The 41438-nt window shown below is 65.2% G+C and carries 41 protein-coding genes; 25 read left to right on the top strand and 16 right to left on the bottom strand.

What is annotated here, in order from left to right; all coding sequences use genetic code 11:
- Positions 1–43 precede the first annotated feature (43 nt).
- On the bottom strand, positions 44–298 hold the full coding sequence (locus tag ACEWFR_RS21415) for a hypothetical protein (RefSeq protein WP_374062951.1): 255 nt from the start codon (positions 296–298) through the stop codon (positions 44–46).
- Between the two features lie 115 nt (positions 299–413).
- Here ACEWFR_RS21415 and ACEWFR_RS21410 point away from each other — a divergent pair, with 115 nt between their 5' ends.
- Entirely contained in the window at positions 414–1703 is a 1290-nt protein-coding gene (locus ACEWFR_RS21410; RefSeq protein ID WP_374062950.1) for an MFS transporter, read from the top strand.
- Positions 1704–1728: 25 nt separating this feature from the next.
- On the opposite strand, the gene ACEWFR_RS21405 is transcribed toward ACEWFR_RS21410, so the two are convergent.
- On the bottom strand, positions 1729–2850 hold the full coding sequence (locus ACEWFR_RS21405; protein WP_374062949.1) for a hypothetical protein: 1122 nt from the start codon (positions 2848–2850) through the stop codon (positions 1729–1731).
- A gap of 568 nt (positions 2851–3418) precedes the next feature.
- Here ACEWFR_RS21405 and ACEWFR_RS21400 point away from each other — a divergent pair.
- Both ACEWFR_RS21400 and ACEWFR_RS21395 read left to right on the top strand, forming a co-directional pair.
- Positions 3419–3736, top strand: coding sequence for a hypothetical protein (locus ACEWFR_RS21400; protein ID WP_374062948.1), 318 nt, complete (start codon positions 3419–3421; stop codon positions 3734–3736).
- 48 nt (positions 3737–3784) lie between these two features.
- Complete coding sequence (locus ACEWFR_RS21395) at positions 3785–4285, top strand: DUF5797 family protein (protein WP_098724484.1); 501 nt, start codon at positions 3785–3787, stop codon at positions 4283–4285.
- A gap of 36 nt (positions 4286–4321) precedes the next feature.
- Here the strand turns inward: ACEWFR_RS21395 and ACEWFR_RS21390 are convergent, their stop codons facing one another.
- Together ACEWFR_RS21390 and ACEWFR_RS21385 are read right to left on the bottom strand one after the other, a co-directional pair.
- Positions 4322–5371 (bottom strand): DUF5787 family protein, encoded by a 1050-nt coding sequence (locus ACEWFR_RS21390; protein WP_374062947.1) that lies wholly within the window; start codon positions 5369–5371, stop codon positions 4322–4324.
- Between the two features lie 189 nt (positions 5372–5560).
- Positions 5561–6004: a bis(5'-nucleosyl)-tetraphosphatase gene (locus tag ACEWFR_RS21385; protein ID WP_098724482.1), complete on the bottom strand. Its 444-nt coding sequence runs from the start codon at positions 6002–6004 to the stop codon at positions 5561–5563.
- A 186-nt stretch (positions 6005–6190) separates the two neighbouring features.
- Here ACEWFR_RS21385 and ACEWFR_RS21380 point away from each other — a divergent pair, with 186 nt between their 5' ends.
- The gene (locus ACEWFR_RS21380) at positions 6191–6526 is read left to right on the top strand and encodes a 30S ribosomal protein S10 (protein ID WP_374062946.1); all 336 of its coding nucleotides are present in this window, start codon (positions 6191–6193) and stop codon (positions 6524–6526) included.
- A gap of 112 nt (positions 6527–6638) precedes the next feature.
- On the top strand, positions 6639–7919 hold the full coding sequence (locus ACEWFR_RS21375; RefSeq protein WP_374062945.1) for an amidohydrolase: 1281 nt from the start codon (positions 6639–6641) through the stop codon (positions 7917–7919).
- A gap of 28 nt (positions 7920–7947) precedes the next feature.
- On the opposite strand, the gene ACEWFR_RS21370 is transcribed toward ACEWFR_RS21375, so the two are convergent.
- Positions 7948–8745 carry a DUF4397 domain-containing protein gene (locus ACEWFR_RS21370; RefSeq protein ID WP_374062944.1) on the bottom strand — a complete coding sequence of 266 codons (798 nt, stop codon included), beginning with the start codon at positions 8743–8745 and terminating at the stop codon, positions 7948–7950.
- An 83-nt stretch (positions 8746–8828) separates the two neighbouring features.
- On the opposite strand from ACEWFR_RS21370, the gene ACEWFR_RS21365 reads away from it, so the two are divergent.
- The gene (locus ACEWFR_RS21365; RefSeq protein WP_374062943.1) at positions 8829–9008 is read left to right on the top strand and encodes a hypothetical protein; all 180 of its coding nucleotides are present in this window, start codon (positions 8829–8831) and stop codon (positions 9006–9008) included.
- Positions 9009–9126: 118 nt separating this feature from the next.
- Here the strand turns inward: ACEWFR_RS21365 and ACEWFR_RS21360 are convergent, their stop codons facing one another.
- Entirely contained in the window at positions 9127–10533 is a 1407-nt protein-coding gene (locus ACEWFR_RS21360) for a geranylgeranyl reductase family protein (protein WP_374062942.1), read from the bottom strand.
- 210 nt (positions 10534–10743) lie between these two features.
- Between ACEWFR_RS21360 and ACEWFR_RS21355 the strand changes: the two genes are divergently transcribed.
- A complete protein-coding gene (locus ACEWFR_RS21355) occupies positions 10744–11079 on the top strand; it encodes a 2Fe-2S iron-sulfur cluster-binding protein (RefSeq protein WP_374062941.1) in 336 nt (111 codons plus the stop codon).
- Positions 11080–11166: 87 nt separating this feature from the next.
- Here the strand turns inward: ACEWFR_RS21355 and ACEWFR_RS21350 are convergent, their stop codons facing one another.
- A complete protein-coding gene (locus ACEWFR_RS21350) occupies positions 11167–12399 on the bottom strand; it encodes an MBL fold metallo-hydrolase (RefSeq protein WP_374062940.1) in 1233 nt (410 codons plus the stop codon).
- A 106-nt stretch (positions 12400–12505) separates the two neighbouring features.
- Here ACEWFR_RS21350 and ACEWFR_RS21345 point away from each other — a divergent pair, with 106 nt between their 5' ends.
- On the top strand, positions 12506–13141 hold the full coding sequence (locus ACEWFR_RS21345) for a rubrerythrin family protein (RefSeq protein WP_374062939.1): 636 nt from the start codon (positions 12506–12508) through the stop codon (positions 13139–13141).
- Positions 13142–13331: 190 nt separating this feature from the next.
- Here the strand turns inward: ACEWFR_RS21345 and ftsZ are convergent, their stop codons facing one another.
- Both ftsZ and ACEWFR_RS21335 read right to left on the bottom strand, forming a co-directional pair.
- Positions 13332–14504, bottom strand: coding sequence for a cell division protein FtsZ (ftsZ, locus tag ACEWFR_RS21340; protein ID WP_374062938.1), 1173 nt, complete (start codon positions 14502–14504; stop codon positions 13332–13334).
- Between the two features lie 158 nt (positions 14505–14662).
- A complete protein-coding gene (locus tag ACEWFR_RS21335) occupies positions 14663–16021 on the bottom strand; it encodes a D-aminoacyl-tRNA deacylase (RefSeq protein ID WP_374062937.1) in 1359 nt (452 codons plus the stop codon).
- 692 nt (positions 16022–16713) lie between these two features.
- Between ACEWFR_RS21335 and ACEWFR_RS21330 the strand changes: the two genes are divergently transcribed.
- Both ACEWFR_RS21330 and ACEWFR_RS21325 read left to right on the top strand, forming a co-directional pair.
- Positions 16714–19089, top strand: a complete 2376-nt coding sequence (locus ACEWFR_RS21330) for a PAS domain S-box protein (RefSeq protein WP_374062953.1) — start codon at positions 16714–16716, stop codon at positions 19087–19089.
- Between the two features lie 67 nt (positions 19090–19156).
- Positions 19157–20140: a hypothetical protein gene (locus ACEWFR_RS21325; protein ID WP_374062936.1), complete on the top strand. Its 984-nt coding sequence runs from the start codon at positions 19157–19159 to the stop codon at positions 20138–20140.
- A 34-nt stretch (positions 20141–20174) separates the two neighbouring features.
- Here ACEWFR_RS21325 and ACEWFR_RS21320 read toward each other — a convergent pair whose 3' ends face one another.
- Positions 20175–21119, bottom strand: coding sequence for a calcium/sodium antiporter (locus ACEWFR_RS21320; RefSeq protein WP_374062935.1), 945 nt, complete (start codon positions 21117–21119; stop codon positions 20175–20177).
- Between the two features lie 132 nt (positions 21120–21251).
- On the opposite strand from ACEWFR_RS21320, the gene ACEWFR_RS21315 reads away from it, so the two are divergent.
- From ACEWFR_RS21315 to ACEWFR_RS21295, 5 genes are all read left to right on the top strand, one after another.
- Positions 21252–22055, top strand: coding sequence for a shikimate dehydrogenase (locus ACEWFR_RS21315; protein WP_374062934.1), 804 nt, complete (start codon positions 21252–21254; stop codon positions 22053–22055).
- A gap of 76 nt (positions 22056–22131) precedes the next feature.
- A complete protein-coding gene (locus ACEWFR_RS21310) occupies positions 22132–22806 on the top strand; it encodes a helix-hairpin-helix domain-containing protein (RefSeq protein ID WP_374062933.1) in 675 nt (224 codons plus the stop codon).
- A gap of 164 nt (positions 22807–22970) precedes the next feature.
- A complete protein-coding gene (gene pabB / locus ACEWFR_RS21305) occupies positions 22971–24605 on the top strand; it encodes an aminodeoxychorismate synthase, component I (protein WP_374062932.1) in 1635 nt (544 codons plus the stop codon).
- The gene (locus ACEWFR_RS21300; protein WP_374062931.1) at positions 24598–25311 is read left to right on the top strand and encodes an aminodeoxychorismate/anthranilate synthase component II; all 714 of its coding nucleotides are present in this window, start codon (positions 24598–24600) and stop codon (positions 25309–25311) included. Before pabB ends, ACEWFR_RS21300 begins: the two co-directional genes overlap by 8 nt.
- A complete protein-coding gene (locus ACEWFR_RS21295; protein WP_374062930.1) occupies positions 25304–26176 on the top strand; it encodes an aminotransferase class IV in 873 nt (290 codons plus the stop codon). Before ACEWFR_RS21300 ends, ACEWFR_RS21295 begins: the two co-directional genes overlap by 8 nt.
- 47 nt (positions 26177–26223) lie before the next feature.
- Here ACEWFR_RS21295 and ACEWFR_RS21290 read toward each other — a convergent pair whose 3' ends face one another.
- Positions 26224–27333 (bottom strand): trans-acting enoyl reductase family protein, encoded by a 1110-nt coding sequence (locus ACEWFR_RS21290; protein WP_374062929.1) that lies wholly within the window; start codon positions 27331–27333, stop codon positions 26224–26226.
- A 96-nt stretch (positions 27334–27429) separates the two neighbouring features.
- Here ACEWFR_RS21290 and ACEWFR_RS21285 point away from each other — a divergent pair, with 96 nt between their 5' ends.
- Positions 27430–27891 (top strand): Rieske (2Fe-2S) protein, encoded by a 462-nt coding sequence (locus tag ACEWFR_RS21285; protein ID WP_374062928.1) that lies wholly within the window; start codon positions 27430–27432, stop codon positions 27889–27891.
- A 186-nt stretch (positions 27892–28077) separates the two neighbouring features.
- Here ACEWFR_RS21285 and ACEWFR_RS21280 read toward each other — a convergent pair whose 3' ends face one another.
- Positions 28078–28449 (bottom strand): hypothetical protein, encoded by a 372-nt coding sequence (locus tag ACEWFR_RS21280; protein ID WP_374062927.1) that lies wholly within the window; start codon positions 28447–28449, stop codon positions 28078–28080.
- 194 nt (positions 28450–28643) lie between these two features.
- The gene (locus tag ACEWFR_RS21275; RefSeq protein WP_374062926.1) at positions 28644–28934 is read right to left on the bottom strand and encodes a transcriptional regulator; all 291 of its coding nucleotides are present in this window, start codon (positions 28932–28934) and stop codon (positions 28644–28646) included.
- A 124-nt stretch (positions 28935–29058) separates the two neighbouring features.
- Here ACEWFR_RS21275 and ACEWFR_RS21270 point away from each other — a divergent pair, with 124 nt between their 5' ends.
- The 4 genes from ACEWFR_RS21270 to ACEWFR_RS21255 all read left to right on the top strand — a co-directional run bounded on the left by ACEWFR_RS21270 (position 29059) and on the right by ACEWFR_RS21255 (position 32807).
- Complete coding sequence (locus ACEWFR_RS21270) at positions 29059–30033, top strand: sugar phosphate nucleotidyltransferase (RefSeq protein ID WP_374062925.1); 975 nt, start codon at positions 29059–29061, stop codon at positions 30031–30033.
- Between the two features lie 71 nt (positions 30034–30104).
- Complete coding sequence (locus tag ACEWFR_RS21265; RefSeq protein ID WP_374062924.1) at positions 30105–30809, top strand: hypothetical protein; 705 nt, start codon at positions 30105–30107, stop codon at positions 30807–30809.
- A gap of 457 nt (positions 30810–31266) precedes the next feature.
- The gene (locus ACEWFR_RS21260; protein ID WP_374062923.1) at positions 31267–31407 is read left to right on the top strand and encodes a hypothetical protein; all 141 of its coding nucleotides are present in this window, start codon (positions 31267–31269) and stop codon (positions 31405–31407) included.
- On the top strand, positions 31404–32807 hold the full coding sequence (locus tag ACEWFR_RS21255; RefSeq protein WP_374062922.1) for a glycerate kinase: 1404 nt from the start codon (positions 31404–31406) through the stop codon (positions 32805–32807). The genes ACEWFR_RS21260 and ACEWFR_RS21255 overlap by 4 nt, the downstream gene beginning before the upstream one ends.
- Before the next feature lies 1 nt (position 32808).
- Here the strand turns inward: ACEWFR_RS21255 and ACEWFR_RS21250 are convergent, their stop codons facing one another.
- A complete protein-coding gene (locus ACEWFR_RS21250; RefSeq protein WP_374062921.1) occupies positions 32809–33642 on the bottom strand; it encodes an amidohydrolase family protein in 834 nt (277 codons plus the stop codon).
- A gap of 187 nt (positions 33643–33829) precedes the next feature.
- Between ACEWFR_RS21250 and thsA the strand changes: the two genes are divergently transcribed.
- Positions 33830–35374 (top strand): thermosome subunit alpha, encoded by a 1545-nt coding sequence (gene thsA, locus ACEWFR_RS21245; protein WP_374062952.1) that lies wholly within the window; start codon positions 33830–33832, stop codon positions 35372–35374.
- A 122-nt stretch (positions 35375–35496) separates the two neighbouring features.
- Entirely contained in the window at positions 35497–35868 is a 372-nt protein-coding gene (locus ACEWFR_RS21240) for a HalOD1 output domain-containing protein (protein WP_374062920.1), read from the top strand.
- 131 nt (positions 35869–35999) lie between these two features.
- On the opposite strand, the gene ACEWFR_RS21235 is transcribed toward ACEWFR_RS21240, so the two are convergent.
- Complete coding sequence (locus ACEWFR_RS21235; protein WP_374062919.1) at positions 36000–36842, bottom strand: S-adenosyl-l-methionine hydroxide adenosyltransferase family protein; 843 nt, start codon at positions 36840–36842, stop codon at positions 36000–36002.
- 28 nt (positions 36843–36870) lie between these two features.
- Positions 36871–37389, bottom strand: a complete 519-nt coding sequence (locus tag ACEWFR_RS21230) for a nicotinamide-nucleotide adenylyltransferase (protein WP_374062918.1) — start codon at positions 37387–37389, stop codon at positions 36871–36873.
- Between the two features lie 305 nt (positions 37390–37694).
- On the opposite strand from ACEWFR_RS21230, the gene lonB reads away from it, so the two are divergent.
- From lonB to ACEWFR_RS21215, 3 genes are read left to right on the top strand one after another with little or no spacing between them, the layout of a single operon-like run.
- Positions 37695–39857 carry an ATP-dependent protease LonB gene (gene lonB, locus ACEWFR_RS21225; protein ID WP_374062917.1) on the top strand — a complete coding sequence of 721 codons (2163 nt, stop codon included), beginning with the start codon at positions 37695–37697 and terminating at the stop codon, positions 39855–39857.
- Complete coding sequence (locus ACEWFR_RS21220; protein WP_374062916.1) at positions 39858–40910, top strand: lysostaphin resistance A-like protein; 1053 nt, start codon at positions 39858–39860, stop codon at positions 40908–40910.
- Positions 40911–40935: 25 nt separating this feature from the next.
- Positions 40936–41280 carry a hypothetical protein gene (locus ACEWFR_RS21215; protein ID WP_374062915.1) on the top strand — a complete coding sequence of 115 codons (345 nt, stop codon included), beginning with the start codon at positions 40936–40938 and terminating at the stop codon, positions 41278–41280.
- Positions 41281–41438 lie beyond the last annotated feature (158 nt).

Genomic DNA, 41438 nt, shown 5'->3' with positions numbered 1-41438 from the left:
CAAACCGTTGACCGGTCTCGGCTCCGATCCCGTCGAGAGGGGCTCATCCCTCGCCCTCCGACTGATACGGCTCGCCGACGGCCTCGCGCGGGAGGACGTTGTTGAGCTCCGACTCGAGGTCGTCCATCGATTCGAAGCGATCACTGTCGCTCCGTTCGATGAGCGTCCCTAGATTCCGCTCGCCGTCGGCGAGGAGGAGGGTAACGTCCGCGAGTTCGGCGGCGGCTCGGTCGTTGGTGACGGGGTACTCGAGGTCCTCGAGGACGGATTCGATGCGGCTGAGTTTGACATCGGACATGGCTGGACGGACGCGGGCCGGCGGCTTGTAGTTCTGCCGTACTCGCACGTACTGTCGAGAATGTCAACATTTCGATTCGAAACTATAATCGGGTCCGATCACACAGATACGGTCGATGCGGAGAGTCGTCGAGCGGGTTATCGCACCGTTTGCCGTGGACCGACGGGTACTCGCATTGGCGGGCGCCCGAATGGCGGACGGGATCGGCAACTCGTTTCTGATCATCGTCATTCCGCTGTACGTGACCAGCGGTATCGTGAGCGGGACGGCGTTCGGCCTCGGGGAGTCGATGATTACCGGAGTCATCCTCTCGATTTTCGGCTTCCTCAACAGCAGCTTTCAGCCGTTTACCGGCCGGTTGTCGGACCGGCTCGGGCGGCGCAAACCGTTCATTCTGGTCGGACTCGCCGGGCTGGCGGTCACGAACATGGCCTACGTCGTCGCGGAGACGTACGTCTCGTTGCTGGTCATCCGCGGGCTACAGGGCGTCAGCGTCGCCTTCATCATCCCGTCCTCGGTCGCGCTCGTGAACGAACTCGCGACGACCGGCGATCGCGGGGGGAACATGGGCGTCTACAACACCTTTCGACTGGTCGGCTTCGGTGCCGGGCCGGCGGTGGCCGGTGCGGTGGTCAGTCGCGGTCCCTACGCGCTCCCCGGCGGGATGACGATCGACGGATTCGCCGCCGCCTTCTATATCGCCACGATCACGGCCACGGTCAGTTACGTGCTGGTGACGGTGCTCGTCTCCGATCCGGAGTCGACGGTCGCGAACGCCGGTGCGGATCTCTCGATTCCTGTCTTCAATCGGTCGGGACCCAACCTGCTCGATCCGATCTTCACGCTCGGCGTCGCGTCGCTATTTATGGCGACCGCGATCGCGCTGTTCGCGACCATTCAACCGCAGGTCAACGCCCGACTCGAGCAGGGGTCGACCTGGTTCGGTCTCCAGTTCGCGGCGTTCATCATCGCCCAGGTCGCGTTGCAGACGCCGATCGGACGGGCCTGCGACCGGTACGGCCGTCGCCCGTTCATCGTCATCGGAATGGTCCTGTTGATCCCGACGACGCTCGTCCAGGGGTTCATTCTGTCTTCGGCCCTCATGTTCGTCGCCCGGTTGTTCCAGGGGATCGCGGCTGCGATGGTGTTCGCCCCGTCGCTGGCGCTGGCGGGTGATCTCGCCGGCGAGGGCGAGTCCGGGTCGAAGCTGTCGGTGCTCACGATGGCCTTCGGCTACGGAATCGCCATCGGGCCGCTATCCTCGGGTGCACTGGTGGGCTTTGGCTTCAGAGTCCCCTTCGTCTTCGGAACGGTCCTCGCCGTTTTCGGGGCGATTCTGGTCTATACGCAAGTCGAGGAGACGCTCGAGTCGACGGCCTCGGTGCCGGTCGTCGGGAGCGATTGATTAACAGCAAACGAACGGAGTGGCGCTACGAGAGCAGTTCTACCGCTCGGTCCGTGAGTCGATATCGATATGCTTGGTGAACGAAGACGATTCGACCATACTCTTCGGATTGTGTAACCTCTCGAGAGGATTCAATCGCATCGATTGCGGCGTTCAATCGGTCGATCGGACTTTCGGAACGAAGGTATTCGGGTACGGCTTCGGGAGCCACGTCGAATTCCGTCGCGAGGATACTTCGAACCGTTCGGCCTGCACCGTCGGCCAGCGCGATGGAGGGTTCGGCTGCCATTGCCCGCGAACCGTCTAGCTCTGCCGCTTCGTCGTCCAGCTCGACAGACTGTAACTCGTCGTCGATGTGTGCGATGAGCGCGTCGATATTCGTCTCAGCTTCTTCCGTGACCTGACCATTCACGATCTCATCGAGACGTTCGCTAATCGCGAAAATATCTGGTCCTGACGGCGTCACTCTCTCGACAAGATCGACATCACTGAGTTGGTCCAGAGCAGTTTCCGGACGACATTCGGGGGATCCAGCGACCGTATCCGACAGATCCGACCGTTTGATTCCATCATGATCCGGTCCGATATCGTTCTCGTAGAGTGCAGTTACGATTTCGACCTGATTCGCTACAGTCCGTGAGGACGGCTTCTCCTGACGAAGATATCGTTCGATTCGATCGACGTTCGGAGTGTCCGTCGCTTCCTCGATAGCGAGTGCTTGATCGACAGGTGTGGGGAGATCCGGACGTGGTGCATCGCGATGCCGCTGCGCTTTCTCCGACAGCCGCGTATTGTCGTACACTGCACGCGCGACTGGCAACCCGCGAAGATAGTTATACTCGTCGAGTACGGAAACACCGTGTTCGCTCAGCCCGTAAAATTGGGATGGCAAGTCCCGAGAATCCTCGTTTGGTGGATGGTCGTATCGATCGAAGATATTTGCCTCGTCAAGTACCTGTAACTGGTCGCGAATCGCCGCTTTGTTTTTTGGTATCAGGTACGCTAGCTCGTCAAGCGAAGGAAGATGCGTCGGATGGGCGAGGGTGTGTTGCAGAATCAAATGACGCGTCTCCTGTGACAGTAGCTTGTAGATCTGCCGCTGCTCTTCGAATGGGCCAGTATCTTTCGCGGCAGGGGCGTCGCTCATAGATCTCTTGTGCGGAGATTACATCCCGATACGAATAATAGTTCGGATGAACTGGTATGGTTCATTGCCGATATAGTAAACCGATTGCGAACGTATTTACTGCGGGAATCTCAATTTGAAAGAAATGACCGATCTCGGGCCACCCGAAAACGCTGCAGAAATTATGGACCAAGTTGACGAGACACTGCAGGGACTCGAACTTGAGCCACACGAGTCATCGGAAATTCTCGGGTTTGCTAACCGCGAAATACCACACCTTCAAACCCCGGAAACGTCGTATTTCGTTCTCGGAAGTTACCGAGATCCGTTCATCCGTCGGCTACGCATGGTCCAAAACGAGTTGGACAAACGACTCGGGACGTATCCGTTCCTCATGGGTGATCTCCGGGAGATCGATAGTGACCGCCTTCCCACCTTTCGAATCAGGTTTCATCTCCTCGCAGCCTATACGGATCATATCGTTGCCGTATATGAACAAGATGCAGGCGGGGAGGTAACCGAACTCGGGAAGATCAGTTCGACGCCGTATTTCGAAAAGTCAACCGTATTGCCGAGGGACTATGCGTGGATGACCGCTCGAAAGCTCGAGTCACATGCTGACGTGGTCTCAGCCGCCGTAAATATCTATTTCAACGGAGACCTCGATCCGGAAGCCGTCGAGACCGAACTCGATGCACTCGTAGACCGCGCCCGCCGAAATGGAGTCGATATTTCGGTTGACGAACTCATGGAGCAGCTAGATACTCGGGAGAATGCGGACCGGGACGCCGTTTCGTATAGTTGGGTCCACCTCAACGAGTTTCGTCTTTTCGAACTACATGATCGGTGTTTTCCGTGGTCGATCCCCGAAGAGCTACGAGACGTGACTGACGAATTGCCGAAATAACGGACCGGGACGCAACGCAAAAGTACCGGTTACCCATACGGTTCGACGATGACGCTCTCGGAGGAGGCCAAGGACCGGTTGGCGGACGTGGTGGAGCTACAGCCGACGAAGAATTCCGAACTGCAGGAGCGATGGGAGATGGACAGCGGCAGCGAGGTCCACCAATTTCTCGAGAACGAACTCGGCGACTACTACTTCCGGGACGACAACAGTCTGATCCGGGCGACCGCGGAGGCGGCCGACCTGGTCGACGTTGAGCCGGGGATCGAGAGCGATCCCGACGACGGAGCTCCGTCCAAGATCCGCGTTCCCGAACTGCAAGCGCGGATCGTCGCCGTCCTCGCCGGGCCCGAGGAGGAGTCAGAGAGCGTCGTCTCGGTGCTGCACAAGCTCCGAGACGAGTACGACGTCGATGCCGAGGCCGAGGACGTCCGTTCGGGCCTCCAGAGCCTGCGTCGCAAGGGCGTCGTCGAGGTCGAGTACCGGACCGTGCCGACGTTCCGGCTGGCGGTCGAGCGCGACGACCTCGAGGTCGCCGTCTCCGACTGACGTCTCGCCTTCGAGCCGCCGACCGGTGCGACGAGGTTACAGTCCCGGCCGTCGTCGCCGGCGCCGCTCCTCGAGGAGCTGCTGCGATCGTTTTCCGGGGCCGCCCTCGATCGGCCAGCCGCGGGTGCGCCAGATGGGCGGCTCGGGTTCGAAGTCGCGACAGGAGCCGGCGCACTCGGCTGCCGTCTGGCACCGGCCCTTGGCGGCGCAGTACGGCAGCGCCTGGTGAGCGTCTCGAGCGCGTAGCTGAAAGTGTCGGCAGTCGGGACGCATCGTGTCGACGAACGAGCGCCAGCCGCGTTCGTAGGCGCGTTCGGCGATCGCGAGCCGTTTGTCGGCCTTCCAGTCGGGATCGACGGACTCGAACCGGGCGGCGGAGCCGTCCCGTTTCCCGCCGTCGGGTCGCTCGAGGATCCGCGTTCCCGGCTCGTCGACCGCGAGCGAGCGGGGGTGCCACGCGACCTCGGCAGTGAGATCGTCGGGTGCGAGCGCGAGGATACCCGCCTCGATCGGCAGATCCTCGAAGAGAACCGGTTCGACGCGCTCGCCGGTTTCTCGGGTCGCGACCCAGACCTCGTCGGCGACCCCCATCGCGACGTCGTACTCGAGTTGCGTGCCGAGCGCGCGGGCAGCGCTGGCATCGAGATCCGGCTTGTTCTCGATCGCGACGATTCGCTCGAGCCAGTCCGGATAGGCCCACTTGCGTCGGATCTCGATGCGATTGCCGTTCTTTCTGGTTGCGAGGATGCCCCGATCGTCGGCGCCGTGGATCGCCTCGCGGACGTAGCGCCACGGATAGCCGGGATGGGGGAGCGCGTCGCGGTAGTAGGTCCACTCGGCGGGGGCATTGCAGACAAGATGGAGGAGATTGCTATCGAGCCGGTCGGGACCGAAGTTCGCGCGGCGGTGGAGGGCCTCGGGATCGCACTCGAGGACGATGGTGTCCCAGCGCCGGCGCTTGGTCCCGAGCTGGCGGGCGACGACGAACGCGCGGTCGTCGCTAGCGGGCTCGTCCGGGGGCCACTCGCGTTCGGCCCACCGGCAAGTTCGCAGTTCGAACCCGAACTCGGCGGTGTGTGGGTCCACGCAGGCTCTTGGGAACGCGGGTGCAAAAACGCTGCTCGATCTGTCAGTGGCCGGTCAGTCGGCCAGCGACGGCAGCAGCGCTATCAGCCGAGTCGCCGACTGGGACGCGATAGCGCGCCGTCGAACTGTCACCTGCCGGTGGCGAGGTGATGTTCGACTGAATTCGACCCGACGATCGGCAGATGTCGACTACTCTTCGTTCTCGTCCTCCTCCTCGCGTTCGTCGAGGAACTCGTGGGCGTCCTCGAGGATCTCTCGAGGCCCGTCCTGCGTGACGGTGTTGATCGCCTGGTCGTAATCGCGCCACTGGAGGTCGCGATGCTCGTTCGATAGTTCCGCGCTGGCCTCGAACGACTTCGCGATGAAGAGGTGAACGGTCTTGTGGATCGTCTTGCCGTTCGCCTCGAAGACGTAGTCGTAGTCCTTGCGGAAGCCGTCGAGTAGTCTGAACTGTTCGATACCTGCCTCTTCCGTTACTTCGCGGATCGCCGTCTGCTGAAGTTCTTCATCTCCTTCGACACCGCCCTTGGGAAACTCCCAATCGCCTGGGCGGCTCTTGAGTAGAAGATACTCGCGCCGGCCCCGCGTATCGCGGAAGAGGATCGCGCCTGCGCTCGTAGCTTCGACTGCCATTAACTGGGATAATAGGTGAGACGTTAAGAGAATATCGGACTGTTCGTCCAGCGTACACTGATTTCGGACTCTATTTTCACGACGTCGTCGGACGACGACTCGCAGTCGGTCACCGCCGGTGGGGCGACCGGTGCGTCTCAGCAAGTTTTTACGCGCCGACCGTCGATGTATTCGACACCCCTAGCCATGACTTTCGTCACCCGTCTCACCCTCCAGAGCGGCGATCGAGCCGCGCTCGATAGTATCGTCGACGACATCAAAACCAACGCGGAGCGAAAGGGAGCGGCGCTGAAAGGTCCCCACTCTCACCCCCCCGAGACGTTCTCGGTCCCACAGCGGTGTCGGCTCCACGCAGACGACGACCGGGAGTTCTCCTCGTGGAAGTACACCGTCTTCACGCGCGAACTCGAGATCCACGGCCACGACAGCCTCGCGCGCAACATCGCTTCACAGAGTTTCCCCGACTCAGTCCACATTGAGGCCGAGGTCGAGCAGATTCACGGGGCGGGTCGCAGCAACTGAGCGCGCCGCAGTCGAACCGATCGCTCGAGTTTGCTGACGAACGATCCAGTCACGATCGTCTCGAGACGAGACCGTCGACAGGGCTTTTTACCGTTCCCGCCGAGGTGCGGATATGACCGTAGACGACCTAATTTCGCTTCGCCGAGACCTCCACCAAAAGCCCGAGCCCGCCTGGTGTGAATTCTATACGACCGCACGGATCGTCGCGGAACTCGAGTCTCGACTGGGCGACGACCTCGCCGAACTCCACGTCGGTCCCGAGGCCATCGCGGGCGAGCATCGGATGGCTGTCCCGGACGACGCCGACCTCACTCACTGGTACGAACGCGCTCGAGATGCAGGGGCCGACGAGGCCGTCCTCGAGCGACTCGAGGGGGGCTACACGGGCGCGCTCGCCGTGCTTGAGCGCGGCGAGGGGCCGACTGTCGCCCTCCGCGTCGACATCGACGGATTGCCGCGGGCGGAGTCCGATGACCCCGACCACGCTCCCGTCGCCGAGGGGTTTCGCTCGGAACACGAGGGCGCGATGCATGCCTGCGGTCACGACGCCCACGCGACGATCGGAATCGGCGTGCTCGAGCGGATCGCTCGGAGCGACTTCCGGGGCACACTAAAGGTCTTCTTCCAGCCCGCAGAGGAGGTCGTCGGCGGCGGGAAGTCGATGGCCGAGAGCGAGCACATCGAAGACATCGACGCCCTGCTCGCGATGCACATCGGACTCGACCACCCGACTGGCGAGATCGTCGCCGGCATCGACGGCTTTCTGGCGGTGTCGCACCTCGAGGCCGAGTTCACGGGCGAATCGGCACACGCGGGCGGCCATCCCGAGCAGGGACGCAACGCCGTGCAGGCGATGGCGACGGCCGTCCAGAACCTCTACGGCATTCCCCGGCACAATGACGGTGCGACGCGGGTCAACGCGGGCGTCGTTGAGGGCGGCAGCGCCGCGAACGTCATTCCCGACGAGGCGCGGATCGTCGCCGAAGTTCGGGGTGAGACGACCGAACTCATGGAGTACATGAAGCGCCGAACTCGACGGGTGCTCCGGAGCGCCGCCCAGATGCACGATTGTACGGTTTCGATCGAGACCGGTGCGGAAGCTCCGAGTGCGACCAGCGATCAGGCGCTCGTCTCGGTCGTCGCCGACGTGGCGAGCGACACGGCGGGCGTCAAGCGCGTTCTCGAGCGCGACGAACTCGGCGGCAGCGAGGACGCGACGTTTCTCATGCGAAAAGTGCAGGAAAACGGCGGGACCGCCTGCTACGTCGGCGTCGGCACCGACCACCCCGGCGGCCACCACACGGCGACGTTCGATGTCGACGAGGAGAGTATCGGCCACGGGATCGACGTGCTGACGGGGGCGATCGAGCGGATCGGTTGCGAGCGCCCCTGATCGGGACGGTCGACCGGTTGTCGGCCGCTCAGTTATCCATCACGACCTCGAGGTCAAAGGGTGCGTCGGCGGGAGCCGACTCGGGCTCGAGGTAGCCGACGGCGAATGCGGTGTAGACGTTCCCGGCCTCGGGTGCCACGTCGAAGGTCGCGACCACGTCCCCGTCGTTGTTCTCCGTCGCCGGCCGGACCTCGAGCGTGTACTCGCCGCCCGGCACCTCGGTCGTCGCCGCGTCGCCGAATTCCGCGCCCTCGAACAGCACCGTCTCGCCGTCGCCGACCGTCACGTCGACCGCGGGGGCGTCCGGCGAGGCGTGGACGAGGCGAACCCGCGCAGTGTCGCCGGGGTCGCTGATGTCGTCCTCGAGGACCGCCGGTGCGAAGGGCTGGTTCTCCTCGCTCAGTTCACCCAGTGCCGCGACGGTGAATGCTCCTTCTGCGATCTCGAGTTCCTCGTCGAACACGACGGTGTCGGCATCGCCCGCAGCGGTGATCATCACCTCGTAGGTGCCCGGCTCGAGTTCGAGGTAGTCGCTCACCGCGCGGTAGGGAACGTCCTCGAGAACGGCGTCGCCGTCCACGTAGACGTCGACGTTCGGCGCGTCGGGCGAGAGGTGTGCGACGCGGACGTTCGCGCCCTCGTTCACCGTCTCGTCGTCGGTCTCGGAGTCGTCGTTCATCCCGTCATCACTCGTTCCGTCGTCCGACCCGTCGTCGCTCATCTCGGTGCCGTCGTCACCATCACCGCCCATGCAGCCGGCAAGCGCGATTCCGCCTGCGGTTCCGATCAGTGTCAGTGCGCGTCGGCGTGTGTGGTTCTGTACCATCACGACTGGTTACTTGAGGGACAGGAAAGTCGAAATCCCCTAACAGAGTAGGGATATAATCTCAAAATCTGATATTCGAAGCCATGGTAGAGTCACAAAACTGCTGTCCCTGTGGGCCGAACCGGCTCACTCGAGCGGCAGTGGCCGGGAGCGGGCTCCGAGCAACGCGAGGAGCCTGCGACCCGGGGGAGGGCAGGCGGTTCACCGATACCGACCGCGAGCGACCGCAGGGAGCGAGCGGGCCGACGACTGACTCGGAGTGAACAGCGTGAACGGAGAGGAAGGAGGAGTGCTTTTGATCGACCTTTTACCGAGGGACATCGCGCTGTGCGGCAGCTACGCTGCCGTCAGCGCGACAGACCGCAGAGTAAAAGGTCGGTGCTAGTACTTCGGCTCCGCCCCAGTCGTCTCGTAAACCTTCTCCATGAGTTCGTCGCGTCGATCCTGCCAGCCTGCGAGCCCTGCGGGACTGGTCGGATAGTTCTCGTAGTGGGTGAGCAGTTCGTCGGCGCGGCGCTTGGTCTGGTAGAGGTTCCAGATGGTTCCCCAGTGACCGCGACTCTTGACCAGGGCCTCGAGTTTGAGTTTGAGCCCGATATCCGTACTGCCGGAGTACAGCGCCTCGGCGAGCTTGTCGCCGGGCATCGCGGCGAGTAAGCCCATCAGGTCGTCGACGTCGACGGCTGTCGAGAGGATGTTGTAGACGTCCAGTGCGGCATAGCGCGCGCCGAAGTGGTCCATCACCTTCTCGTTGTACGCCCAGAAGGTGTCCTCGCTGTAGTCGCCGGTCTCGAGGGCCTCGATGGCCTGTTCGGCGGCGTACTTGCCGCCGTAGGCGGCCCCGGCGATACCGCCGCCCGTGGTCGGGTTGACGTGACCGGCGGCGTCGCCGATGGCCATGTAGCCCGGATGGACGGCGGAGTCGTAGGGTCGTCGAGTGGGGAGCGCGGCGCCGAGTTTGTCCTCGACTTCGGCACCCTCGAACTCGGGGCGGTTCTCGAGGTCGCGTTTGAGGTCGTCGACCAGTTGCATGGGCTCCTCGGTCATCTGGAAGCCCAGGCCGGCGTTGATCTCGGTGTCGGTCCGCGGGAAGTACCAGAGGTAGCCTGCCGCGCGTTCGGTGGGCTTGAAGACGAGCGCGTCGTCCCACTCGACTGGTTCCTCGACGTGAACGATCTCGCGGTAGGCCGAACAGAAGTGGCTGTAGTTGACGTTCGTGTCGAACGTGGAGTCTGAAAAGTCGACGTTGTCCTGCAACACCGACAGCGAGCCCGCGGCGTCGATGACGATATCGGATTCGTACTCGAGGGGCTCGCCTTTGCGGATCGTCTCGACGCCCGTGACGCGGCCGTCATCATCCTGGACGACGTTTTTGACGACGGTATCGTAGTGGAAGTCGACGCCGGTGTCTTCGGCGCCGTCGATGATCCGCCGGCCGTACTCCCAGCGGTCGATGACGGCGAGCTCGCCGGGCACCGGAATCTCGAGGACGGTGTCCTCCTGGGGAATCTCGAAGCGGCCGTGATCGACGCCGGTGTTGGTGAAGGCCGGCTCGAGTTTCGATTTCGGAATCGCCTCGGGGAAGGCGTCGGCACCCTTCAGCGCGTCCCCGCAGGCGATGTGGCCGGCTTCGGTCTCGGATTTTCGCTCGAGGATGACGACGTCGTACCCCTCCCGTGCGATGGTCGCTGCGGCGTAGCACCCTGCAGTGCCGGCTCCGACGACGAGCGCGTCCGGCGACTGCGTTCCCGTCGTCGTGGTCGCGGCCGACTGTTCCTGCGTACTCATACCAACACTGTGAACACCGCGGTAAGAAAACGTTTTATGTGTGAATTGTCGGATCAGCGGGGTCGAAACCGAGCGACGACGGGTCGGTTTCAGCTCGACCGTTTGCGCCGAGTTCATCCGGGCGAGCGAGTGTCGGTGATCGATTCCTGCCGTCCCCATCACGACAGCGGGGAGTAAAGAGTTTTAGTGCGGTCTTTCGTAGCGGCCTGTATGACAGCGTACACGATCGAGTTCGTCGGGACGGGCGAGACGATCACCTGTACCGACAAGGAGACGATCCTGAGTCGGTGTCTCGAGGAGGGCATCGCCCAAGAGTACTCCTGCCGAGTCGGGATGTGTCTGGCCTGTTCGGCCGAAATTCTCGAGGGCGAGGTCACTCAACCCGCCGCCCGCGGGCTGACCGAGGAGGAGGCGGAGAACTACGCGCTGACCTGCATGGCGCGTCCGCAATCGGATCTGAAACTCGATCGCGGCAAGTACCCGCCGAGCATCGAGGGTGACCTCGGGGCCGGTGGCACGAACGACGGCGCGGTCGCCGACGACTGAACGCGCCGCCGTCCGTATCGCCGCTCGTTTCTTCGGCCCGTCGCATCGTTTCCGCCGCAGTCGCTGTCAGCTACGCCGCGGTCGCCGTCAACCGGCAACCGCGCAGTTGTTCGGTCCGAGCTCGAGTTCGAACACCGTCTCCCCATCGACGTCCTCGAGGCCGAGATTCACCGCCACGATCCGCTCGTGATTCGGTGGCCGCGGCGGGAGATCGTTCGTCGCGTGGGCGACGAACTCGGCTTCGTCCATCGAGAGCGCCGCGAGGCGGTCTGATAGGGTCTCGAGTCGCGCGGTATACGTCCCGTCAGCCCGCGGCTCGGCGGCGTCGCTGTAGTGGCCCGGCGCGACCGTCGCCGGGTCGGGAAACTCCAAGAGACGCTGCTGGAGGGACTCGTACAGTCGTCCAGCGGCAGCGGCCGCGCCGTCGTCCCCGCGCTCGAGGTCCGGCCGGCCGACCCCCTCGAGAAAGAGCGTGTCGCCAGTGAACAGGAGGTCATCCAGACGGTACGAGAGCGATTCGGTCGTGTGACCGGGCGTCGCCACGGCGGTCAGCGTCGCGTTGCCGACCCGCAACTCGTCGCCGTCCTGCCGAGCGTGCGAGGCAGGGCTCGCGGAACTGTGTTCCGCGGCGTCGCCGATCGTCGTCGCGTCGAACGCCAGCCCGCGGTCGGTCGCGCCTTCGGGGACGACCGCTTCGGCGTCCGTCCGTTCCGTGAGGGCTCGAACGCCGCTGACGTGATCGGCGTGGACGTGCGTGTCGATCGCGTACTCGATCGTCGCGTTCCGATCGTCTGCGGCGTCGACGTACCTGTCGGCGAACGCTCGAAGCGGATCGATCACTGCCGCCTCGCCGTCGCTGTAGATCGCGTAGGCGAGACAGCCGCTCGAGGGTCGATCGTACTGGACGACCGTCGCAGGCGCTTCGGTCTCGAGTTCGCGAGCGACGTACAGATCCGCCCAGGCGTCCATCCCACCGGCGAGGTTGCGCGCGTCGATGCCCGCGTCTCGAAGGAGGGAGACGGCGTGCGCGCTCGCCTCACCGTGGCCGCAGACTGCGAGAATCGGCTCCGCCAGATCGGCCACGAGATCGTCCGCGCCGCCCGTTACTTCAGCCTGAATGAACTTCATGTGGGGAATGTGGACGGCCGTGACGCCCTCTCCCTCGAGGTGCCAGCGCTCGAACTCGTCGCGGTCGCGGACGTCGAGAACGGTCAGTTCGTCGCCGGATCGCAGCCGATCGGCCAGCGCGTCGGGGGTGATCGATGGCGTCTCGTCGGCCTCGTCGGCCGGTCGGTCGGCGGCGTCGCTCCGGTCGCTCATGGGACGCGATACGCGCTCGAGTCGGGTAAAGCCGTGCCACGGTGTACCAACACCGATCGCTCGCGTCGCCGCCAACGTTCAACACGCTCGATGTCGTCGTCTCGGTATGGACGCCGACGAATTCCAGCGAACGATCGAGGAATCGATGTCGGTCGAACTCGAGCGCCTCGGTTCGTCGAAGCTACTGGTCGCCCGGACCGACGCGAACCTGACGGCGGAGGCGGTTCTCGGGACGGTCGCGGACGGCGAACGTAACGCCGCGAACACCTTTGGAATGTGGGCCGACGACGAGGATCACGCGGACGCACGGAACGCGTTCACCGAGTATCGGGAGCGCGAGCGCGACCACTACGACCGGGTCGTGGCCCTCCTCGACGGCGAACACGAACCCGACGATTCGGACGCCGACCCGATGCACGACCGCCTTCGAACGCTCGAGACGACGGTGGACCGCCTCGGCGGCGTCGTTGGGCGGGCTCTGGTCGCCGACCGGACCCACCTGCAGGTGGTGAGTTTCTTCGTCAACGAGGGCGACGAACGGCGTGCCGATGTCTTTCGAGCGCTGCGATCGGAGACGGCGGCGCAGGGCGACCGGGCGCTCGAGTTGCTGGCGGACGTCTGTGAGGGAAGCGACGACTGGGACCGCGCGCGGATGGTCGCCGAGGACGTGGTCGATATCGCGTACGAGGCGTACGCGGACTCGCTGGACGATCTCGGCCTCGATCCGAAGCCGATCTGTTGAGCCGCTCCCGCGCGTCCGCCGACCGCTTGCCGTCCGGGGATACGAAAGCCATACGCACTTCGATTGAAAGATGGACCGCGACGGAACGGTGAAGAATGGACTGCCGACATCAGTGTCGGGTATGGATCGACGAGCTGCAACAGTGGGATAGTCGGCGTACGTGGTGACGACGTTCTGAGGAGCCGTCGACTCAGTCGACGAAGTCGATGTCCTCGCCTTGCGCAGGCGCTTCGGGCTGGACGGCGTCCTCGCCGTCGGGCCGGCCGTAGATCTGTGGCGATTCGACGCCAGTGACGACGATCATCGTCCGCATGCTGCCCTCGAGGCTCTCGTCGATCGAGGTCCCCCAGATAATGCGGGCGTCGGGGTCGATCCGGTCGTAGATCTCCTCGACGACGCCTTCGGCCTCTTCGATGGCCATGTCGTTGCCGCCGGTGACGTTGACGAGGGCGGAGCTCGCACCCGAAATGTCGACGTCCAGCAGCGGCGAACGGAGGGCGGTCTTGACCGAGTCCTCCGCTTTCGCCTCCGAGTCGGATTCGCCGAGCCCGATCATCGCGACGCCGCCGCGTTCCATGACGGTGCGGACGTCGGCGAAGTCGAGGTTGACGAGGCCGGGTTTCGTGATGAGTTCCGTGATGCCCTTGACGCTACGCATTAGCACCTCGTCGCTGACCTTGAACGCCTGCCGGACGGGGAGTTTCCCCACCGAGTCGAGCAGGCGGTCGTTGGGAACGACGATGACGGTGTCGCTCACGTCGCGCAGGCGCTCGAGGCCCGCTTCGGCGTTCGTCCGCCGAACTTCACCCTCGGCGGTAAACGGCGTCGTCACGATCGAAATCGTCAGCGCACCGGCCTCGCGGGCGGCCTTGGCGACGACGGGGGCGGATCCGGTCCCGGTTCCGCCGCCGAGGCCGGCCGTGACGAAGACCATGTCGGAGCCGTCGATGGCGTCGTAAATATCCTGTTGGCTCTCGAGGGCGGCCTCCTCGCCGACCTGCGGGAGCGAACCGGCTCCGCGTCCGCCCGTTTTCTCCTCCCCCATCAGGATCTTGGTGTCGGCGTCGATCTCGACGAGGTGCTGGACGTCCGTGTTGGCGGCGACGAGCTTCGCGCCGTGGATGCCCTCCTCGTGCATTCGGTTGATGGTGTTGCCGCCGGCACCGCCACAGCCGACGACCGTGATGTCGGTCTGGAGGTCCTGCAGGACGTCTTCCAGTTCGTCGTCGGTCATCGTTCCCGTCTGATGCCCGTCTTCCGGGCCGCCGTCTGCCGATCCGCCACCCTGTGGCGCGGCGTCGTCGGGGGCCGTGGCCTCCCCGTCCTCGGCCTCGTCAATCGCGTTATCGATTATGGAGTCCATTCTTGGCCATGTCTAAACAATGGAGCATAATTACCTTTCCCCTACACGTCAGACGCATGTCTGACACGTTAATTTATTATTATGTGTATGAATGAATAGGAGACGGATTCGGCGGACGGTGACTAATAACAACGTATTACTGTCGCTTTTCGCACCTATCAAGTCGGAAATCGCCGCGTCCGTTCGATCGTAACTCTCTCGGGACTGACCGTTTCCCCGTCGACGGTGACCGACTCGCCGTCGGCGAGTGCGCCGAACTTCGGTCCCTCGGGAACGCCGACCTGGTGTGCCAGCGCGGGGTCGAACGCCGTCTCCTCGGCCACGACGGCGTCGTCCTCGATCGTCACCGCATCGTATTTCTTCTCGAGTACGCCAGCCAGTTTCGCGATGATCGCCGTCCGGCGGTCGCTCGAGTCGGTGTCGTCCCCGGTTTCGCTGTCGACAGTAGTATCGGGGACCGCCGCCCGCGAACCGACGCGACTCCCGCCGTTATCCGTCGCGAAGGCGACGGTGTTCGCCGCGACGATTTCACGGACGCGATCGGGGTCGATCCCCTGGGCAGTACTCACGAGATCGGCTGGCAGCCCGATGACGGTGACCGACTCCGCGAGCCGGTCTCCGAAGCGGATCCCGTCGTCGACGGCCCCCAGTTCGGACTCGACCGCGTCGACGACCGCGAGCGGGCGGTCGTCGACCTCGCGAAGCCACGTCTCGCTCACGATGCGGCAGTCGAGGTCCGCGAGCGTCTCCTCGAGGACCGGCCACTCCCCGTCCAGCAGCGCGATGTCGGCGTTGCTGGCCTCGAAGGCCCGCTCGAGGACCGCGCGGTGGGTCGTCGGGTGATCCATCGCCTCGAGCGCCCAGTCGGCCGCGACGTGGCCGACCGCCCACGCCGTCTCGCGGACGACCCGTCCGAATCGCGGCGCGTAGTGGTTGCCGCCGAAGCCGACGACCTGTCTGGACCGATGGGGGTTGACGGTTCGTAACTCGAGGATGGCGCGCGCTACGGCGTCGGCACCGGCGGGATCATCCCACTGTTCGTCGCCGCTGCCGAGTTCCGCAAAGAGCGACGGGCAGCCCACCTCGGAGGGGCCGTGGTGCGTACACTCCATTCCAACGTCGTACCGCTCGGGGGCGTATTCGTCGAACGCCTCGAGCAGCCGATTCAGCGCGTTCGGCGCGGCCTCGGCCAGCGCGTCGGACTCGCCGCCGAACTCGGCCGGGCCGAAGTTGCCCGTGAAGTGGCCCGTCAGTAGCGCGCCGGTGTCCCCCGAATGCCGGGAGGCGAAGACGAGCAGGTCCGGGTCGCAGTCGAAGGCGTCGGCGGGGCGCTCGAGGTCGATGTGTAACTCGTCGAACGAGCGGAGTTCGGCCCCGTCGGTCCGGTAGTAGGTGCCGCCGCCGTCGGCCGCCGGGAGGTCGTCGTCGGTCAGTTCCGTCCAGTCGGCGCGCTCGCGGAGCTGCCGGCAGATATGCTCCGAGGCGCGGTCAGCACGGCTTTCGACGATCGCGATCACGGGAGAGCGTCGGTGCCGGGCCGACGAATAGCCTGCGCTTTCGACGGCGGTGATACTACCGATCGACCATTCCCCGCAGGAACGGTGCGGTCGAATCGGTTCGTCCGGACATGCCACTTACCATCGGTCGATTACTATCCGAAGTATAGTCAGATACCCGTTTGACGCCAGAATTTCGCTACCAGAGAGAGTGTACAAATCCCAATTCCGAGAAATCCGATCGTTTCACCCCAACTCGGGAATATAAGATCGAACTGGAGTGTAAATATGGCAAATAGTAGTACTGCAATTCCATACAGCATTATCAGATCAATGGTTTCCATGTGTAATTGATACTTCGTATTGGATTAATTTTTAAATGGCATTATATTCAAACTATTTGGTGTGTTCTTCCTCTACTCGCTTTTGGTACGGTATCACCAGATCTCGAACGCGTATCAGACACCGGCAATCGGGCCGAGGCCGGGGTAACAAGATGATAAACCGAGCCCCGATCGGCCGATCACTCCACCAGACTGTTACTGACACCGGACTGTCGGCGTCGTCTCCGCCAGCGATACCGGAGCCGCGGAAATACCCGTAGCATCGGCTACCCGTAGCTTTTCGTGTGTAGCGGTAACATATAACGTAGATGGGTTGGTCGATCAATGACCGAGAACACGTCGAACGAACCGGTCCACACCGAAGCTGATATGAAGTCGCCCTATTTCGATCTCGATATCGCCGATTTGAGTTCGCTCGCCGGTGATTGCGCTATCGTACCGTTTGACGCCGACGGACGCGTCGCCGCGTGGAACGCGGGTGCGCGTCGCCTCACGGGGTACGAGGGGGAGACGATCGTCGGCTCCCACTATCGGACCGTCTTCCCGCCGGACGATCGCGACGACGGACGGCCGGAGCGGCTGCTCGAGCGAGCGAGAGCCGACGGAACCGCCGAGACTGACGGGTGGCGCGTCCGGAGCGACGGGAGCCGGTTCTGGGCTCGCGAGGTGATCGCGGCGGTCCGGGAGGGTGACGAGGTCGGCGTCCCCGCCGACCGTTCGGACGCCGACCTAGGGGGGTACGTCTGGTTCGTCCACGACCGAACCGAGGAGCACGAGCAGATTCGAGCGCTCCGCGAGGAGAAGGCCTTCGCCGAACACGTCTTCGAGGCGCAACCGGACATCGTCTACGCGTTCGACGCGACGGGCAATCACCTCGAGTGGAACGATCAGTTGCCGGCGGTGACGGGCTACACCGAGTCGGAACTGTCCGAGATGGCCCCGCTCGAATTCATCGCACCGGACGACCGGGACCGAATCGCCGCGGCGATTCAGCGCGTTCTCGAGGAGGACGAGTACGTGACCGCCGAAGCGGACCTCCTGACGAAGGACGGCCGTCGCATCCCCTACGAGTTTAACAGCGCCCGAATCACCGACGACGACGGCACCGTGCTCGGCTTTACCGGGACCGGCCGCGACAGCAGCGAGCGCAAGGCCCGTGAGCGCGCGCTTCGCGAGGAGAAAGCGTTCACGGAGAGCATCCTCGAAGCGCAGCCAGACGTTCTCTACGCGTACGATTCCGAGGGGAAACTGATCCAGTGGAACGACCAGTTCGAACGCGAGACCGGCTACGACTCGGACGAACTCTCCGGTATGAACCCGCTTCAGTTTATCGCGCCGGAGGATCGGGCCCACATTCGCGACGCGGTCGATCGAATCCTCGAGGAGGGAGAGCGCGTCACCGCCGAGGGGCACGTCATGACGAGTGACGGCCGACGAATCCCCTACGAGTTCAATAGCGCCCGGATCACCGACGACGACGGTACCGTGCTCGGCTTCACCGGCGTCGGCCGAGATATTCGAGAGCGCAAGGCCCGCGAGCGCGAACTCGAGCGCCTGGAGCGACTCAATGCGGTTATTCGGACGATCGACGAGACGATGGTCGCCGCGGAAACTCGCGACGAGATCGAAACCGCGATCGTTCGGGAGTTCGCGTCGGCCGACGCCTACCGGTTCGCAGTCATCGGCCGAGTCGGTACCGCGGTGACGACCGACGGGGACGCGTGGGAGCCCGTGGCCTGGGCAGGAATCGACGACCAGTCTGCGCCCGTTCTCTCGTCGTTCGTCGACCCGCCGACTGATGCGGACGGCGCGTCGGTGCTCGAAACCCGCACAGTCCAGCGGTATCGGTCCCTCAGTGAGAGCCCGATCGAGACGTGGCGACACCACGCCGACGAGGAGGAGTACGGTTCCGTCGCCGTCGTCCCGGTCGTCGCGAGCGATCGGTCCCTCGGCGCGCTCGTGATCGCCGCGGACGAGCCGTCGGCCTTCGCCGACCAGGAGCGGGAGGTGCTCCAGGAGTTCGGGGGGACGGTCGGCCACGCGATCAACGCGATGATGCTTCGCCGACTCCTCTATCAGGACACCGTCATCGAACTCGAGTTCGAGTCGACCGATCGGGGCGATGCCTGTATCAGACTCTCGGACGAACTCGGTTGTACGCTGTCGATCGACCACGTGTTGCCGCTGACTGACGGAGTGTTCGTCTACTACACCACCGTGTCCGACGCCGATCCCGAACGCGTTCGCGAGGTCGCTCGCGACGACGACGCGTTCGCGGAACTGCGGCTCATCGACGCCGACGACGAGAGCTACTGGGAGTGTGTCGTCCGCGGATCGACGATCACCGATCACCTCGCGGACTACGGCGCACGACTGCAGTCGCAAACGATCCGCGACGGTGTCGCCGATATGACGGTCCAGGTCAGCCCCAATGCGGACCTTCGCGAACTCGTCAATCGGATCACGTCGACGTACCCCGACAGTCGACTCCGCTCGAAGCAAACCGTCGAGCGACCGGTCGAGACGCGCGGCGACTTCCGGCGAACCGTCGAGTCGATGCTAACCGACAAACAGCGCACGGCTCTCGAGGCGGCCTACCACGGTGGCTACTTCGTGTGGCCGACGCGAAACAGCGATGCGTCCGAGGTCGCGGATCGACTCGGCATCGCCCGACAGACCTTCCACCAGCACCTCAGAGTCGCACAGGCGAAACTCCTCTCGGCGTATTTCGACGCGACCGACTGACGACCACTGCCGGATACCAGAGCATGCTGGTACACTCCTTTCCCCCGCCCGTTGCCTCTATCGGGCAATGAGTTCACCCCCATCCGCCGAACTGACGACGGCGCTGGACGTCCTCGCAGCGCCGCGACGGCGATACCTGCTCGCGACGCTACTCGAGCGCGAGGATACGACTTCGGTCGACCGCTCGTCGGCGTCGAGCCGGTTGTCGATGGAGCGACTCGCGATCGATATCACGACCGTGGAACACGACTGTCCGATCGTCTCCAACGAGCAGTACGAGCGCGTCCACACGGACCTGATCCACGCCCACGTTCCGCGGCTCGTCGACGCCGGACTCGTGATCCGACGCACCGACGGTGGCGAAACGACTGTCGCTCTCGCGGAGCACCCCATCTTCGAGTCCGAGTGGGTCCGTTCCCTCCTCGCCGATCCGACCGGCGAAACGCTTCCCGTCGACGAGACGACGGTCAACCGGACCCTCGAGGCCCTTCGCAACCCGCGTCGCCGAACCGCCTGTGCTGTTCTCGCGGGGCGGCGCGGGACAGTCTCCGTCACCGATCTCGCCGCGGCGGTCGTCGCGCGAGAGGGCGGCGACGGGACGCGGCTCGTCGACGTCACTGAGCCCGAGTGTACCACCGTCTCGACGGCGCTCGTCCACGAGCACCTCCCGGTACTGTCCGAAGCGGGTCTCGTCGAGTACGACGCCGAGGCGACGGAGGTCGCACTCGCGACCGATGCACCGCAGTTGCGGATCGACTGGGTGGTCGAGGGGCCACTCGCCGACGTTTCGGATCTCGTCCGCCGTCCCACCCGGCGGGATCGGTGTCCCGACTCGAGCGGCGCTTCGGACGGGGCGACGGCCGAGTCGACGGCCGCGGACGCGCCGGTCCCGACGGCATCAGCAGCGAACGGCGATCGGATGCTGTGGACGCTGTCGCGGCCGCGAGCCGAACGATCCGCAGCCAGCGAATCGTCGTCTTCGCGGGAGATCACGAGCCTGCTCGGCGAGTCGTCGGTCGCGAGCGATCAGCAGGACGGACCGTCAACGTAAACTCCGAGATGCGGTCCCGCGCCCCCTCCCCCGGTCACGGAACGAGAAGGAAGATAAATCCGACGTACCCGACGATGAGGATCGCGCCGTCGATCCGCGTCAGCCGCCGGCCGTACGCCATCAGCCCGACCAGCGCGACGGTGAACGCGACCATGATCGGGAGTTCGAACTGGAGCGTCGACGGTCGGACCTCGATCGGTGTGATCAGCGCAACGACTCCCAGCACCGCGAGGACGTTGTAGATGTTCGAGCCGACGACGTTGCCCACGGCGAAGGCCGTTTTGCCACGGACCGCGCCCACGACCGAGGCCGCCAGTTCCGGGAGCGACGTGCCGAGGGCGAGCACCGTCAGACCGATGACGAGATCCGAGACGCCGAGCGCCGACAGCAGGCTCGTCCCGCCGGCGACGAGCCACCGCGAACCGACGACGAGCGCGACCAGCCCACCGACGACGAGCGCGATGTCTCGCATGGACGCCCCCGACTCCGCGTCGGGTTCGTCGACCATCGGCGGAGACTCCCCACTGATGGAGTACAGGATACCCGCCGTGAACCCCGCGAGGACCAGCAGGAAGACCACCCCTTCGAGGCGACCGATCCGTCCGTTCGCGCCGAGGGCGACCAACAGGATCGCCGCGAGCACCATCACGGGAACGTGCCGCCGGAGTACCCGGTCACTGATCTGCAGCGGTTTGATCAGCGCGGAGATGCCGAGCACCAGTCCGATGTTCGCGATGTTCGAGCCGACGACCGTGCCGAGTCCGACGTCGCTCGAGACGTTCAGCGCGCCGATCGTCGAGACGAACAGTTCCGGCGCGGTCGTCGCGAACGCGATGACCGTCACGCCGACGGTCGCTGCTCGGAGCCCGATCCCCAGCGCTAGCCGCCCCGCGCCCGCGACCAGCAACTCTGCACCACCATAGAGCGCGACGATCCCGCCCGCCACCAAGAGGAGATCGAGCGGGGTTCCGGAGAGCATGGCACCGGCTACTCGAGAGGGGTGTAAAAACGACGCGAAACGGACCGTCGTTCGTATATCTAGCGAGGCCGAACGCGGTGGAAGCCAGACCGGTTATGGTCCTGCCGCGTCGAGTGACAGGAAACGATGGCTATGGACGTTTACGGTTTACTCGGCAATCCAGTCGGTCACTCGCTGTCGCCGCCGATGCACGAGGCCGCGTACGACGAACTCGGGCTCGAGGCGCGCTACGTAACCTTCGAGCCCGACGAAGACGATATCGACGACGCGATCCAGGGGGCCGACGCGCTCGGGATCGCTGGACTGAACGTGACGATCCCGTTCAAACAGGACGCCCTCGAGATCGTCGCCCCCGAGGATCTGGCGACCCGGATCGGCGCGGTCAACACGATCGACTTCTCGGGTTCGGGCCCGCCGACGGGGTACAACACCGATGCCGTCGGCACGCTGCGCGCGTTGCGCGCTCACGACGCTCAGATTGAGGGTGCGCGAGCGGTCGTTGTCGGCGCCGGCGGTGCCGGCCGAGCGGCCTCCTTCGGTCTCGCCGACGCCGGCGCGACGGTCGCGATCGCCAACCGAACCGAGTCGACGGCCCGCGACCTCGCGGCCGAGGTGCCCCGCGCGACCGACCACGGACTCGGCGAACTCGACAAACTCGTGGCCGACGCCGACGTGCTGGTCAACGCTACGAGCGTCGGAATGGAATCGACCGAGACGCCGGTCCCCGCGGACGCGCTCCACGACGAGTTAACCGTCCTCGATGCGGTCTACACCCCGATCGAAACGCGGCTCCTGCGCGATGCGGCCGCCGCCGGGGCGACGACCATCGACGGCGCGTGGATGTTGCTCTATCAGGGCGTCGAGGCGTTCGAGATCTGGACGGGCCGGGACGCACCTGTCGATGTGATGAACAGCGCGCTTCGATCGCGACTGTGAGCCGACGCGGTGTCTGCGGCCGCTGGTGTGTCAGTATCAGGCGAATTTAAGTGGTGGAACCGTCTACGACGAGATAATGGCAATCCTCCAGAAACTGAAGTCCCTGTTGGGGTTAGACGAGTCGGAGTCGGAGCGCGGGGGCACTCGAGAGGTCGGAGTAACGGTCGAACGGGAAGGGACGGCGGACGACGGGACTGCCGGCGACGCAGATCGAGACGAAACGGTCGACGACGCGAGTGTCGAGCCGACGCAGTCGGCTGCAACCGGCTTGCAGAGGGACGACTCGACGGAATCGACGGCGGCGGAGTCGGCCGACACGAGTGACGAATCGCCCGTCGAAGAGGCCGAACCCGACGTAGCGACGGAACCCGAGCCTGACACAGAGACCGCCGACAGCGAGCTGACACCCGAATCGGCCGCGGCAGCCGAGGCCGAGGCTGACACGGGGGACGCCGAATCCGAGACGGTCGACGACATCGAATCCGAACCGGAGTCAGTGGGTGAGTCGGAATCAGAGGCCGAATCCGAACCCGAACCCGAACCGGAAACGGACGCCGAACTCGAAGAGACCAACCCGGAACCCGTCGTCGAGATCAAGGGAATCGGTCCGGCCTATGCCGACCGCCTCGCCGGCGCGGGCGTCGACACGATCGGCGAACTCGCCGTCGCCGACGCCGCCGAACTGGCCGAACAGACCGACATCTCCGAGACGCGCATCCAGGGCTGGATCGATCGCGCCGAAGTCAGATAACGGACGACACGCCGCCCGTTACATCTCCCCCTCTCCCCCCTTTCTCTCTCTTCTTCGAACCGCGCATCTCCGCGTCAATTTCGACCGTTCGCGGCGTCAGTTTCCGGCGCTATTCTGTGCCCCGAAACCGCAAGATGATTACCCCAGCCCTCCTCTCGGGGGACATGAGCGATCCGCGCGTCGTGACGACGCTCGATTCGTTTCGCGCCGCCGCTCGCGACCGCGAACGCGGTGGGGCGGAGACGGACCGCGCCGCGCCGCCGACGCCCGCCGGACGCCGCGTCCCCGTCGAGGCCCGCGTGTCCGTCGCCGATCCGTTTCTCGCCTACCGGCGAGCACGCGACGGTGACGGCTCCGCCTTCCTCGAGACGACCGGCGGCCAGCCCGGCTGGGGGTACTTCGGCGTCGATCCCGTCGACCGGCTGACCGTCGGTCCCGACGCCGTGACGCGAACCCGCGACTCGGAGCAGTCGCCGACGCTCGCCGCACTCGAGGGCCTGCTCGCGAGCGATCGGCTCGCCCGCGGAAACTGCGACGTGCCCGTCCCCTGCGGGGCCGTCGGCTGGCTCTCTTACGACGTGGCCCGCGAACTCGAGACCCTGCCAGACGCTGCTGTCGACGACCGAGGGCTCCCCCGTCTCGAGGTCGCGGTCTACGATCGGTTCGCGGCCTGGGAGGAGCCCACCGATGGCGATGTAACGTTGCGGATCACGGCCTGTCCGCGGATCGGCGATCCCGACTCCGACTCCGACTTCGACCTCGAGAGCGAGGTGGAACCGACCGATGCCGTCCTCGAGGCGGCCTACGAGCGCGGCCGCGACCGAGCGCTCGAACTCGCCGAGGCCGTCCGCGACGGCGATCCCGGAATCGGGGAGCCACCCGTCTCGAGCCCGGAAGCGACGTTCGAGAGCGACTGCGGTCGGGAGGCATTCGCCGATCGCGTGCGGCGGGTCAAAGAGTACGTCCGCGAGGGCGACACCTTTCAGACGAACGTCTCCCAGCGGCTGGTCGCGCCCGCCGCGGTCCACCCCGTCGCTGCCTACGACGCCCTGCGGCGGGTCAATCCGGCACCCTACTCCTGTCTGCTCGAGTTCCGGGCGGCCGACCTGGTGAGCGCGAGTCCCGAGTTGGTACTTGAGCGCGAGGGCGAGTTCGTCCGAACGGAGCCCATCGCCGGCACCCGGCCGCGCGGCGAGACGCCCGAGGAAGACGGCGCGCTCGCGGACGACCTGCTCGCCGACGAGAAGGAACGCGCCGAACACGCCATGTTGGTCGACCTCGAGCGCAACGACCTCGGGAAGGTCTGTGCGTACGGCTCCGTCGCGGTCGAGGAGTACCGTCGGATCGACCGCTACGCCGAGGTGATGCACCTCGTTTCGAACGTGACCGGCCGGTTGCGTGACGACGAAACGCTGGCCGACGCCATCGGGGCGGTCTTCCCGGGCGGGACGATCACCGGCGCGCCAAAACCGCGGACGATGGAGATCATCGACGAACTCGAGACGACTCGGCGCGGACCTTACACGGGCAGCGTCGGCATCTTCGGCTTCGACGGGCGGGCCACGCTCAATATCGTCATCCGGACGCTGGTCCGCCACGCCGAGGAGTATCACCTGCGGGTCGGCGCGGGGATCGTCCACGACTCCGACCCGGTTCGGGAGTACGACGAGACCCTCGACAAGGCCCGCGCGCTCATCACGGCGGTCGACGAGGCGTTAGGCGAGCGGGCCGAACTGGGACTCGAGGGGAGCGGCGAACCGAACTCGGAGCGGACCGGCGGCGGTGAGTCGGATGAGTGAGGCACCCACTCGGATCCTGGTCATCGACAACTACGATTCGTTCGCGTACAATCTCGTCCAGTACGTGGGCGAAATAGCGGACGAGGTGACCGTCCGGCGCAACGATGCGATCGATCTCGCGGGCGTCCGCGACCTCGAGCCGACCGGCATCGTCGTTTCGCCGGGGCCGGGAACCCCGCGGGACGCCGGCGTCTCGATCCCGCTGTTCGCCGAGACCGGGTACCCGATTCTGGGCGTCTGTCTCGGGCATCAGGCGCTGTGTGCGGCACACGGTGCGCCGGTCGTCCGCGCTCCCGACGTCGTCCACGGGAAACCGTCGACGATCACCCACGACGGCACGGTACTCTTCGACGGACTCCCGTCGACGTTTCAGGTCGGTCGCTACCACTCGCTGGCGGTCGAGCGCGACGACCTTCCGGCCCCACTTGAGGAAACCGCTCGAACGGCCGACGAGCGCGGCGTCTTGATGGCGGTTCGCCACCGGGAACAGCCCCATCTCGGCGTGCAGTTTCACCCCGAGAGCATCCTGACGCGAGCGCAGTCCGACGCGGCGACGAAATCGGACGGCAACGGACGCGTAGACGAGCGGAGCGGAACCGGCGGGCACGGGACCGACATCTCTCTCGCACTCGGCAAACGGATGATCGAGAATTTCTGTCGATTCGCCGCGTCGACTGAGCGGAACGCGGAGGTCACGGATGAGTGACGACCGCACCTACCACGTCGACGGCGACCTCGTCCCTGCCCGCGAGGCGACCGTCAGCGTCGACGACCGGGGCTTTCGGTACGGGGACGCCGCCTTCGAGACGCTGCGGGCCTACGGCGGGACGGTCTTCGCGTGGGACGCCCACGTCGAGCGCCTCGAGCGAACCTGCGAGGCCCTCGCGCTCGAGCACGGGCTCGCCGCTGCCGACCTCCGGGCGCGGATCGACGAGACGCTGGCGGCCAACGACCTCGCGGACGCCTACGTCCGGCTGTCGATCACCCGCGGCGTCCAGCCGGGGAAGCTCACGCCCGATCCCGAGGTCGATCCGACCGTCGTCGTCTACGTCAAACCCCTCCCGCGGGGCGGGCTCGAGGGCGAACCCGTCTGGGACGGCCCGGCGACGGTCGAGACGGTCGAAACGCGGCGGGTTCCCGACGAGGCGATTCCGGCCGCGGCGAAGACCCACAACTATCTGAACGGGATTCTCGCACGTGCGGAACTCGAGGATGGGGCCGACGAGGCGCTCATGTGCGACCTCGAGGGCCGCGTCTCCGAGGGCGCGACGAGCAACCTGTTTTTCGTCCGCGACGGCGAACTTTTCACGCCGACGACCGACGGGCCGGTTCTGCCGGGGATCACTCGAGAGATCGTTCTCGAACTGGCCGCCGAAGACGGAACTCCGACTCGAGAGGGACGATACGAACTCGCGGACGTGCTCGAGGCGGACGAAGCGTTTCTCACGAATCGCACCTGGGAACTGCGGCCGATCGCGACGCTCGACGGGCGGGATATCGGTGGCGGTCCCATAACAGAGCGGCTCTCGCGGTTGTACGACGAGCGCGTCGAGCGCCTGTGTTACGAGTGACGGACTCGAGAAGACCGGGGTCCGTCTCGCAAACGCAGCCGTTCCCGTCAGCGCTCGGGTTCGACAGCCGTTCTATCCGCCCCATCTGATGTGGTCGGTGCGTCGACTAGTTCGCGTTCCGTCCCCGACAGCTCGAGGGCGAACTCGCTCCCGAACGCCGACGCCGGCGTCTGGAAGCCCGCGGGAATCCGCTTGCCGCCCTCGAGGACCCGTTCGGCGGCCGTCACCGCGGACTCGGCAGTCAGTGCGTAGGGATTCGGCGTTCGGAGGCGGGCCCGCGCCCGCCGACCCGTGGAAGTGTCGGTGACCTCGCCCCAGACGACGGCGCTGCCGGCTGCGAGTTGTTGTTCGTCGGGGCCGTCGAGGCGGGCGTCGATCAGCCGCTTCAGCAGTCCCTCGACGCGCCGGCGCTCGAGGAGCCATCCCAGCGAATCGACGGCCGACAATCCCCTCGTCGCCCACGACGGCGCGGCGGCGTAGACCTCGATCGACTCGATACCGGTGGTGTGGGCCGCGGTGACGACGTCACCCCACGGAATCGTGACGGCATGTTCGGGCCCGTCACCGAAATCTATCTCGCGCGTCCGGAAGGCGGTCGGCACCCGAATGAGTCGCCCGTTCCGGCGCACGACGCCGCCGTTACCGAGGTGCTCTACGAGCGTTTTTGCGGTACCCCGTGAGAGTCCGCTGGCGCCCTTGATTCCAAGCCGCAACTCGTCGGCCTCGGGGAGTTGCTCCGCGAGAACGGCAGCCAGACAGTCCGACGGCACGACGTCGAAGCCGACGCCGGGCAAGAGAGTACAGCCCGCATCTCGAGCTGGGGCGTCGCGCTGGCGGAGACACTCGAACACCGAGAACTCGCCCGTGATATCCAGATAGTCCGTGTTCGTCTCGAGGCAGGCCGAAACCAGCGCCTCGGCGGTGTCGACGAACGGGCCCGCACAGTTCAGGACGGCGTCGAAACTCCCGAGATGTGCGGCCGGATCGCCCGACTCGAGGTCGAACGTCCGCCCCTCGACACCGAGTTCGTCACTCTGTTCGGCGACCGCGCGACCGTCGCGGCCGGCGACGACGGGTGAGCCGCCGCGCGCGACGGCTTCACGTGCGATTAACCGTCCCGTGTAGCCGTAGGAGCCGTAGATGAGAAGGGAGTCCATAGGCGCCGTTCGTCGGAGAGGGGGTTAAATCTCAGTCAGACATGTGCCACTCAGTGTCGTAACGTTCAGGACCACCGACCGGTAACGGACGCGGTAATGGACGCAGGACGGATCACGGCGCTGTCGGATGTGCCCGACGATTCGACGGTTTGCTTTCGCGTGACCGACGAGTCGGGCGAGAAACGGGAAGCGATTCTCGTCACGAACGGCGTCGCAGTGACGGACGGCGGGGAACGCGCCGAGGACACGACGGACGACGAGTCGGTCGCCTGCTGGCTGAACTACTGCCAGCACCTCACCCACATCAAACTGGACAAAGGGTCGGGCGCACCGATGCGAGACGGGGAACTCATCTGTGCAAACCACGGCGCGTACTTCGAGGCCGACTCCGGCCACTGTACTTACGGTCCCTGCGAGGGCGCCTATCTCACCGATCTCTCAGTTACCGTCTCCGAGGGCGACGTCTACCTGACCGACGAGGACTACGAGTTCGTCGGTCTCGGCCCGATAGAAAGCGACGACCTCGACCGGGCCTCGAGTTCGAACGTCGAGTTCTAGTCGTCGTTCTCGTCGACCGATGACGGGAGTCGGGGGACGATCGAATATCGTAGCCACTGAACGTCACTGCACACCTGATCGCACGATTGCGTTGCGATCAGTGTGTAACTCGTTTCAGTGGCTACTATCGGTGGCGTGAAATCGGATAGCTCCGGGTAACCGACTGTGTGCTGGCTATCGGGGGTTCTAAGAGAGCCCGTTCGGAGTGACCAGATCCCGTTCCTGATCGTACTCGAGCAGGCCGGCGTCGACCAGCCGTGGGAGGTGATCGTGGTAGAGCGAGAGATAGACTTTCTGGACCTGTTCAGCGGGAATGTCCGCCACGTTGTGTCCCGTTTCGCGGATCGCCACCTCCTCGGCCGCGTCCGGCAGCGTCAGTTCCTCGCCGTAGGTGTGCAGGACTGACAGGAGGAGTCGCCGACGCTGATCGGCGAGGAGTGCGAACGCGTCGTCGAGCGTTTCGGCCGATGCGTCGGGTGCGTCGTCTTCGTCGAGCCAGTCGAACGCTGCCCGTACGAACTCGATGGAATCTCGCTCCGGGGGGGATCTGGAAGTCATGTGTGCTCCGTGCTGTGCCGTTCTCGGGCGAACGTGGCGGAAACCGACCGATAGACGTTTCATCGGCCCGTGACGCCACCGTTCGCTCGAGGGTTCCTATCGGGTTCTCGCCTGCACCCTAAATATTAGTGTCGAATCCGGCTGACAATTGTCACTATCACTGGACAATCGGGAGCCGGTGACAGTCGGGGACCTCACTCGATCGTGAACGTCGGCTCGTCGATGGACTCGCTCTTGCAGTCGGGACACCGCGAGGGCAGGTTCAGGAGGTCGTCGTAGTCGTCGAACCCGCAGTCTCGACATGTTGGCGGCGCGACGAGCAGCTGTTCACCCGTCCCGTCGACCGACTTGGAAACGTGTTCGACGTGGCGGATTATCGCGTGGGGCGTCAGATCGAGCCGAACGGCCAGCTCGCTGGGCGTCGCCGGCTCCTCGCGGAGCGCGTCGGCGAGTTTCTGCCGCGTCGTTTCGTCGGCCTCGCGCATACGTTTGCTCACGGCGCTCGCGCTTTTATACCATCGGACGAGAGTCGCCCACGCTCGGTCCCGAGACCGGTCCAGATCTTATGAAAGGGCAAGTGACTTAGACCCCGCAGGTGAACACCGCCCCATGAAGGCCGTCGTCCTTGCAGGCGGGTACGCGACGCGAATGTGGCCGATTACCAAACATCGGCCGAAGATGTTCCTCCCGATCGGCGAGTCGACCGTCATCGATCGCATCTTCGCTGAACTCGAGGCGGACGACCGGATCGACGAGGTCTATGTCAGCACCAACCAGCGCTTCGCCCCCGACTTCGAGGCCCACCTCGCGGACAGCGAGTTCGACAAGCCCCGACTCTCGGTCGAGGAGACGACCGAGGAAGACGACAAGTTCGGCGTCGTCGGGGCGCTCGCGCAACTGATCGACCGCGAGAACGTCGACGACGATCTCCTGGTCATCGCCGGCGACAACCTGATCAGCTTCGCGGTTTCTGACTTCCTCGATTACTTCGAGGACCACGACGCCCCCACCCTCGCCGCCTACGACGTCGGCTCCCGCGAGAAAGCGAAATCCTACGGCCTGGTCGAGCTCGAGGGGGACCGCGTCGTCGACTTTCAGGAGAAACCCGACGATCCCAAGAGCACGCTCGTTTCGATCGCCTGCTACGCGTTCCCCCGCCAGTCGCTGGATCTGCTCCCGACCTACCTCGAGGACGGCAACAACCCCGACGAGCCGGGTTGGTTCGTCCAGTGGCTGCAGAATCGCGAGACCACCTACGCCTACACCTTCGAGGGCGCGTGGTACGACATCGGCACCCCCGAGAGCTATCTCGACGCCGTCTCCTGGCACCTCGACGGCGAGTCACTCGTCGCCGACTCGGTGACGCTCGAGGATACCGAGATCGGCGAGAACGTCCACGTCATGAGCGACGCCACGCTCGAGGGAACGTCCCTCGAACACACGGTGATCTTTCCGAACGCGACGGTTCGGAACGGCGATATCCGCCGCTCGATCATCGATCAGGGGACCCACCTCGAGGACCTCGACCTCGCCGGGGCGCTCATCGGCGCGCACACGACGATCACGAACGGCGCGGAGCAATAACGCTGTTTTCTGACGGACCGGCGTCGGCGATACAGCTATCAGTCCCCCGTATGATATGTGTGGTGAGACGCATGTGTCCCGACCAGGCGGTCCGGACGGTCCTCGAGGCGTACGCCGACGGCGTGCCCCACGCGGAACTCGCGCGAGACTTTCTCGAGTATCGGCGCTGGAGCGGCGACGAGCCGCTGTTGCTCGTCGCCGAGGCCGCCGCCGCGTCGACCGGTCAGGGCTTCGTTGACGGGATCAAACCGACCGTCGAACGATTTTGCGACGCGTTCGTCGCGACCGACCGAGTCGACTCGCTTTCGGCGCTGGCCGCTCTCGACCGCGAGGACGAGGCCCTCGTCGCGGCGCTGGGCGCGCAGCGAAAGCGCGAGGTCCTCCTCGAGGTCGCCCGAGCCCTCGCAGGTCGGCCGGAAGCGGACGATCTCGCGGCGCTCGTGGGGTGGGCCGCGACGGCCGACCACTACCGCTACGACGAGGACTCGATCGGCTCGATCTCCGGCGTCGGGCTCGCGACGTTTCAGTACCTGCGCCAGCTCGCCGGCGTCGATACGCCCAGACCGGATCCGACGGCCGAACGGCTGCTCGAGGCCGTCGACGCCGATCTCGAGGACTCGCCGATCGACACGTCGACGAACCGCCGGACGATCGCCTCCTGCGAGTGGCTCGCGTTCGTCTCCGACTACGGCCCCCTCGAGATCGATCGGATCGCGTGGTGGACGGCCACCGAGCCCGCGGATCGCGAGGCGATTCTCGAGGCTGCCCGCGACTAACGTCCTATTCACCGCATCCTCGAACGGTTCTCGACCGTTCGCGGTACTATTCACCGACTCGTTCAGTACGGGGTAACCACGTATCACTCCAGACTGACGATCCGGTGTGCGGTGGCGCGCGCTGTCGGCCGACCGAACGAGAGTGAGGGCGGCCGCCGATGCCGTGCGAGGGATGAGCGAACGAACGGAGTGAGTGAGTGAATCGGCTGGGGAGGGCGTGGCGATTCTCCGTTGCCACGATAGCAGGACGCTTCCTCACACGAATTTCCACAGAACTCACCGTTCCATACACCTCTCGAGTAGCACAGTTGTATTGCTGGATTGTCACTGAAGGTCCACTCGAGGGGAGCAGTCCGCTCGTCCGGCTGACTCCGTCTCGGAAAAACGGCACCATGACACGTCACGCGAGATGGTCAGACCCCCCTAGCTTTACCGGGTTCCGGACGACTGCTCGCCTATGCTCTGCACGGAACGCCGCGTTCGAACGGTGGATTCGAAGCCGTCGACGACGATGGGTCTGCTGCCCGTCGCACCCGGCTCTCCCGTGAGCGGCGACGAGACGCGACCGCCAGTGGTGGCCGCGGGTGATCTCGCGTGATCGCAGATCGTGATCGTCTCGCGTCGACCGCGGCCCGCGACGTCGCACTCGAATGCCTCGAGGCCGGGATCGAGGCCGGCCATCCGCGAACGGTCGTCCGCAACGCCGTCTCGCTCGAGAGGGAGACCCTCCGCATCGCGGACGCAACCTACGACCTCGGCGAGTACGAGGAGATCGTCGTTCTCGGCGGCGGCAACGCCGCGGCACACGTCGCCGTCGCGCTCGAGTCGATCCTGGGTGAGCTGATCGACGGCGGTGTCGTCGTCACGGACGACCCGGTGGAAACCGAGCGCGTCGCGGTTCGCGAGGGGGAACATCCCGTCCCGAGCGAGCGCGGCGTCGACGGGACGCGGGACGTGCTCGAGGCGGCCGACGCGGCGACCGAATCGACCCTCGTGCTGGCGGCGATCACCGGCGGCGGCAGCGCGCTCATGCCCGCCCCCGCGGGAGACGTCTCGCTCGAGGCCCTTCGGACGACCACCGACGCCCTGCTCGCGAGCGGGGCCGACATCGGCGAGATCAACGCGGTCCGCAAGCACCTCTCGGCGCTGAAAGGAGGTCGACTGGCTCGCCGCGCCGCGCCCGCGACGGTCGCCTCGGTAGTCCTGAGCGACGTCGTCGGGAACGACCTGAGCGTCATTGCGAGCGGCCCCGTCGCGCCCGACGCGTCGACGTTCGACGAGGCGCTCGCGGTCCTCGAGCGGTACGGGATCGACGCGCCCGAAGCCGTCGCAAAGCATCTCGAGCGCGGCGCGGCCGGCAAACTAGCTGAAACGCCGGGTCCCGACGCTCCCGTCTTCGAAACCGTCTCAAATCACGTCGTCGCCGACGGAATGACGGTGCTCGAGGCGGCTCGCGACGCCGCAGCGGAGCGCGGCTACGAGCCGCTCGTGCTCTCTTCGCGCGTTCGCGGCGAGGCCCGCGACGCCGCGACGACCCATGTCGCGATCGCGGAGGAAGTGTGGGCCACCGGCACCCCGGTCTCACCGCCGGCCGTGCTCCTCTCCGGCGGGGAGACGACGGTGACGGTCCGGGGTGACGGAACCGGCGGTCCGAACCAGGAGTTCGCGACGAGCGCGGCGCTCGAACTCGAGGAGGGAGGCGGAGACGAGGACGGAAGTGGAGACGAGGAGGGAGGCGGAGACGAGGGCGACGGCAGCGACGAAATCGGAAGCAGCGGCGGAATTACGGTCGCCGCGGTCGACACCGACGGGATCGACGGCGCGACCGACGCGGCCGGCGCGCTCGTCGACGAGACGACCGTCGAGGATACAACTACAGCGCGCGAGGCCCTCGCCGAAAACGATGTCTACCCGTATCTCGAGTCACGGAACGGATTGATTCTCACGGGGCCGACCGGGACGAACCTGAACGATCTGCGGGTGCTGGTCGTCGAGTAGCTCAGTTCCAGGGTTCCGCGTCCGCCGCGAGCGCGTCGATCACGCGGCAGGCGTTCTTTGAAAATGTGCGCCGCAGCAGATCCTCCGAGACGTCGAGAGTGAGGATTTCCATGACGGCGACGTTGGGGTGGCAGGCGGGCGCGCCGCTTCCGAAGAACACCCGGTCGGGGTGCTCGCGGAGCGCGCGCTCGAGTTGCTCGCGATACCGGACGAAACTCGTCTCGAGGTAGCAGTCGTCGTACTCGTCGAGCAGGTCGATCATCTCGCTCATCAGCGAGCGGTTCAGGGGGTGGCCGCCGAAGCGGCCGACGACGACGGGGAACGAGCGCTCGAGGAGGGTCTCGGCGAGCGTTTCGGGGGGTGCGTCGACGCCGCCGCGGACGATCACCGGGAGGTCGACGTCCTCGAGTGCCGCGAGGACGTCGTCGTCGGGATAGTCGTCGATAGCGGGGTCAAGGACGAACCCATGAAAGCGGTCGTCGTACGCGTACTTCTCGATGTCACTCGGGGACGTGTGGCGGTCCTCGCGACGACTGACGGCGTTGCGGAGTCGGCCGGTCGCGTTCCGGCCCGGCGTCTGGGAGCCGTTGATCCGGGCGACGGCCACGAACGGTCGGTCGACGCTGCGCCTGGCGACGCCGTTGTTCGGCGCGATGTAGCTCGTCCCCGATCGCGACGGGGGGTAGACGATCGATCCGGTGATCCCCGCCTGGTGCATCTCCCGCTCGAGTCGATCGGCCGTGATCGTTCGGCTCCGGGGCCCCCCGCTGCCGTCGGCCGCTGGCAGCCGCGTCGCGACGTCGACGACGCGAAACCCGTGTTCCAGCTCCAGCATTCACAGGTGTGTTCCGAGTCGACCCATATCTCCCTACCGGCTCCCGCCGCCACCGGCCTGTCGACGGTTCACACGCGCAATCGCCAGACGGAACGGCGGTAGGAGGGAAAGAATTATATAGAAGTGCTGACGACATGGTTAGTGAGGATCAACGATGGCACAACAGCGACGCATGGGTGGGCAGCCCATGTTCATTATGAGCGAGGATAGTCAGCGAACGCAGGGCCGGGACGCGCAATCGTCCAACATCATGGCCGGCAAGGCCGTGGCCGAGTCGGTACGGACGACGCTCGGGCCCCGCGGTATGGATAAGATGCTCGTCGATTCCGGCGGGGACGTCGTCATCACAAACGACGGCGCGACCATTCTCAACGAGATGGATATCGAGCACCCCGCGGCCCAGATGATCGTCGAAGTCGCCGACTCCCAGGAGGAGGAAGTCGGTGACGGGACGACGACCGCCGCGGTGCTGGCCGGCAACCTGCTCGGCGAAGCCGAGGACCTCATCGAGCAGGACGTTCACGCGACGACTATCGTCGAGGGCTACCACGAAGCCAGCGAGATCGCCCTCGAGGCGATCGCCGAGCAGGTCAACGAGGCCGACGTCGACGACGAAATCCTCCGACAGGTCGCCGAATCGTGCATGACTGGCAAGGGAACCGGCGGTCTCACGGCTAAATCGCTGGCCGAGACGGTCGTCGAAGCGATCCGTCACGTGGACACTGACGAGGGCGTCGCACGCGACAACATCACCGTCCACACGCAGGTCGGTGCCTCCTCGAACGCGACCGAACTCGTCCCCGGCATCATCGTCGACGAGGAACCGGTCCACGACGGGATGCCCACCGAGATCGAGGACGCGTCGATCGCGATTCTGGACGTCGAACTCGGCGTCCGCACGGGCGACGTCGATGCCGAGTACGCCATCGACTCGATCGACCAGCTCAACGCCGCCATCGACGCCGAGGAAGGCGAACTCGAGGGCTACGCCCAGACCGTCGCCGACAGCGGGGCGGACATCGTCTTCACCACCGAAGACGTCAACGACCGCGTCGCCAACTCCCTCGCCAACGAGGACATTCTCGTCTTCGAGGGCCTCGGCGACAGCGACGCCCGACAGGTCGCCTCCGCGACCGGCGCTCGCCGCGTCGGCGCGCTCGAGGACCTCGAGGACGCCGACTTCGGCTCCGCCGACCGGATCCACACCGAGCGCTTCGGTGACGACGATCTCGCGTTCGTCGAGGGCGGCGCGGCCGCCGAGACGGTCACCGTCTTCGTCCGCGGCGGGACCGAACACATCGTCGACGAACTCGAGCGAGCCATCGGTGACGCGCTCGACGTCGTCGCAACGGCGCTGGAATCCGGCGAAGTCGTTCCCGGCGCAGGCGCAACCGAGATTGCGATTGCGGACAAGATCCGCGAGGAAGCCGCCGGCATCGAGGGCCGCAAGCAACTCGCCGTGACGGCCTTCGCCGACGCGGTCGACATCATCCCCCGGACGCTCGCGGCCAACACCGGCCGCGATCCCATCGACGTGCTCGTGGACCTTCGTGCCGCCCACGAGTCCGAGGGTCGAGCCGGTCTGATCACCAGCGGTGACGAGGTTACGATCGACGATCCCTTCGAGTACGGCGTCATCGACCCCGCCGACGTCAAGCGCGAAGCCGTCGAGAGCGCGACCGAAGCCGCGACGATGATCGCCCGGATCGACGACGTCATCGCCGCCGAATAACGTCGCTGTTCGCGGCAGTCGTTTCGTTTTTCGCCCGTTTTCGATGCCTCCGATCCGTAGCGACGGAACAATGTCAGCTGGCCATCAATGTTAAGTATTACCAAACGAAATTCCGGGATAGCATGTCTGGAACTGCTCCGAGAGAGAACCTGCGGTCGATCGGAACGACGAGCGATCGGACCGTCTACTACGACGAAGATCGGGGCACCTACCACACGTGGTGTGAAGACGGCGCGTACGAGCCGGTGAGTACCGCCCTGCTCATGACCGTCTCGTCGGTCCTCGGCGTCGAACCCCACGACCTCGAGGCACTCTCGGAGTGCGTTGAGCCGGACGCGTTGAACGCGCTGTTCATCCACTGGCGTGGCGACGAGCCTCGCGTCGGTGACGGCTCTATCTCCTTTACGTTCTCGCAGTGTTCCGTGACCGTGCGTTCGGACGGAGAGATCGTTATCGACCCGACGCGACAGCAGGGTACACCGGCGGGCGACTGACGGTCGCGCCGGTGAACGACTGCCGGGGACGCAGGTGAACGACTGCCGAGGACGCGGGTAAACGACTGCCGAGGACGCAGGTAAACGACTGCCGGAGACGACTCGAGTCGCGGATCGCGGTCACGGTTCGGTCAGTCGCTGTCGTCCTCGGTCGGCTCGAGGACGACTCGATCGCCGGGCTCGAGACCGAATGCGTCGTCGCCGCGGCCTCGATTGACGTCGAGTTCGACGTAGCCGTGGCTGCCGACGGTCGCCAATCGCTCCCCGGCGGGGACGGCCGCGAACGTTGCTCCGACCGGGACGGACCGGCCGTTCGCCAGGATCCGGTCTCGCCCGTCGAGAGACGATCCGGGAACGTTCGTGATGACGTTCCCGAACCCGTCGACCACCAGCACCTCGCCGATCGCTCGCCCGCCCTCGAGTTCGGCCGCCGGAAGTTCGAGGTCGACGGCCCAAGTGCCGGACTCGAGGCACTCGAGCGAACCGAGCGAGTCGACCTCGGCGTCGTGAACCGCGGCAGCGGCGGGAGCGAAGACATCCCGGCCGTGGAACGTAGTACTCCGGGTTGTCGACGCCCGTTCGCTCGAGTCGGCCGTCGAGTCCGCCGGCGTCGTCGGTTCGACGGGGCCGATCTCCCGCTCGTCGATCAGCGCGGTCTCGAGTTCGCCCCCGTCGCCGGCGAGTCGCCGAGCGGCGGGGAGCAAGACGCCGTTGTCCGGCCCAACGAGCGCGTGGTCGCCGGCGCGAACGACCAGCGCGTTCCGATCGGTGCCGACGCCCGGATCGACGACCACGAGGTGGGTCGCGGGCGGAAAATAGGGCAACACCTCCCGGAGCCAGAAGGCCGCCGTTCGAACGTCCTGCCGGGGGAAATCGTGGGCCACGTCGACCAGTCTGGCGTCCGTTCGCTGTAGTATCACTCCTTTCATCGCCGCGGGATACGGCGTGCCGAAGTCCGACGAGAGCGTGATCATGATCGTCGCTACGAATCGACGGCTGAAGTCAGTCGCCGTTCGAGTCCGAGTCGCTGACCATCTGGATCCGCTCGATGCCGTCCATCTCGTTGACGACTTCGACGACGGCTTCGGGGACGAGCGACTCCCAGTCGCCGCCCGTTATCATCCGCTCGCGGACCTCGGATCCCTCGAGCACGTCGCGGTTGAACATCGGCGACTGGCGGATTTCGATGCCGGCCTCCCGAAAGAGCTGAATGACGAGCGGGTTGTTCGAGTAGGCCACGTCGAAGTCCGGACTCATGCTCTGGATGTGACTCACCCACACCGAGTTCCGTTCCAGATCCTCGATCGGAACGGCGTAGGTCACGAGATCGAAGTCGACCAGCGACTTCGTGATCATCATGATCCGCTCGCCCGCGGTAAACGGGTTCCGGACCGTGTGGGAATCGTCGGCGCTCCCGATCCCGAGGACGAGCTCGTCGACATCGTTCGCAATCGCCTCGACCATGCTCCGGTGGCCGTTGTGGAACGGCTGAAAACGACCGATGTAGAACCCCCGGGTCATGCCGGACACTGCTCGGGCACGGCGCTTAAGCGTGGCGAGTTTTCGCACGAACCGTCACGGTCCGAGTCGCGGCTGGTTGCGCTGACTACAGCTCGTTCCAGCCCACCCGTAACGTTCACGACCATTGACTGGTCTCGTAACAGTATATTCCGAGCCAGTTAAAAATGTATTAAATGTCCGGTAGCTAACGCTTGATTCGCCCCGTCGACCGCTGTTCCCCCCGGTATCAGCGACTGACAGCATCCTCCGCATGGAGAAAGTATATCAGTCGCAATCCCTTCGAATCAGGTACTGAACAGAGTTCTATGAGTAACGATACGAACGTTGACGACCCTCCCGAAGACGCCCCCGACGCTGCTCCCGAGGAGGACCGGTCCGCAGAGCAGCCCGAGCGTCAGGGAGATCAGTCGCCGCTCGAGGAAGACGGCGACCGTCGTCCCGACGTCGACGATCCGATCGACGAGTTCGAGTCGTCGTCCGACGAGGAGGAGGGAGACGACATCGAGACCGTCGACGATCTGGGGAGTACGGTCGAGGTCGATCCCGGCGTCGAGGTCGACGAGGAAATCGCCGAGGACGACCTTCTCGGCGGGCTGAAGATCGACTCGACGGAGGATATCGAAGTCCCCGATCGACTCGTCGATCAGGTCATCGGTCAGGACGAAGCACGAGACATAATTATCAAAGCGGCGAAGCAGCGCCGCCACGTCATGATGATCGGCTCGCCGGGGACCGGCAAGTCGATGCTGGCGAAGGCGATGAGCCAACTGTTGCCCAAGGAGGATCTCCAAGACGTCTTAGTCTACCACAATCCGGACGACGGCAACGAGCCGAAGGTCCGAACCGTCCCTGCGGGGAAGGGCGAACAGATCATCGACGCTCACAAGGAGGAAGCCCGCAAGCGCAACCAGATGCGCTCGATCCTGATGTGGATCATCATCGCAGTCGTCCTCGGCTACGCGATCCTGGCGGGCGGGCGGCTCCTGCTTGGCATCCTCGCGGCGGGGATCATCTGGCTGATCTTCCGCTACACCTCTCGGGGCAGCGACGCGATGGTGCCGAACATGATCGTCAACAACGGCGAGCAGCGCGTCGCGCCCTTCGAGGACGCGACCGGTGCCCACGCCGGCGCGCTGCTGGGCGACGTCCGCCACGACCCGTTCCAGTCCGGCGGCATGGAGACGCCGTCTCACGATCGCGTCGAACCCGGTTCGATCCACAAGTCCAACAAGGGCGTGCTGTTCGTCGACGAGATCAATACGCTCGACATCCGGACCCAGCAGAAGCTGATGACTGCGATCCAGGAAGGCGAGTTCGCGATCACGGGCCAGTCCGAGCGCTCCTCGGGCGCGATGGTCCAGACCGAACCCGTCCCCTGTGACTTCATCATGGTCGCTGCGGGTAACCTCGACGCCATGGAGAACATGCACCCCGCACTCCGCAACCGGATCAAGGGGTACGGTTACGAGGTCTACATGGACGATACCATCGAGGACACCCCCGAAATGCGGCGCAAATACGCCCGCTTCATCGCTCAGGAGGTCGAACGCGACGGCCGCCTGCCCCACTTCACCGACGACGCCGTCGAAGAGGTCATCCTCGAGGCGAAACGTCGTTCGGGCCGGAAGAATCACCTCACGCTGCTGTTCCGCAGCCTCGGTGGGCTGGTCCGCGTCGCGGGCGACATCGCTCGCGCCGAGGATCGCGACTTCACCACCCGCGACGACGTCCTGCAGGCAAAGGCCCGCTCGCGCTCGATCGAGCAACAGCTCGCCGACGACTACATCGAGCGCCGCAAGGACTACGAGCTACAGGTCAATGAAGGCGGCGTCGAGGGCCGCGTCAACGGCCTCGCCGTCATGGGCGAGGATTCGGGTATCATGCTCCCCGTGATGGCTGAGATCGCGCCCGCACAGGGCGGCGGTCAGGTGATCGCGACCGGCCAGCTCAAGGAGATGGCCGAAGAGTCGGTCCAGAACGTCTCCGCGATCATCAAGAAGTTCTCCGACGTCGATCTCTCGGAGAAGGACATTCACATCCAGTTCGTCCAGGCCGGTCAACAGGGCGTCGACGGCGATTCCGCCTCCATCACGGTGGCGACGGCCGTCATCAGTGCCCTCGAGAACATCCCAGTCGACCAGTCGGTCGCGATGACCGGGTCGCTGTCCGTGCGCGGCGACGTGTTGCCGGTCGGCGGAGTCACCCACAAGATCGAGGCCGCCGCGAAGGCCGGCTGCACCAAGATCATCATTCCCGAAGCGAACGAGCAGGACGTGATGATCGAAGACGAGTACAAGGAGATGGTCGAGATAATCCCCTGTTCGAACATCAGCGAAGTCCTCGACGTCGCCCTCATGGGCGAACCGAAGAAGGACTCGCTGGTCGACCGGCTGAAGTCGATCACCGGCACGGCGTTCGATCAGGGCACCGTCGGCTCCGCCGGCGGCTCGAACCCGAGCCCACAGTAAATGCCGCAGTGGGCGACGTTCGTCGGCATTACGGGCGTCGTCCTCGTACTATTGCTCGTTTTATCGCATCTCACCCAATCCGCGTTCACCGACGGTGAACCCGACTCCAGCGACGGCCCCGGAGCGTCGGCTGACGGGACGACCACCTCGAGTCAACGACCCCTCGAGTCAGCGTCTGATTCGGGCGGGACCCCGGCGGCGACGGATCGCGATTCGACTCGGAACGCACGGTCCGCCGACGGCCCCGCTACCGCCACTCCACGACCGAACGGAAGCACTGCCGGGGTATCCGACGAGAGCGCTGCTGGCGTACCAGACGAGAGTGCTGCTGGCGTATCCGACGAGAGCACCGACGGAATCGAATCCGACGACTCGAGTGCACACCGCGAGATCACCGCCGAGGGCGATGAGCGCCGGCCGACCGAGCGCGGCGTCGATCCGGGCTCGCTGTCGACCGGAATGGTCCTCGCGAACGTCGCCTTCTCCCAGGGGCTGTTCGCGCTCGTCCTGCTCGGCGCGGCGGTCTATACGGCGATTCCGGCATCGGCGCTGGGTATCGAGTTCTCCCTCGCATACCTCGAGACGGGGCTGCTCCTGGGAGCGGCCGCCGGAGTCGTCTTTTACCTCGCGAACGAACTCGCCGCGGCGGCCGCGACGCGGTTCGGATTCGACCACGACGAGGCACTTCGAGAACTGCTCTCGCCCGACTCGATCGGCGGCTGGCTCATCCTCTTGCTGGGCGTCCTGCCGATCATCGCTTTCTTCGAGGAGTTTCTCTTCCGAGCAGCGCTAATCGGCGTCCCCGCTGCCGGCTTCGGTCTCTCGCCGTGGTTGCTCGCGGTCGGCTCTTCGATCGCGTTCGCGCTCGGCCACGGCATGCAGGGCTCGGTCGGCATCGTCGTCACCGGCCTTCTCGGATTCGTGCTCGCGGCCGTCTACATCGTCACCGGGAGCCTGCTGGTGGTTGTCGTCGCTCACTACCTGGTCAACGCCCTCGAGTTCGTCGTCCACGAGGGGTTCGGCCTCGAGTGGGCCGACACCCTCGAAAGCTAAGGTCCGAGAGCGAGTCGGGTGGGACATGAACGCGACCGCCGGATCGACGGCTCAGTCTCGAGCGATCGTCGCCCTGATTCTGGGCTACTTCGTCGTTCTGGTCTACGCGACGATCGCGAACGATCCGCTGGCGGCGATCGTCGCGGAACTCGGGTTCGGGGTCATCGCGATCGCCGTCGGGGCGATGCTGTACGAGCAGACCGCGAACCCGCGATCGGCGCTGGCCGCGGCCGCGGCCTGTCTCGTCGCGGGCGGCGTTCTCACGTTCGCTGCCGTCCTCACGCGCGCGGCCGCCATCGACCTGCTTTCGTCGCTTTTCGTCTTTCTCGGGGTCGGCTGCTACGTCTACGCGCTCTGGCGTGCGAACTGAGTGATATCTGCAGTCGAAGACGGAGGGCATCAATCGACGTTCGTTCCTGCCTCGATTGATATCGATCCGAACTGAACGGATTACTTTAGGTCTCGTGTGAATGGTGCAGCCGATTGGAATGGGGGGACAGGGGACGAAACGTCCTGCTATCGTGGCAC

Source organism: Natrinema sp. H-ect4, from assembly GCF_041894845.1.
Classification (GTDB): Archaea; Halobacteriota; Halobacteria; order Halobacteriales; family Natrialbaceae; genus Natrinema.
This window is presented reverse-complemented; position numbering and strand designations above follow the sequence as displayed.

Excerpts from the sequence above, each read along its gene's own strand:
- thsA (WP_374062952.1), top strand. The coding sequence starts at position 33,830 with ATGTTCATTATGAGCGAGGATAGTCAGCGAACGCAGGGCCGGGACGCG.
- ACEWFR_RS21365 (WP_374062943.1), top strand. The coding sequence starts at position 8,829 with ATGGTAGAGTCACAAAACTGCTGTCCCTGTGGGCCGAACCGGCTCACT.
- ACEWFR_RS21345 (WP_374062939.1), top strand. The coding sequence starts at position 12,506 with ATGGACGCCGACGAATTCCAGCGAACGATCGAGGAATCGATGTCGGTC.
- ACEWFR_RS21235 (WP_374062919.1), bottom strand. The coding sequence starts at position 36,842 with ATGATCACGCTCTCGTCGGACTTCGGCACGCCGTATCCCGCGGCGATG.
- ACEWFR_RS21355 (WP_374062941.1), top strand. The coding sequence starts at position 10,744 with ATGACAGCGTACACGATCGAGTTCGTCGGGACGGGCGAGACGATCACC.
- ACEWFR_RS21285 (WP_374062928.1), top strand. The coding sequence starts at position 27,430 with ATGGACGCAGGACGGATCACGGCGCTGTCGGATGTGCCCGACGATTCG.
- ACEWFR_RS21300 (WP_374062931.1), top strand. The coding sequence starts at position 24,598 with ATGAGTGAGGCACCCACTCGGATCCTGGTCATCGACAACTACGATTCG.
- ACEWFR_RS21320 (WP_374062935.1), bottom strand. The coding sequence starts at position 21,119 with ATGCTCTCCGGAACCCCGCTCGATCTCCTCTTGGTGGCGGGCGGGATC.
- ACEWFR_RS21295 (WP_374062930.1), top strand. The coding sequence starts at position 25,304 with ATGAGTGACGACCGCACCTACCACGTCGACGGCGACCTCGTCCCTGCC.
- ACEWFR_RS21405 (WP_374062949.1), bottom strand. The coding sequence starts at position 2,850 with ATGAGCGACGCCCCTGCCGCGAAAGATACTGGCCCATTCGAAGAGCAG.
- ACEWFR_RS21310 (WP_374062933.1), top strand. The coding sequence starts at position 22,132 with ATGGCAATCCTCCAGAAACTGAAGTCCCTGTTGGGGTTAGACGAGTCG.
- ACEWFR_RS21325 (WP_374062936.1), top strand. The coding sequence starts at position 19,157 with ATGAGTTCACCCCCATCCGCCGAACTGACGACGGCGCTGGACGTCCTC.
- ACEWFR_RS21290 (WP_374062929.1), bottom strand. The coding sequence starts at position 27,333 with ATGGACTCCCTTCTCATCTACGGCTCCTACGGCTACACGGGACGGTTA.
- ACEWFR_RS21375 (WP_374062945.1), top strand. The coding sequence starts at position 6,639 with ATGACCGTAGACGACCTAATTTCGCTTCGCCGAGACCTCCACCAAAAG.
- ACEWFR_RS21410 (WP_374062950.1), top strand. The coding sequence starts at position 414 with ATGCGGAGAGTCGTCGAGCGGGTTATCGCACCGTTTGCCGTGGACCGA.
- lonB (WP_374062917.1), top strand. The coding sequence starts at position 37,695 with ATGAGTAACGATACGAACGTTGACGACCCTCCCGAAGACGCCCCCGAC.
- ACEWFR_RS21380 (WP_374062946.1), top strand. The coding sequence starts at position 6,191 with ATGACTTTCGTCACCCGTCTCACCCTCCAGAGCGGCGATCGAGCCGCG.
- ACEWFR_RS21360 (WP_374062942.1), bottom strand. The coding sequence starts at position 10,533 with ATGAGTACGCAGGAACAGTCGGCCGCGACCACGACGACGGGAACGCAG.
- ACEWFR_RS21350 (WP_374062940.1), bottom strand. The coding sequence starts at position 12,399 with ATGAGCGACCGGAGCGACGCCGCCGACCGACCGGCCGACGAGGCCGAC.
- ACEWFR_RS21270 (WP_374062925.1), top strand. The coding sequence starts at position 29,059 with ATGAAGGCCGTCGTCCTTGCAGGCGGGTACGCGACGCGAATGTGGCCG.
- ACEWFR_RS21400 (WP_374062948.1), top strand. The coding sequence starts at position 3,419 with ATGACCGCTCGAAAGCTCGAGTCACATGCTGACGTGGTCTCAGCCGCC.
- ACEWFR_RS21385 (WP_098724482.1), bottom strand. The coding sequence starts at position 6,004 with ATGGCAGTCGAAGCTACGAGCGCAGGCGCGATCCTCTTCCGCGATACG.
- ACEWFR_RS21395 (WP_098724484.1), top strand. The coding sequence starts at position 3,785 with ATGACGCTCTCGGAGGAGGCCAAGGACCGGTTGGCGGACGTGGTGGAG.
- ACEWFR_RS21240 (WP_374062920.1), top strand. The coding sequence starts at position 35,497 with ATGTCTGGAACTGCTCCGAGAGAGAACCTGCGGTCGATCGGAACGACG.
- ftsZ (WP_374062938.1), bottom strand. The coding sequence starts at position 14,504 with ATGGACTCCATAATCGATAACGCGATTGACGAGGCCGAGGACGGGGAG.
- ACEWFR_RS21230 (WP_374062918.1), bottom strand. The coding sequence starts at position 37,389 with ATGACCCGGGGGTTCTACATCGGTCGTTTTCAGCCGTTCCACAACGGC.
- ACEWFR_RS21330 (WP_374062953.1), top strand. The coding sequence starts at position 16,714 with ATGAAGTCGCCCTATTTCGATCTCGATATCGCCGATTTGAGTTCGCTC.
- ACEWFR_RS21315 (WP_374062934.1), top strand. The coding sequence starts at position 21,252 with ATGGACGTTTACGGTTTACTCGGCAATCCAGTCGGTCACTCGCTGTCG.
- ACEWFR_RS21280 (WP_374062927.1), bottom strand. The coding sequence starts at position 28,449 with ATGACTTCCAGATCCCCCCCGGAGCGAGATTCCATCGAGTTCGTACGG.
- ACEWFR_RS21215 (WP_374062915.1), top strand. The coding sequence starts at position 40,936 with ATGAACGCGACCGCCGGATCGACGGCTCAGTCTCGAGCGATCGTCGCC.
- ACEWFR_RS21265 (WP_374062924.1), top strand. The coding sequence starts at position 30,105 with ATGTGTCCCGACCAGGCGGTCCGGACGGTCCTCGAGGCGTACGCCGAC.
- ACEWFR_RS21250 (WP_374062921.1), bottom strand. The coding sequence starts at position 33,642 with ATGCTGGAGCTGGAACACGGGTTTCGCGTCGTCGACGTCGCGACGCGG.
- ACEWFR_RS21415 (WP_374062951.1), bottom strand. The coding sequence starts at position 298 with ATGTCCGATGTCAAACTCAGCCGCATCGAATCCGTCCTCGAGGACCTC.
- ACEWFR_RS21220 (WP_374062916.1), top strand. The coding sequence starts at position 39,858 with ATGCCGCAGTGGGCGACGTTCGTCGGCATTACGGGCGTCGTCCTCGTA.
- ACEWFR_RS21260 (WP_374062923.1), top strand. The coding sequence starts at position 31,267 with ATGCTCTGCACGGAACGCCGCGTTCGAACGGTGGATTCGAAGCCGTCG.
- ACEWFR_RS21370 (WP_374062944.1), bottom strand. The coding sequence starts at position 8,745 with ATGGTACAGAACCACACACGCCGACGCGCACTGACACTGATCGGAACC.
- ACEWFR_RS21275 (WP_374062926.1), bottom strand. The coding sequence starts at position 28,934 with ATGCGCGAGGCCGACGAAACGACGCGGCAGAAACTCGCCGACGCGCTC.
- pabB (WP_374062932.1), top strand. The coding sequence starts at position 22,971 with ATGAGCGATCCGCGCGTCGTGACGACGCTCGATTCGTTTCGCGCCGCC.